The organism is Bacillus sp. FSL M7-1020, from assembly GCF_038050415.1.
Classification (GTDB): Bacteria; Bacillota; Bacilli; order Bacillales; family Bacillaceae_G; genus Bacillus_A; species Bacillus_A toyonensis.
Window position 1 is genome coordinate 4,336,123 of record NZ_JBBOTW010000001.1, and the last position, 56,183, is coordinate 4,392,305.

The 56,183-nt window shown below is 35.6% G+C and carries 64 protein-coding genes, 2 pseudogenes, 1 riboswitch and 1 other annotated feature (2 of these 68 only partly in view); of the genes and pseudogenes, 27 read left to right on the forward strand and 39 right to left on the reverse strand.

Annotated elements, in window-relative coordinates; genetic code table 11:
* The 11 genes and pseudogenes from leuS to MHB70_RS22310 all read right to left on the reverse strand — a co-directional run.
* Positions 1-970, reverse strand: the 5' portion of a protein-coding gene (gene leuS / locus MHB70_RS22260; protein ID WP_000009469.1) for a leucine--tRNA ligase. The gene continues 1,439 nt to the left of window position 1, outside the view; 970 of the gene's 2,409 nt are visible here — the first part of the coding sequence; it begins with the start codon at positions 968-970; the stop codon falls past the left edge of the window.
* A gap of 65 nt (positions 971-1,035) precedes the next feature.
* Positions 1,036-1,254: a binding site (T-box leader), on the reverse strand.
* A gap of 51 nt (positions 1,255-1,305) precedes the next feature.
* Entirely contained in the window at positions 1,306-2,499 is a 1,194-nt protein-coding gene (locus MHB70_RS22265; RefSeq protein WP_001137542.1) for an MDR family MFS transporter, read from the reverse strand.
* A 240-nt stretch (positions 2,500-2,739) separates the two neighbouring features.
* Positions 2,740-3,963, reverse strand: a complete 1,224-nt coding sequence (locus tag MHB70_RS22270) for a cation:proton antiporter (RefSeq protein WP_000380436.1) — start codon at positions 3,961-3,963, stop codon at positions 2,740-2,742.
* Between the two features lie 3 nt (positions 3,964-3,966).
* Positions 3,967-4,464 carry a cation:proton antiporter regulatory subunit gene (locus MHB70_RS22275; RefSeq protein ID WP_001026058.1) on the reverse strand — a complete coding sequence of 166 codons (498 nt, stop codon included), beginning with the start codon at positions 4,462-4,464 and terminating at the stop codon, positions 3,967-3,969.
* Positions 4,465-4,498: 34 nt separating this feature from the next.
* A complete protein-coding gene (locus MHB70_RS22280; protein WP_000454203.1) occupies positions 4,499-5,065 on the reverse strand; it encodes a tyrosine-type recombinase/integrase in 567 nt (188 codons plus the stop codon).
* Positions 5,066-5,177: 112 nt separating this feature from the next.
* Complete coding sequence (locus MHB70_RS22285) at positions 5,178-5,366, reverse strand: hypothetical protein (protein ID WP_001168330.1); 189 nt, start codon at positions 5,364-5,366, stop codon at positions 5,178-5,180.
* 156 nt (positions 5,367-5,522) lie between these two features.
* The gene (locus tag MHB70_RS22290; protein ID WP_000897747.1) at positions 5,523-7,382 is read right to left on the reverse strand and encodes an FtsX-like permease family protein; all 1,860 of its coding nucleotides are present in this window, start codon (positions 7,380-7,382) and stop codon (positions 5,523-5,525) included.
* Between the two features lie 16 nt (positions 7,383-7,398).
* A complete protein-coding gene (locus MHB70_RS22295) occupies positions 7,399-8,160 on the reverse strand; it encodes an ABC transporter ATP-binding protein (protein WP_000165849.1) in 762 nt (253 codons plus the stop codon).
* 257 nt (positions 8,161-8,417) lie between these two features.
* A pseudogene (locus MHB70_RS22300) lies at positions 8,418-9,440 on the reverse strand (DUF418 domain-containing protein).
* A gap of 136 nt (positions 9,441-9,576) precedes the next feature.
* The gene (locus MHB70_RS22305; RefSeq protein ID WP_001129345.1) at positions 9,577-9,726 is read right to left on the reverse strand and encodes a hypothetical protein; all 150 of its coding nucleotides are present in this window, start codon (positions 9,724-9,726) and stop codon (positions 9,577-9,579) included.
* Positions 9,727-9,741: 15 nt separating this feature from the next.
* The gene (locus MHB70_RS22310) at positions 9,742-10,005 is read right to left on the reverse strand and encodes a YtzC family protein (protein ID WP_000840865.1); all 264 of its coding nucleotides are present in this window, start codon (positions 10,003-10,005) and stop codon (positions 9,742-9,744) included.
* A 115-nt stretch (positions 10,006-10,120) separates the two neighbouring features.
* On the opposite strand from MHB70_RS22310, the gene MHB70_RS22315 reads away from it, so the two are divergent.
* From MHB70_RS22315 to MHB70_RS22330, 4 genes are all read left to right on the forward strand, one after another.
* A complete protein-coding gene (locus tag MHB70_RS22315; protein WP_061529456.1) occupies positions 10,121-11,080 on the forward strand; it encodes a TIGR01212 family radical SAM protein in 960 nt (319 codons plus the stop codon).
* The gene (locus MHB70_RS22320) at positions 11,077-11,649 is read left to right on the forward strand and encodes a class I SAM-dependent methyltransferase (protein WP_000764465.1); all 573 of its coding nucleotides are present in this window, start codon (positions 11,077-11,079) and stop codon (positions 11,647-11,649) included. Before MHB70_RS22315 ends, MHB70_RS22320 begins: the two co-directional genes overlap by 4 nt.
* Positions 11,650-11,898: 249 nt before the next feature.
* Positions 11,899-12,573, forward strand: coding sequence for an aspartate/glutamate racemase family protein (locus MHB70_RS22325; RefSeq protein WP_000579296.1), 675 nt, complete (start codon positions 11,899-11,901; stop codon positions 12,571-12,573).
* A gap of 155 nt (positions 12,574-12,728) precedes the next feature.
* The gene (locus tag MHB70_RS22330; protein ID WP_000867831.1) at positions 12,729-14,030 is read left to right on the forward strand and encodes a PepSY-associated TM helix domain-containing protein; all 1,302 of its coding nucleotides are present in this window, start codon (positions 12,729-12,731) and stop codon (positions 14,028-14,030) included.
* A gap of 37 nt (positions 14,031-14,067) precedes the next feature.
* Here MHB70_RS22330 and MHB70_RS22335 read toward each other — a convergent pair whose 3' ends face one another.
* Positions 14,068-15,132 (reverse strand): tetraprenyl-beta-curcumene synthase family protein, encoded by a 1,065-nt coding sequence (locus tag MHB70_RS22335; RefSeq protein ID WP_001102465.1) that lies wholly within the window; start codon positions 15,130-15,132, stop codon positions 14,068-14,070.
* 37 nt (positions 15,133-15,169) lie between these two features.
* Complete coding sequence (locus MHB70_RS22340) at positions 15,170-15,973, reverse strand: alpha/beta hydrolase (RefSeq protein WP_000267439.1); 804 nt, start codon at positions 15,971-15,973, stop codon at positions 15,170-15,172.
* A gap of 74 nt (positions 15,974-16,047) precedes the next feature.
* On the opposite strand from MHB70_RS22340, the gene MHB70_RS22345 reads away from it, so the two are divergent.
* The 3 genes from MHB70_RS22345 (at position 16,048) to MHB70_RS22355 (ending at position 18,460) form a co-directional block, all read left to right on the forward strand.
* Entirely contained in the window at positions 16,048-16,560 is a 513-nt protein-coding gene (locus tag MHB70_RS22345) for a gamma carbonic anhydrase (RefSeq protein WP_000640217.1), read from the forward strand.
* 211 nt (positions 16,561-16,771) lie between these two features.
* Positions 16,772-17,305 (forward strand): phosphatase PAP2 family protein, encoded by a 534-nt coding sequence (locus MHB70_RS22350; RefSeq protein WP_061529457.1) that lies wholly within the window; start codon positions 16,772-16,774, stop codon positions 17,303-17,305.
* A 12-nt stretch (positions 17,306-17,317) separates the two neighbouring features.
* A complete protein-coding gene (locus MHB70_RS22355) occupies positions 17,318-18,460 on the forward strand; it encodes a glycosyltransferase family 4 protein (RefSeq protein WP_061529458.1) in 1,143 nt (380 codons plus the stop codon).
* A 280-nt stretch (positions 18,461-18,740) separates the two neighbouring features.
* Here MHB70_RS22355 and MHB70_RS22360 read toward each other — a convergent pair whose 3' ends face one another.
* Both MHB70_RS22360 and MHB70_RS22365 read right to left on the reverse strand, forming a co-directional pair.
* Entirely contained in the window at positions 18,741-19,343 is a 603-nt protein-coding gene (locus MHB70_RS22360; RefSeq protein WP_000049466.1) for a molybdenum cofactor guanylyltransferase, read from the reverse strand.
* Positions 19,340-19,849 carry a MogA/MoaB family molybdenum cofactor biosynthesis protein gene (locus MHB70_RS22365; protein ID WP_000115581.1) on the reverse strand — a complete coding sequence of 170 codons (510 nt, stop codon included), beginning with the start codon at positions 19,847-19,849 and terminating at the stop codon, positions 19,340-19,342. The genes MHB70_RS22360 and MHB70_RS22365 overlap by 4 nt, the downstream gene beginning before the upstream one ends.
* 252 nt (positions 19,850-20,101) lie before the next feature.
* Here MHB70_RS22365 and MHB70_RS22370 point away from each other — a divergent pair, with 252 nt between their 5' ends.
* Positions 20,102-20,281, forward strand: a complete 180-nt coding sequence (locus MHB70_RS22370; RefSeq protein WP_000424805.1) for a hypothetical protein — start codon at positions 20,102-20,104, stop codon at positions 20,279-20,281.
* A gap of 6 nt (positions 20,282-20,287) precedes the next feature.
* The gene (locus tag MHB70_RS22375; protein ID WP_000902511.1) at positions 20,288-20,467 is read left to right on the forward strand and encodes a hypothetical protein; all 180 of its coding nucleotides are present in this window, start codon (positions 20,288-20,290) and stop codon (positions 20,465-20,467) included.
* Positions 20,468-20,508: 41 nt separating this feature from the next.
* Here the strand turns inward: MHB70_RS22375 and metK are convergent, their stop codons facing one another.
* A complete protein-coding gene (gene metK, locus MHB70_RS22380; protein ID WP_000163114.1) occupies positions 20,509-21,708 on the reverse strand; it encodes a methionine adenosyltransferase in 1,200 nt (399 codons plus the stop codon).
* 169 nt (positions 21,709-21,877) lie between these two features.
* A riboswitch (SAM riboswitch) is annotated at positions 21,878-21,999 on the reverse strand.
* 228 nt (positions 22,000-22,227) lie between these two features.
* Between metK and pckA the strand changes: the two genes are divergently transcribed.
* A complete protein-coding gene (gene pckA / locus MHB70_RS22385) occupies positions 22,228-23,814 on the forward strand; it encodes a phosphoenolpyruvate carboxykinase (ATP) (RefSeq protein WP_000108810.1) in 1,587 nt (528 codons plus the stop codon).
* 427 nt (positions 23,815-24,241) lie between these two features.
* Here the strand turns inward: pckA and MHB70_RS22390 are convergent, their stop codons facing one another.
* Positions 24,242-24,625: an ATP synthase subunit I gene (locus MHB70_RS22390; RefSeq protein WP_000624935.1), complete on the reverse strand. Its 384-nt coding sequence runs from the start codon at positions 24,623-24,625 to the stop codon at positions 24,242-24,244.
* 291 nt (positions 24,626-24,916) lie between these two features.
* On the opposite strand from MHB70_RS22390, the gene MHB70_RS22395 reads away from it, so the two are divergent.
* Complete coding sequence (locus MHB70_RS22395; protein ID WP_000639048.1) at positions 24,917-25,138, forward strand: hypothetical protein; 222 nt, start codon at positions 24,917-24,919, stop codon at positions 25,136-25,138.
* A gap of 28 nt (positions 25,139-25,166) precedes the next feature.
* Here MHB70_RS22395 and MHB70_RS22400 read toward each other — a convergent pair whose 3' ends face one another.
* Positions 25,167-26,072: a DMT family transporter gene (locus MHB70_RS22400; RefSeq protein WP_001255426.1), complete on the reverse strand. Its 906-nt coding sequence runs from the start codon at positions 26,070-26,072 to the stop codon at positions 25,167-25,169.
* Between the two features lie 221 nt (positions 26,073-26,293).
* Positions 26,294-26,617 (reverse strand): iron-sulfur cluster biosynthesis family protein, encoded by a 324-nt coding sequence (locus MHB70_RS22405; RefSeq protein ID WP_000289564.1) that lies wholly within the window; start codon positions 26,615-26,617, stop codon positions 26,294-26,296.
* 332 nt (positions 26,618-26,949) lie between these two features.
* On the opposite strand from MHB70_RS22405, the gene MHB70_RS22410 reads away from it, so the two are divergent.
* A complete protein-coding gene (locus MHB70_RS22410) occupies positions 26,950-27,870 on the forward strand; it encodes a Nif3-like dinuclear metal center hexameric protein (RefSeq protein WP_001111099.1) in 921 nt (306 codons plus the stop codon).
* Positions 27,871-27,980: 110 nt separating this feature from the next.
* Here the strand turns inward: MHB70_RS22410 and MHB70_RS22415 are convergent, their stop codons facing one another.
* A complete protein-coding gene (locus MHB70_RS22415; protein WP_001032640.1) occupies positions 27,981-29,198 on the reverse strand; it encodes an ATP-binding protein in 1,218 nt (405 codons plus the stop codon).
* Positions 29,195-30,448, reverse strand: coding sequence for an ATP-binding protein (locus tag MHB70_RS22420; protein ID WP_000664869.1), 1,254 nt, complete (start codon positions 30,446-30,448; stop codon positions 29,195-29,197). The genes MHB70_RS22415 and MHB70_RS22420 overlap by 4 nt, the downstream gene beginning before the upstream one ends.
* 182 nt (positions 30,449-30,630) lie before the next feature.
* Between MHB70_RS22420 and MHB70_RS22425 the strand changes: the two are divergent.
* Positions 30,631-31,383, forward strand: a pseudogene (locus MHB70_RS22425) (catalase); the annotation flags it as partial.
* Between the two features lie 27 nt (positions 31,384-31,410).
* On the forward strand, positions 31,411-32,220 hold the full coding sequence (locus MHB70_RS22430) for an alpha/beta fold hydrolase (RefSeq protein WP_000498281.1): 810 nt from the start codon (positions 31,411-31,413) through the stop codon (positions 32,218-32,220).
* Between the two features lie 385 nt (positions 32,221-32,605).
* On the opposite strand, the gene MHB70_RS22435 is transcribed toward MHB70_RS22430, so the two are convergent.
* From MHB70_RS22435 to MHB70_RS22445, 3 genes are all read right to left on the reverse strand, one after another.
* Positions 32,606-34,714: an LTA synthase family protein gene (locus tag MHB70_RS22435; RefSeq protein ID WP_000050732.1), complete on the reverse strand. Its 2,109-nt coding sequence runs from the start codon at positions 34,712-34,714 to the stop codon at positions 32,606-32,608.
* 403 nt (positions 34,715-35,117) lie between these two features.
* Complete coding sequence (locus MHB70_RS22440; protein WP_000227439.1) at positions 35,118-35,348, reverse strand: hypothetical protein; 231 nt, start codon at positions 35,346-35,348, stop codon at positions 35,118-35,120.
* A gap of 11 nt (positions 35,349-35,359) precedes the next feature.
* A complete protein-coding gene (locus MHB70_RS22445; RefSeq protein WP_000873109.1) occupies positions 35,360-35,656 on the reverse strand; it encodes a DUF3986 family protein in 297 nt (98 codons plus the stop codon).
* A 120-nt stretch (positions 35,657-35,776) separates the two neighbouring features.
* Between MHB70_RS22445 and MHB70_RS22450 the strand changes: the two genes are divergently transcribed.
* The 3 genes from MHB70_RS22450 to MHB70_RS22460 are packed head-to-tail and all read left to right on the forward strand — an operon-like array spanning position 35,777 to position 38,359.
* The gene (locus tag MHB70_RS22450; protein ID WP_000733219.1) at positions 35,777-36,784 is read left to right on the forward strand and encodes an ABC transporter substrate-binding protein; all 1,008 of its coding nucleotides are present in this window, start codon (positions 35,777-35,779) and stop codon (positions 36,782-36,784) included.
* Positions 36,785-36,795: 11 nt separating this feature from the next.
* Complete coding sequence (locus MHB70_RS22455) at positions 36,796-37,560, forward strand: ABC transporter ATP-binding protein (protein ID WP_000009038.1); 765 nt, start codon at positions 36,796-36,798, stop codon at positions 37,558-37,560.
* Positions 37,553-38,359 (forward strand): ABC transporter permease, encoded by an 807-nt coding sequence (locus tag MHB70_RS22460; protein ID WP_000368773.1) that lies wholly within the window; start codon positions 37,553-37,555, stop codon positions 38,357-38,359. The genes MHB70_RS22455 and MHB70_RS22460 overlap by 8 nt, the downstream gene beginning before the upstream one ends.
* Positions 38,360-38,393: 34 nt before the next feature.
* Here the strand turns inward: MHB70_RS22460 and MHB70_RS22465 are convergent, their stop codons facing one another.
* Positions 38,394-38,621, reverse strand: a complete 228-nt coding sequence (locus MHB70_RS22465) for a hypothetical protein (protein WP_000849116.1) — start codon at positions 38,619-38,621, stop codon at positions 38,394-38,396.
* Positions 38,622-38,860: 239 nt separating this feature from the next.
* On the reverse strand, positions 38,861-39,964 hold the full coding sequence (locus MHB70_RS22470; protein ID WP_061529460.1) for a hypothetical protein: 1,104 nt from the start codon (positions 39,962-39,964) through the stop codon (positions 38,861-38,863).
* 93 nt (positions 39,965-40,057) lie between these two features.
* Here MHB70_RS22470 and MHB70_RS22475 point away from each other — a divergent pair, with 93 nt between their 5' ends.
* The gene (locus MHB70_RS22475; protein ID WP_000617321.1) at positions 40,058-40,729 is read left to right on the forward strand and encodes an HAD family hydrolase; all 672 of its coding nucleotides are present in this window, start codon (positions 40,058-40,060) and stop codon (positions 40,727-40,729) included.
* A 72-nt stretch (positions 40,730-40,801) separates the two neighbouring features.
* Here the strand turns inward: MHB70_RS22475 and MHB70_RS22480 are convergent, their stop codons facing one another.
* From MHB70_RS22480 to MHB70_RS22490, 3 genes are all read right to left on the reverse strand, one after another.
* The gene (locus MHB70_RS22480; protein ID WP_000361300.1) at positions 40,802-41,341 is read right to left on the reverse strand and encodes a DUF3267 domain-containing protein; all 540 of its coding nucleotides are present in this window, start codon (positions 41,339-41,341) and stop codon (positions 40,802-40,804) included.
* A gap of 104 nt (positions 41,342-41,445) precedes the next feature.
* Positions 41,446-41,925 carry an antimutator 8-oxo-(dGTP/GTP)ase gene (gene mutTA, locus MHB70_RS22485; protein ID WP_000276384.1) on the reverse strand — a complete coding sequence of 160 codons (480 nt, stop codon included), beginning with the start codon at positions 41,923-41,925 and terminating at the stop codon, positions 41,446-41,448.
* A gap of 84 nt (positions 41,926-42,009) precedes the next feature.
* A complete protein-coding gene (locus tag MHB70_RS22490) occupies positions 42,010-42,327 on the reverse strand; it encodes a hypothetical protein (RefSeq protein ID WP_000412304.1) in 318 nt (105 codons plus the stop codon).
* Between the two features lie 83 nt (positions 42,328-42,410).
* Here MHB70_RS22490 and ytzI point away from each other — a divergent pair, with 83 nt between their 5' ends.
* From ytzI to MHB70_RS22505, 3 genes are read left to right on the forward strand one after another with little or no spacing between them, the layout of a single operon-like run.
* On the forward strand, positions 42,411-42,560 hold the full coding sequence (gene ytzI / locus MHB70_RS22495) for a YtzI protein (RefSeq protein WP_000472801.1): 150 nt from the start codon (positions 42,411-42,413) through the stop codon (positions 42,558-42,560).
* 1 nt (position 42,561) lies between these two features.
* Positions 42,562-42,792, forward strand: coding sequence for a DUF3953 domain-containing protein (locus MHB70_RS22500; protein ID WP_000946673.1), 231 nt, complete (start codon positions 42,562-42,564; stop codon positions 42,790-42,792).
* Positions 42,793-42,805: 13 nt separating this feature from the next.
* Positions 42,806-43,036 carry a DUF3953 domain-containing protein gene (locus tag MHB70_RS22505; protein ID WP_000911975.1) on the forward strand — a complete coding sequence of 77 codons (231 nt, stop codon included), beginning with the start codon at positions 42,806-42,808 and terminating at the stop codon, positions 43,034-43,036.
* Between the two features lie 395 nt (positions 43,037-43,431).
* Here the strand turns inward: MHB70_RS22505 and luxS are convergent, their stop codons facing one another.
* Positions 43,432-43,905 (reverse strand): S-ribosylhomocysteine lyase LuxS, encoded by a 474-nt coding sequence (luxS, locus tag MHB70_RS22510; RefSeq protein WP_001141371.1) that lies wholly within the window; start codon positions 43,903-43,905, stop codon positions 43,432-43,434.
* 128 nt (positions 43,906-44,033) lie between these two features.
* On the opposite strand from luxS, the gene yidD reads away from it, so the two are divergent.
* Positions 44,034-44,270, forward strand: a complete 237-nt coding sequence (yidD, locus tag MHB70_RS22515; RefSeq protein WP_000809334.1) for a membrane protein insertion efficiency factor YidD — start codon at positions 44,034-44,036, stop codon at positions 44,268-44,270.
* Here the strand turns inward: yidD and MHB70_RS22520 are convergent.
* Positions 44,267-44,830: a beta-class carbonic anhydrase gene (locus MHB70_RS22520; RefSeq protein ID WP_000838170.1), complete on the reverse strand. Its 564-nt coding sequence runs from the start codon at positions 44,828-44,830 to the stop codon at positions 44,267-44,269. The genes yidD and MHB70_RS22520 overlap by 4 nt on opposite strands.
* Positions 44,831-45,054: 224 nt before the next feature.
* Here MHB70_RS22520 and cydA point away from each other — a divergent pair, with 224 nt between their 5' ends.
* The gene (gene cydA / locus MHB70_RS22525) at positions 45,055-46,404 is read left to right on the forward strand and encodes a cytochrome ubiquinol oxidase subunit I (protein ID WP_001286179.1); all 1,350 of its coding nucleotides are present in this window, start codon (positions 45,055-45,057) and stop codon (positions 46,402-46,404) included.
* Positions 46,394-47,422, forward strand: coding sequence for a cytochrome d ubiquinol oxidase subunit II (gene cydB, locus MHB70_RS22530; protein ID WP_000017645.1), 1,029 nt, complete (start codon positions 46,394-46,396; stop codon positions 47,420-47,422). Before cydA ends, cydB begins: the two co-directional genes overlap by 11 nt.
* 296 nt (positions 47,423-47,718) lie before the next feature.
* Here the strand turns inward: cydB and MHB70_RS22535 are convergent, their stop codons facing one another.
* Positions 47,719-47,952, reverse strand: coding sequence for a spore germination protein (locus MHB70_RS22535; protein ID WP_002039815.1), 234 nt, complete (start codon positions 47,950-47,952; stop codon positions 47,719-47,721).
* Positions 47,953-48,777: 825 nt separating this feature from the next.
* Between MHB70_RS22535 and MHB70_RS22540 the strand changes: the two genes are divergently transcribed.
* Positions 48,778-49,815 carry a YdcF family protein gene (locus MHB70_RS22540; RefSeq protein WP_000965211.1) on the forward strand — a complete coding sequence of 346 codons (1,038 nt, stop codon included), beginning with the start codon at positions 48,778-48,780 and terminating at the stop codon, positions 49,813-49,815.
* Between the two features lie 187 nt (positions 49,816-50,002).
* A complete protein-coding gene (locus MHB70_RS22545) occupies positions 50,003-50,875 on the forward strand; it encodes a YitT family protein (RefSeq protein WP_000415908.1) in 873 nt (290 codons plus the stop codon).
* A gap of 160 nt (positions 50,876-51,035) precedes the next feature.
* Here MHB70_RS22545 and MHB70_RS22550 read toward each other — a convergent pair whose 3' ends face one another.
* From MHB70_RS22550 to MHB70_RS22570, 5 genes are all read right to left on the reverse strand, one after another.
* Entirely contained in the window at positions 51,036-51,254 is a 219-nt protein-coding gene (locus MHB70_RS22550) for a hypothetical protein (RefSeq protein WP_000158335.1), read from the reverse strand.
* A gap of 98 nt (positions 51,255-51,352) precedes the next feature.
* Positions 51,353-52,171: a DUF4247 domain-containing protein gene (locus MHB70_RS22555; protein ID WP_000071184.1), complete on the reverse strand. Its 819-nt coding sequence runs from the start codon at positions 52,169-52,171 to the stop codon at positions 51,353-51,355.
* 12 nt (positions 52,172-52,183) lie between these two features.
* Positions 52,184-52,690, reverse strand: a complete 507-nt coding sequence (locus MHB70_RS22560) for a DUF4178 domain-containing protein (RefSeq protein ID WP_000051753.1) — start codon at positions 52,688-52,690, stop codon at positions 52,184-52,186.
* A 21-nt stretch (positions 52,691-52,711) separates the two neighbouring features.
* Positions 52,712-53,116 (reverse strand): DUF350 domain-containing protein, encoded by a 405-nt coding sequence (locus MHB70_RS22565; protein ID WP_000220091.1) that lies wholly within the window; start codon positions 53,114-53,116, stop codon positions 52,712-52,714.
* 198 nt (positions 53,117-53,314) lie between these two features.
* A complete protein-coding gene (locus MHB70_RS22570) occupies positions 53,315-53,980 on the reverse strand; it encodes a PspA/IM30 family protein (RefSeq protein WP_000110292.1) in 666 nt (221 codons plus the stop codon).
* A gap of 420 nt (positions 53,981-54,400) precedes the next feature.
* Here MHB70_RS22570 and MHB70_RS22575 point away from each other — a divergent pair, with 420 nt between their 5' ends.
* Complete coding sequence (locus tag MHB70_RS22575; protein WP_061529461.1) at positions 54,401-54,979, forward strand: lipoprotein BA_5634 family protein; 579 nt, start codon at positions 54,401-54,403, stop codon at positions 54,977-54,979.
* A gap of 37 nt (positions 54,980-55,016) precedes the next feature.
* On the opposite strand, the gene MHB70_RS22580 is transcribed toward MHB70_RS22575, so the two are convergent.
* Positions 55,017-55,187 (reverse strand): FeoB-associated Cys-rich membrane protein, encoded by a 171-nt coding sequence (locus MHB70_RS22580; RefSeq protein WP_000989598.1) that lies wholly within the window; start codon positions 55,185-55,187, stop codon positions 55,017-55,019.
* Between the two features lie 13 nt (positions 55,188-55,200).
* Positions 55,201-56,183 carry the 3' portion of a ferrous iron transport protein B gene (gene feoB / locus MHB70_RS22585; protein ID WP_001044841.1) on the reverse strand. Its footprint extends 1,006 nt past the window's final position, so the window shows 983 of its 1,989 coding nt (coding positions 1,007-1,989); its start codon lies off the right edge, out of view; its stop codon occupies positions 55,201-55,203.

Sequence of the window (56,183 nt, forward strand, 5' to 3'; positions counted from 1 at the left end):
CAGCGATCCAGATTGGTAATTTCTCACCGTTTACTGGGTTAACTGCGTAAGCACCAGTGAATACACCAGTTTTCTCTTTCGCAAGTTCTGTACGCTCTAAATCACTCTTCATTTTTACAGAATTAATGTAAGCTTCTACAGCTTCTTTTTGCTCAGCAGTTGTAATGTCAGCAACAAGTGCATGCTCTGGAGCAAGTACACAGTAGCTTGCACCGAATAGTGTATCAGGACGCGTTGTGAAAACTGTGAATTTTTCATCTGTACCGTCGATGTTAAAGTGTACTTCTGCACCTTCAGAACGACCAATCCAGTTACGTTGCATATCTTTTAAGCTTTCTGGCCAATCAAGCTCATCTAGATCTTCTAATAGACGATCTCCGTAAGCTGTAATTTTTAACATCCACTGTCTCATCGGACGACGCTCAACCGGATGCCCACCGCGCTCACTCTTACCATCAATGATTTCTTCGTTTGCAAGTACTGTACCAAGCGCTGGACACCAGTTTACAGGTACTTCATCAACGTAAGCTAAGCCTTTTTCAAATAGTTTTAAGAAGATCCATTGTGTCCACTTGTAGTAGTTTGGATCCGTTGTATTTACTTCACGATCCCAATCATAAGAGAAGCCTAATGCTTTAATTTGATTACGGAACGTATTAATATTAAGCTCTGTAAATTCTGCCGGGCTATTTCCAGTATCAAGTGCATATTGCTCTGCTGGAAGACCGAATGCATCCCATCCCATTGGATGAAGAACGTTATATCCTTGCATACGCTTCATACGAGATAAAATATCTGTCGCTGTATAACCTTCTGGATGTCCTACGTGTAAGCCTGCACCTGATGGATATGGAAACATATCTAGTGCATAAAATTTTGGTTTTTCTGTCTCATCTGGCGTACGGAATGTTTTATTCTCTTCCCAATATCCTTGCCACTTCTTCTCAATTTCTTGATGATTAAAGCTCATGAGATACCCTCCTTGAAATTCTATTTATTTTCACCGCCCAAAATACAAAAAACCTCTCATCCCTAGAAAGGGACGAGAGGTTATAGATTCCCGCGGTACCACCCTAAATTAATGTAAAATATACATTCGCTTAGATCCGTAACGTGGATTAACGGCAATTGCTACTATTAGTTTCACAACTGCAACTCAAAGGCGAGTTCATAACGAAACGTGGATTGACTTGCACCGACCGTCAACTCTCTAAACCCGCTTCTATTACTACTACTCCTTTTCACTGTTATTACAAATATGAGTTAATTAAATATATTCTAAAACATGTTACATGTTCCGTCAAACTAAACTGCAATTTTTTCTTCAACTGTTTCTTCTACTTTTACTCGTTTGTCATAAATGCTCGTTGCTATAAGCGCTACTACCAGCATTACCATGATCGCGATAAACAATACTTCCATATTGTATAAATCAACAATTGCTCCGCCGACGACTGGTCCGAACATTTTCCCTACAGTCGCCGCACTATTTACGACCCCTTGATAAAATCCTAATTTATCTTTCGGCGCAAGTATATTTGCAATGGTCGGAACCGCTGGCCATACGAATAACTCACCAATCGTTAATGTTACCATCGCAACGAGGAACATCGTAAATTGCTGCGCTTGACTTAACACAATGAATGAAGCCGCAAAAATGAAAATCCCAATCATAATTTGTTGTTTTAAAGAACGCTTCATCCAGCGAATTAGCATACTAACGAGCGGCTGCGCACAAACGATCATCGCTCCGTTTATCGTCCATAATAAACTATAGTGACGAAGGCTAATATTTAATTCTTGCATATGTGTTGCAATCGCCCCTTGCCACTGTACGTATGTAACCCAGCATAAAGCATATGCTACACACACAATAAGAAGTGCTTTGAATCCCGGTGTAAGTGACCACCCTTTTTTCGTTTCGACTTCTTTTTGTACCTCTGACCCTTTTTTGTCTTCCATACCACGGAATCCAATAAAAGCAATTAAGAAGAAAACAAAGTATAAAATAAAGTTCGCTAAGAAAATATAATCAAAACGATACGACGCAACTAAGCCACCGCACGCTGTTCCAATCGCAATACCAACGTTTTGTCCAACATACATCGCATTAAATGCTCGTCTTCCGCCCTCTGGCCAAACTGTACCAACCATCGCATACATCGATGGAAAGACCATTCCAGAACCAAAGCCAATTAATGCTAGCCATACAACATATAACGGCCAACCATGGAAGAACACAAGACCTAAAATCGATACGAGTGTAATGACAATTCCTACTAAAATTGATTTATAACCGCCCCATTTATCAAATAAAACACCGCCGAGCAAGTTTCCGATTACACCAGTAAGCGAGTTGATCATTAATACCATTCCAGCCACTGATAAAGATTTCCCTAGATGATCATGCAAATAAATTGTATTAAAAGGCCATAAAAAAGAAGCACCCGTGACATTAATAATCATCCCAGCTACTAATAGCCATACTTTCCTTGGCATATTCTCCCCTCCTATTCTATTTTTTTTCGTTCATATATAACAGTAAAATTGTAGTCGTTTTTAAATAGGAAGGCAACTGATTAATAGTTGATGAAATTCAGATAACGGTATGTTGGTAAATGAAATTATATTGATTGCCACTTAAAAATATATCGACTTACCGACAAAAAAGGACATCAGTAACAATATATAAGAAAGGGGAGGCTACATGAAGTTCATGCAGTCTCCCCTTTTTTATAACTATCCAACTTCTTTTTCTCGCTTCGCACGTTCTTTAGCACTCCATTTAAATATCTTATCTAATAGAGAGTATATTCTCCCAGACTCTTTCGTTAATAACGGACCTAACGATGCTAATATTAAAACGTACAGTGCAGAGAACGGTTTAATCGCTGCCATTAAGCCACCCGCAATACCGATATTGGCTACAATAATGGAGAACTCTCCGCGTGATACAAGCGTTAATCCGATATTCGTAGATGCCTTATGTGATAACCCTGCTTTACGTCCCGCAGCCATTCCAGCGATAAAATTACCGATGAGAGTAATGAAAACTGCTCCTAAGGCCAACCACACGGCTCCTCCAAGAGAAAATGGATCTATACTTAAACCGAAACTGAAAAAGAATATAGCTCCAAAGAAATCACGAAACGGAACGACAAGATGCTCGATTCGATCACTATGCTCTGTTTCAGAAAAGACAAGCCCTAATAATAACGCTCCAATCGCCTCAGCAACATGAATCGTTTCTGAAAAACCAGCCACAAAGAATAAAATAGCGAATATTACGATAATAAAAATTTCGTTAGACGAAATATCTAATACTTTATTTAGGAACGGCGTAGCTTTTCGAGCGATTATAAAGAACAATAACATATAGCCTACTGCGATTAAAACAGATGTAAGAGCACCTATAAATGACGTTGCACCTCCGAGTACTAACCCTGAAACAACTGACAAATATACAGCTAAAAAGATATCATCAAACATAATGATTCCTAAAATTAGCTCCGTCTCTTTATTACCAGATCGCCTTAAATCAACAATTACTTTTGCGACAATTGCACTCGAGGAAATTGTTATGATTCCGGCAATAATTAATGTTTCTAATAAGGGGAAACCCATTATATATCCGTAAAGCAAACCTAATATAAAATTAAGCGATATATGAACAGTTCCCCCAAAAGCAATCGACTTTCCTGATTTAATTAATTTTTTTATTGAGAATTCTAAGCCTAAATAGAATAGGAGGAATATGACGCCAACACGGCCGAGGAAGGAAATTACTTCTCCGCTTTCAATAAACCTTAAATCGATAAGCCCTAAATCTGGGGCATGAGGCCCCACTAGCATACCAAGTATAATGAGAAACGGAATAATCGAAAACTTTAACTTTGCAGCGAGAATTGTTGCAAAAGCTACTAATACTAACGCAGTTCCAACTTCAAAGACTAAAGTATCCATCGATTATGAGTCACCTCCCGCTGAAAGCAACTCATTAATAATTCTCTTCACTTCATGTCTTTCACCCGATAATACGAGCATATCACCAGCCTCAATGATAGAATCTGGACCTGGATTGAAAAATTTCTTCATATTCTTTTTCAAAATAGCAATGATTGTTACGTTATATGTTTTTCGAACATGTAAACTACCAATTGTCTTTTGTACGACTGGTGCGTTATTTTCTATTTTAAACCACTCAATTGATAATCCTTCAAAAGCCATCTCAATCGTGTCTAACGCTTGTGGCCTATAGACCATTCCACCTAATATAGCTGCAATTTGTCTCGCTTCAGAATCGCGAAGAGAAATACTTGAAATACTCTCATCATGATCCACATCAAAATGATACATTTCTCTTCTTCCATCATCATGAATAACGATAACCATTTTTTCATTACCTTTCGTAATTACTTCAAACTTACAACCAATACCCGGAAGTTCACTTTCTCTAATATTCATATTTTCCGCCTCCTAAAATTTTTAGTTACGGCTTTTACAAATCTACATCGATCTCCGTTTTAAACTTTTCATCTTTTGAAATACCTAAATATTTGAGCGTTTCTGATGGCGTTGCGTGATGGAAATGTTTTTGCAGTAGCGCAATCGCTATTCCTCTTTTGTACGCGTGAAACCCAAATGTTTTTCTCATTGAATTCGTTCCAATCTTCCCAACAATTCCAACTGCTTCCGCAGCATTATGAATCACCCGATAAGCTTGTTGACGCGTAATTGAATTTGTCGTTTTATTAGATTGAAATACGTAGTTTTCTCTTTGAGCATCAAAAGATTGTACGTACGCTAAAAGCGCTTCCTTTACTTTTGTATTTAAATAAATATCTTGTTTAAATTTTTCATCTTTCACAGGAAGAGAATAAAACTCTTTAGCAGTTCCATCTTCATTTAATACATCTTCAAACTTCATACTAAGGAGCTCAGTAATTTTTAAACCCGTGTTAATTCCAATAACGAATAAAAGATAATCTCGCTGGGAATGCTCTTTCAAATATTTTTTCATAGCCTCAATTTGGCTTATATCTTTTAATGCCTCTACAACTTCCATACATGTATTCTCCTCATCTTATGAACGGTAATTTTCTCATCATGTTGTCCATTTTACCTTATCATGCTATGGGAATTCCATGTATTATCCATTTCCTTTTAAATTTTTTACGCTATACAATTGAAGCGATATACTTTAATGCACCTAAAAATTCTGGATATTTATGATTTGGAAACTTACTATTGTAAAAATACGTTGCGGTTAGAAAAATAACGAGGAATAAAGATGAAAATAGTAAAACTTCTTTGGACCTTAGCGCTATACTTATAACTTCAAATAAAGATCCATCTTCTTTCTGCAAGTTGGATTCCTCCTTTCATTTCCTGCTACTTTATATGTTTAGTTTATGTTACTTAATTATATTTTATAACATAATTAAGTAACATATCAATGTTTTTCGTTATTTTTTCTGAAAATAACAAAAATACCGAGCGCCCTACGCTCGGTATTTTTGTTATTAGTCCTCTTTCGGAAGAACAATTCCTTTATACAATTGAACTGTAATGAAGTAATAAATCGCATAAATAACTACGAAAATTACAATTGGTACCCAAATACGGAAGTACGGATCAAGTAAAATAAATCCGAAAATATTCATACCAACTAATACGTGAGCAATACCGACAATTGCCGGGAATAAGAATACTAAGAATAACTCTTTATAAATAGATTTTGTTAATAATTCACGGCGCACCCCGATTTTACGAAGCATTTGATAACGCGTAATATCTTTTGATGCACCAGACAGAATTTTAAACATTAAGCAACTTGCCATCATCGCTAAGAAAGCAATGCCAAGGAAGAAGCCCATAAACACTGTTCCACTCGCAAAACCGTAGAACATGTCGTAAGCTTGATATTTACTGTTCATTCTTTCAGCCGTTACATTTTTATATTTATCTAGCTGCAACTCGTCAAGTTTTTTCCATTCTTTTGTATATGTTAAGAAATCATCTACTTTTCCGATAAATGCTATACCTTCTTTACCATTTATCCCATCGTACATTTTTTGGTCTACAATTTTAATCGCATGATCTTCGTATATATAATATGGATGGATTGTACTAAAAGCATCAACCCATTCTTTTGGAAGTTCTTTAGCGTTCGCATCTGTTTCATTCATGTCTCTAGAAACTGCACCTACTGGTAGTTCCTCTGAAGCTTTCTTCGTATTCACTAAATCTTTCATCGATTTCATGTTTGCCATATCTTTTACTAAAGGACGATTTTTCTCTAAATCCTCTTTTATATAGTAAACGTATTTATCATCTACTTTGTAACGATATTCGTTTTTCTCTTTAAATGTAATACCGTCTAAAATTTTCTTTTCTTCAGCTGTTGGGTTATGAACTACTGAATCATATATTACTAAACCATCTACCATTTTTATAACATTATTTTTAAACGCCATACCACCTGAAATTGCACCCGCTCCAAGAGCAACTAACATTGCTACTGTCGCAAGCACTTTCGTTAAACTATTAATACGGAAGTTTAATTGTGCAAAAGTAAAAGCGTTAAGCCCTTTTTCGCTTCGTTTTTTATTACTTTTTAACTTTTTAATAATAACAGGAAGAAGCGATCCAAATAGCATGTAAGTACCAGCTGTTGTTGTAATTAATGCAATAATGATTCCCATTTCTCTTAGTTTTTCCATATAAATCATTGATGCATAGCCAATACCTAATAAAATAACCGCAAGGAATGCAACTAAACCTGTCATTTTCCCTTTTACCGCAACACGTTCTGTTTGTGCATCTGCATGTACAAGTTGTAATACAGAAATACGAGATAATTTAATACTATTCATAATTGCTGATAATACAAATAGTGCAAAGAAGAAGATGCAAGTAACAGTCATAGATGGTAAATAAAATGCTTTATAGCCTTCACCAGCAAATTCTAATTGTTTCATTAATAACTGTCCGATACCTTCTGCAAGTCCTACACCAACTATAATACCAATCGCAAGAGACGCAGCACCTAATACGATTGTTTCAATAAACATAAGTAATGTAACTTTATGTTTTTTTGCTCCTAACATCATATACATACCAAACTCTTTTTGACGAAGAGATAGTAAGAAAGAGTTCGCATACAAAATATAGAAGAACGTTATAATAGCTAGTAAAAATGAACCTGCTTGGAATACAAATCCAATTTGACCAATAGTAGAATTTTCCTTAAGGAAGGCCTCGTTTAACGCTAACGTTTGGAACATATAAAAAATTGAAATCGACATGACAAGACCAACCAGTAAGACGATATAATCTTTCAGCTTACTTTTTAGTCCTGACATGGAAAGTTTGAATAACATGCCAAAGTCTCCTTTCCTACGCTTTTTGTGTGCCTAAGTCTGCAAGCACATCTAAAATTTCTTTATAAAACTCTTCACGTGTACCACCACGGTGAATTTCTTTATATAGCTCACCATCTTGAATGAATAAAATACGCTGACAGTAACTTGCACTATACGGATCATGTGTAACCATCATAATAGATACACCTTGATCTTCATTTAAGTTTGTCATCGCATCAAGTAAACTCGCTGCATTTTTAGAATCAAGCGCTCCTGTTGGCTCGTCCCCTAAAATAATTGCTGGCTCATGTACTAAAGCGCGCGCTGCTGCCGAACGTTGCTTTTGTCCACCAGATACTTCAGATGGATACTTTTGAAGTATTTCTGTGATTCCTAACATATCTGCTACTTTTTCTACTTTCGGTCCAATGTTACGTGATGAAACACCTTGAAGTGAAAGTGGAAGTGCAATGTTTTCGTAAATAGATAAGTTCTCTAATAAGTTAAAGTCTTGGAAGATGAATCCTAACTTTTGTGAACGGAAATCTGAAAGCTCACCTTGCTTCATTTTTGTAATATCCGTACCCGCAATTTCAACAACGCCGCCTGTTGCTTTATCTAACGTTGAAATTACATTTAATAATGTCGTTTTACCAGAACCAGATGGTCCCATAATTCCTACAAACTCACCCTCTTGAATTGAGAATGATACACCTTTTAACGCGTGTGATTGGTTCTCACCTTTTTTACCGTACACTTTTTGAACGTTTTTCACGTCTACAACTGGTTTCGTCATATATATCCTCCTATGCTTGTTTTTCCATTACCTATTTTGCGCTTTTTGGAGGGGAACTGCTATTTGTTAACATTACATTTACCTTACACTTTTGTAATATAAAAAGGCTGAGCATGTAAGGTTGACTTTTTTCCTTTAAATACAAATTCGTTCACTTTTTGAAATGGTACATCCGTAAATGAAATTATATTGACTTACCGACAAAAGCTGAAAATAAAAGTAGGCTGTTCCACAAAAGGAACAGCCTACTTCTCTCTTTATTTCTTTAAAGGTGTTACCGTCCAGTACGTAATAACACGCCAAATCCATTCTAGTGGACCCATCTTAAAGATTTTCATCCAAATCACACTAAACACAATTTGAATTGCGTAAATTGCAATACATACATATAACGTCTGCATGTACGTTAAGTTTCCCGCAAAGTTAAATGCACTTCCTGCAATTAAAATCATTGCAGTTTGTCCGATATAATTTGTTAACGCCATACGACCATAGTATTTGAGTGGTGCTAACAATGTTTGAACTGTTTTTAATTGAAGTAATAAAATTAATGCTCCCACATAGAAAGCTGAAATGACTGGTCCAACTGTAACACCAATTTTTAAAAATCGGCCTGCAGCATCCATTGTTCCGTCCTCATTCATAAGTATCATATTTACAAATGGCTCAGCAGGTACGTGCCCGTATTGATACCATACAGCTACGACACTTAAAACAAACATAATACCTGTAAAAATAGCGACTTTCTTTATGTTTTACGTGAGATTTTCAAATACACGATATTGGCCTGCAGCAAGACCTAATAAAATTAAGCCGAGTGGTAATAGTTCTTTAATCCCCATTACACTAAAAGCAATTGTTAAAATAAGGCCAATAACTAAGTTCACTTGTTTTTTCGCTTTATAAAATGGTAAAACGATTAACCCGCAAATTGCATATAACGTTAATGCCTCTCCTGGCTGAAACATGTAATGAATCAAACCGAAAATAAATAGTGCAACTACTCGGCGTAGAAATAGAACATATCCATTCTTCCCTTTCGCAATTGCTCTCGTTATAAAGATATAGAATCCTACTCCAAATAAGAATGAGAAGATTGAGAAGAAACGACTTTCTACAAATAAGTATAGAAACCTTTGATAACTTGCATCCACTGTATTAGGGTCTGGAATTTTAATATTAAGTAGTGCAAGAATATTTACTAAAATAATCCCCAGTAGTGCGAAACCACGAATGTAATCTAACTCATCAATTCGTTTGTTTGTAATATTGTTCCCCATAAAGCAACTCCTTGTATAAAATTTAATCCTTCCTTACTCTACTGGAAAAGGACAATCGTAACTATCGGTTAACCTTACAGGAATCTTAAATTATTGTAATATAATAAAATAAAACCAGGTCATATTGCGACCTGGTCTACTCTGATTGCTTCGATCTTTGAGGTTGTCCTTTTTTACTGTTGCGCTGTTTCACTTGCACAACTGGATCAAGCTCATTCGAAAACTCAGCGTTATGTCCATTTTGTGTTTTTTGCTCTGGGTTATTTTGATCTGAACGTTTCGCCATTACATTCACTCCTTATTAGTGCGGTGTAATAATCATTTGATGTTGCAATTGGCGAATTGCCATACGTGCTCTATTTAACTGCTCACGTTGCTCATCATTCGCATGTTGTTGCATCGTTTGTAAATCGTTATATGCTTGTTCTAATTGTAACTGTGCATCTGAATACTCCATCGTATTGTAATGCTCTTGTCTCATACCAAGATCTAATTGCTCTTTCGCATATTCCACCGCTTGTTCCGCCTGTGTAATATACGATTCAAGTGATTGACGCTCTGCCATAATTGTCCCTCCTTGCTTCAATTCCCCTTTAGTGTGTCCCTTCCATCTGAACCTTATGAGTATGTTATAATGGATTTTATTTGTTTCATTTTGACTCGTCTTAGGAGGGAAAGTAATGAAGGTTCAAAACCCTTTTCCATATACAAACGACAATAAACGTTATCATACATGGAATTACCATTTACGAAATGAATTTGGTGAAAAAATCTTTAAAGTTTCATTAGATGCTGGCTTCGATTGCCCGAACCGTGACGGTACAGTTGCTTATGGTGGCTGTACATTTTGCAGTGCCGCTGGATCTGGTGACTTCGCTGGCGATCGCCGCGATGATGTTATAACGCAATATCATGAAATGAAAGAAAAAATGCACGCAAAGTGGAAAGACGGAAAATGTATCGCTTATTTCCAGGCGTACACAAATACACATGCTCCACTTGAAGTGTTAAAAGAAAAATTTGAACCGCTTCTAGCAGAAAAAGACGTTGTCGGTCTTTCTATCGCAACTCGTCCAGATTGTTTACCGGACGATGTCGTTGCATATTTAGCGGACTTAAATAAACGCACTTATCTTTGGGTTGAGCTTGGACTACAAACTGTCCATGAACGTACTGCCAATCTTATTAACCGCGCCCACGATTATCCGTCTTACGTTGCAGGTGTAAATAAATTACGTAAGCACGGCATTAGAGTTTGCTCTCATATTATTAATGGTCTTCCACTTGAAGATTACGACATGATGATGGAAACATCTCGTGAAGTAGCGAAGCTTGACGTACAAGGAATTAAAATTCATTTGCTTCATTTATTAAAAGGAACGCCAATGGTGAAGCAATATGAAAAAGGACAATTGGAGTTTCTTTCTCTTGAAGATTACGTAAGTCTCGTTGTTGACCAACTTGAAATGATTCCAGAAGACGTAATTGTGCACCGTATCACAGGTGACGGTCCACCTGATTTAATGATTGGCCCAATGTGGAGCTTAAATAAATGGGAAGTATTAAATTCCATCGATGCAGAATTTGTACGCCGCGGAAGCTGGCAAGGAAAATATGCAAATGAGGAGAAACAAAAATGAAATTAGAACGTGTATTACCGTTTGCTCGCTCGCTGCTGCAAACGGCTGTTAAAGAAGGCGATTACGCTGTAGATGCAACACTTGGAAATGGTCATGATGCTTGCTTCCTAGCTGAAATTGTTGGAGATAACGGAAAAGTATTTGGATTTGATATTCAAAAAGAAGCAATTGAAAGTTCTACTATCCGTCTAAAAGAAAAAAAACTTTTCGAACGTACTGTTTTAGTTCACGATAGTCACGATACACTTGTATCCGTATTACCAGAAGATGCAAAAGGAAAAGTAACAGGCGCAATCTTCAACTTAGGTTACCTTCCAGGCGGAGACAAACATATCGTTACAAAGCCGAACTCAACAATCTCGGCGATCGAACAATTATTAGAAATAATGGCACCTGAAGGTATCATCGTCCTTGTCATTTACCACGGACATCCAGAAGGACAAGTAGAACGCGACGCTGTACTTAAATTTGCAGAAGAACTCGACCAAAAACAAGCTCACGTTTTGCGATACGGCTTCATTAACCAGCAAAATAACCCGCCATTTATTGTGGCGATTGAGAAGCGATAAAGTGAAACTTTAATCAGTGGGGGCATTAACGGGGTAATTATATCAACGATTTTTCAATTATATCTATCATAACTCGGGATATATCAACGATTTTTTCGATATATCTATCATAACTTACAATATATCAACGATTTCTTGGATATATCGATTATTCGACAAAACATAACAAAAAAAGACGTGCACTCACTGCACGTCTTTTTGTTATTCTCCTATATAATGGATATATACAATGTTAAAGGAGACGAAAAAATGATTGGAATACTAGCAGGAATGGGGCCAAAATCAACTGGGCCATTCGTCGATACAGTTGTAGCAGAGTGCCAAACAATATACGGAGCAAAACATGATATAGACTTTCCTCATATGATGATTTATTCTTGCCCAACACCGTTTTACATGGATCGTCCTATCGATCACGAAGCGATGAAAAAAGCGATTATTGAAGGAGCACAAAAACTCGAAAGTGCTGGTGTAGACTTTATTGCTATACCTTGCAATACAGCGCATCTTTATTTTGAAGAATTACAGCATTCTCTTTCTATTCCAATTTTGAATATAGTCGATGAGACGTTACGAGCAATTCCTGAAACTGTAAAAAGAGTCGCTCTTCTCGCAACAGAAGCGACTGTTCAAGCTGGAATTTACCAAGACGGGATTGCAAAACGTAATATAGAATACCTCCATAATGAAAAATGGCAGGAGATGATTAATCAAATTATTACTTGTATTAAAAGCGGAGAAATTGAAGAAGCCCGCAAATTATGGAGCGCGCTCGTTTTACAATTAAAAGATGAAATAGATACTGCTATTATCGCATGTACTGATTTGAATGTTGTGGCGAGTGAGGATTTTGTGGATTCTGCTCAATGTCTTGCTGAGGCGGTTGTTTGGATGTATCTATCAAATACTAAAAGATCTTCATAAACATAGAAAACAGCCCTTTTAAAATGTGTTTTTTGTTTGCTAAAAACCCCCAAAACTTTTAACTTTCTTCACAATTCTTTCAAAGTATCCACACTTAATCTCGCTATATTAAATAAGTAGTTATTCATATAGGGAAGGTTAGGGGAACTGAAAGTATGAAAGTAAATCGTTCGCTTCATTACATTTTTTGGCGTTGGCATTTTTATGCTGGTCTTTTTATTACGCCACTTCTTATTACTTTGTCACTGAGCGGAATTGGGTATTTATTTCGGGAAGAGGTTGAGGATTTCATCTATAAAGATTTGTATTTTGGGAAGAGCGCCCAAACAGAGTCTATTTCGATGTCTGATTCTATTTCCTTAACAGAGAAAAAATATCCACATTATAGCGTGGCGAAAATTAGTGAGTTTAATGGGGATTATAATACGAGGCTTACTATTGCGAATGAATATACTGGGCAACAAAAATATGTGTATTTAGACAGCAATAATCAAATTGTTGGGGATCAAAATGCAAGTGAAACGTTTGCCAATATCATGAGGGAATTACATAGTTCTCTTTTAGTTGGTGGCACTGTCGTCAACTATACTGTAGAACTTGCGGCATGCTGGACAATCTTTTTAATCGTAACCGGATTGTACATGAGTATACGCCAATTCAAAAACACACCATCATCCAATAAGCGAGAAAAAGCAAAAAGACGTCATTCTATTATCGGTATTATATTTACAATTCCTCTCTTTCTGCTAGTCGCATCTGGATTGCCGTGGTCAGGATTTATGGGCAACCAAATTTATAAAATCGCAGCGTCGAATGAATCGATCGGATATCCCAAATTGTATATGGCACCACCTGAATCGAAGGTAAAAGAATTGCCGTGGGCAACAAGAAAAGAAGCTCCGCCTGAATCGAATTCAAATGAACCGAAAGCAATTTCTGTCGATGAATTACAAAAAGAAATTGAAATAAAAAAGCCATATGTTATCTCACTACCAGCTGATCCGAAAGGTGTATTCACTGTTTCGAAATCGAGCGGTTCTGGTATTACAGGTATGCATGTTGCACCAAATGAAGAGATAACAGCTTACTTTGATCAATATAGCGGGGAACTCATTTCAAAAACGGACTATCGTGATTATGGATTACTTGCACAATGGTTCACTTACGGCATCCCGCTTCACGAAGGACATTTATTCGGATGGCCAAATAAAATATTATGCTTACTAACGACATTTTCTTTATTACTTCTCATTTATTACGGAATAAAAATGTGGTTAGCAAGAAAGCCGAAAGGAAAATTAGCAGCACCGCCAAAGCAAAGAGATAAGAAAAGCGTACTCGTTTTCTTTATCATGATGGTTATACTAGGCGCTGTCATGCCTTTATTCGGACTGTCTGTTTTAGTTATTTTTGCGATTGAACTTCTTATATATGTATTTTCAAAAATACGATTATAATGAAAAGAAAACCACTCATATAGAGTGGTTTTCTTCATCACTGCGCCATTTTCTTTCGGTACAACTTCCCGTTCCAATAGAAGAATCGTGAAGTAAGCCCTCCGTATTTTACAATGCGCCGTGCCATTTTGTGCATATTCTTTTGTGCTGATACTTTTTGATCTGATAAATAAATACCAAGTAACCCTCGGCTAATAAGACGATGAAACTTCGCATGAGGCAAATCACCAATGCTGTTCTCTGCTTCTTCTACAAAATGTTTCATGCGATCTAATATAGCTTGCTCGTTTTCGTAATAACTACAGAAATTCAAATCTCCGCCTATACGGTCTTCTTCTTGATCGATAAAATAATCAAGTAAAATATGGAGTCCTTGTACGTAAGGGAAGTACCCTTGTCTAATTTTCGCAATATCTTCATCATGTAATTCATCATGAAATGCATATGCTACAAGACAGAAGATTCCAAGCGTAGAACCGGCACATGCTGAAAATTCAAACCAGCTCATCTCGGGTAAGTTTTCTTTATGTGCTTCAAACCATGTTTTTAAACGTGGTTCTCTTTCTTCTAACTTCACGTGTTTATGAATTTGTAAATCACAATAATAACAAGCTAGTTCATGAAGAACAGGAGCAATTTTGTCATAGTGCTTCGTTTTCTTTAAAACATCTTGGCACGTTTCAACAAGTTCATCTAAATAACCACCATCATCTTGATCATCACGATAACGATAATAATTACCGCCACCTTCTACTTCAGGTGATAATGCCATTAACATGGATTCATGCAGCGCGGCAAAATCGTTCGGATCAAGTGATGTACTGCGATCACATAAATTATCTAAATAGTCGCTAATCGTTTGATACGCTACGATAAAACGAATACATTCCTCTCGATGTTCATTTGCTAATAGCGCTAAAATGCCACCGCCCTCGCAATGAAACGTTTTATGCTCAATACTTGCGATTGCCTGACTATGAAGCTCATCATTCGGAATATGGTAGGCACGCTCTTTCCACATCGCTAGCTCATGGTGTACAACCGGAAACACATCACGGTATACTTTCGCCATGAGCGTTATGGGATTACTCGGTACGTTCACTTCTTCCTTCATCTCCTCTATTCATTGTACAAATAATTTACTTATTTGTTTCTATTATGTTATTGATACGTATTTCAGTAAATGACTGAATATAATTCAAAATTTCATCACGCTCATACTCATTTAATAATTCATGATAACAATTAGGCCATTCTTTATATGCCTTATCACTTATTTTAACATTATCAAACCACATGCGGACACGTGTTTTATCTACAAGTTTATCCTCACATGCTTGCATTAGCAAGAGCGGAACATCTGGAAAATCGTTTATTTTCTTATGAGCCATTTCAATAGACTTAATTAATTCACTATACCAACGTACTGATACTTTGCGCAAGAACAATGAATCATTCTCCATCGCATCTCTCACTTCATGATTACGTGTCGACATTTCCACTGTAAGATTCGTTGCAAATTGCAATTTTGGTGCAACAACATTTAATATTTTTGAAGCCGCTCGAAGCGGAGCAGCAGGTGCAGCTAATACGCCTAAACATGGCGAACTTAAAATGATACCATCTATATCTTCTCTCTTCGTTTCTTGCATCATACGAATCACGATAAGACCGCCCATACTATGACCGAATAGAAAAATAGGTACCCGGTATTTTCTAGCTTCTTTCACCCATAATTTAACTTCTTCTATGTATTCATCAAATGAATCAATATGTCCTCTATTTCTCGAAGTCGTTCCATGTGACGGAAGGTCTCCCATCACGACGTGGTAGCCGATATGATTCCACATTTCCGCGACCGCTTCGTAGCGTCCGTGATATTCCATTGCGCCGTGTACAATAACGACTACAGCTTTCGCTTCCTCCGCTTCATAATTCCACATACAGACCTCCTCCATTTCACTCTTTTTCATAATTTGATACACTAAAACTAGTCTCTAGGAAAGGAAGGCTTTACATGATATATCCTTATAAAGAAAAAAACCCAAAAATTTCGAGTAGTGCTTTTATCGCTGACTATGTTACGATTACAGGCGATGTTTCCATTGGTGAAGAAGCAAGTATTTGGTTTAATACAGTCATCCGAGGTGACGTATCACCGACTATAATTGGAGACCGGGTAAATGTACAAGATCAATGTACACTCCACCAAAGCCCTCAGTATCCTCTTATTTTAGAAGATGACGTTACAGTTGGACATCAAGTCATTTTACATAGCTGTCACATTAAAAAAGATGCTTTAATTGGAATGGGATCTATTATATTAGATGGTGCTGAAATTGGTGAAGGAGCCTTTATCGGTGCTGGGAGTCTCGTTTCACAAGGGAAGAAAATTCCACCAAATACGTTAGCGTTCGGTCGCCCAGCGAAAGTCATTCGTGAATTAACAGAAGAAGACCGTAAAGACATGGAACGAATTCGCACACAATACGTTGAAAAAGGTCAATACTATAAATCATTACAAAAATAATTTTCCTGCTGCCATAAGATTGGCAGCTTTTTTCATCCCGATTGGTGAAGGCTAATAATCAGTGGTGGATGAACAGAATCCCCACTGATTAAAGTTTCACTTTATAAAAACTAACTTTTTCTTTACAAAACATTATTATTCCCTCAACAAAATCTTATTAAAATAGAAGCAAATATCTCCATATATATGTAGATGAGGGAGGAGAATCTTCATGAAGGTCAGTGGATTATATAAAATAGAATGTTGCATTTTCAAAGGAATTAATCGCTACTTTGATCAAAAAACATTAAATATCTTTTTCAGCAATATTACTCATATTGGTGGTGCCACTTTCTCCATTGCACTCACACTTTTCTTTTTAATTTTCGCAAAAGGGACTTTGCATCAAGCTGCAATTGCAACTGCTATTTCTTTAGCAATTAGCCATATTCCTGTGCAAATATTAAAAAGATATTATCCACGAAAACGTCCTTATTTAACAATTCAGGATGCAAAATATCCAGTCCATCCATTAAAAGACCACTCTTTCCCGTCTGGTCATACAACGGCTGTTTTCTCTGTGTTCATTCCATTTATTTGCTATAATCCAAGCTTACTTGTTTTTCTATTACCGTTAGCATTATGCGTCGGGATTTCTCGCATTTATTTAGGGCTTCACTATCCGTCAGACGTATTCGTCGGTATGTGCCTCGGCACTTGCTCTGGCATCATCTCTTTTTATCAATGCATCCCACTCTTCACGTAAAGGAGCGATATGATGAGAGTCGCCATATTTACCGATACTTTTACACCACAAATCAATGGGGTTGCGAAAACATTAGAGCGATTAACACGTTACTTTCAAAAAGAAAATATCGCCTATTCTGTTTTCGCCCCTCAGCATACCGCTGAAGATAATTTCGTAGCAAATGTGAACAAAATGAGAAGTATCCCGTTAACAATATTATATCCAGAATGCCGCTTTTCTTTTCCTACTCCGCGCATTAAACAGGAACTTCTTACCTTTAAACCTGATATGATTCACATTGCTACACCTTTCAACATGGGACTTTGTGGATTGTATTATGCAAAAAAGTTAAACATTCCAGTTGTCGGTTCTTATCATACTGATTTCGATGCCTATTTACGCTATTACAAAATCGAATTCCTCTCTAATATGCTTTGGAACTATTTAAAATGGTTTCATAGTCATATGCAAAAGAATTTTGTTCCTTCCTCTGAAACATTACATCAACTAAAAAATAAAGGGTTTCAGTCCCTCTCTATTTGGGGACGTGGTGTAGATTGCACACTCTTTCATCCAGCTTATAATACAGACCTATTCCGAAAAAAATATAATATTACAGCGAAGTATGTCCTTTCCTATGTTGGACGGATTGCTCCTGAAAAAGATATTGATACGTTGCAAGACCTTATCGTTAAATCCGCGCATACTCGAAACGACATTCATTGGCTCATCGCCGGAGATGGTCCTCTAGCAGCAAACTTATGTGAAGCTGTCTCGAAAACAAATGTCACTTTTACTGGCTATTTACAAGGTGAAGATTTAGCTGAAGCATATGCTTGTTCTAACATAATGGTATTTCCATCAGCTACTGAAACGTTTGGAAATGTCGTACTCGAATCACTTGCATGTGGTACCCCTGTCATTGGTGCAAATAGTGGCGGAGTTAAAAATATTATTACAGATGGAAAAACGGGAGTTCTTTGTCCACCAAAAGATGCGGATGCATTTCTATCATCCATTTATTCTTTATTACAAAATAAAGAAAAACTTATACAGATGGGAATAGCAGCTTCGTCTTATGCGAAATCCAAAAGCTGGGATGAGATTTTTCGTGGCTTACTTAATCAATATGCAGAAGTCCTTCAGCACGCCACATCAGAATTACTCGCTTAAACACAAAAACTCCCTTCAAAAAAATGAAGGGAGTTTATTACACGAACACAAATTTTAGTTTAATAAATGATACATAAGGTTAAATATCACTTTATTTCTATATACATTATAACAAAAATAAACATAACTAAACAGACTTGTAATAAAAACCCATATAAATTAATATATGGTTATACAGTATTTTTACTGTATAGTGATTTTAAGAATTCCCCTTAAAATCAGCTTACTCACATACCTTTATACAGCAATTGTTCCCCAATTCTGTATATCAAAAAACCTTTCATTCATTTGAAAGGTTTTTTTGAGCTTGCGCATATTCTTCTTTCGTATTTACATTTATAAACCATTCTGCATTTGCTTGTATATCTTCTCCGGCAACATATTTCACATTACATTGTAATAAAAGCTGCCCCATACTTCTTTTTTCTTCTTGAAGTAAAGTATAAATCTTTTCTTTCACACGGTTATGATACGCTGCAAGTAACGGTTGTTTTCTTCCATTAATAATAGGTACAACCGCATCATATTCATTGTTCGTTTGCTCTAATAAAATAGTAAACCACTCATGCGAAACATTTGGCGCATCGCAAGGCATAATAGCGTACCAATCTGCTTCTATATATTCCATTCCTGATACAATTCCAGCAAGTGGACCGTTTCCTTTATAGTGCGGAATATCTTCTATAACAGGAACTTGTACGAATTGCTCTACTCGCTCTTTTATATCAGAATGACTAATGACTACAACCTCTTGGAGCGTCCTTGTCATCACTTTCAAAATATGCTCAATAAACGTACTCCCTTGCCAGCTTGCTAACGCTTTCGGCTCACCAAACCTACTCGACATACCACCTGCTAATACAATTCCAGCCCACTTACTCATTGGCGATGCAGTTCGAATGTAATATGACCTAACTCCGGTAAAATCAACTTATTCATCGCAAGGCGAACTGCTCCGCTAGATCCTGGCATTGAAAAGACAACTTTTCGCCCAATTGTGCCACCAATCGCTCTACTTAACATTGCACTACTTCCGATATCTTCTAAATAACTAATCATGCGGAACAACTCACCAAATCCGACAATTTCTTTATCTAATAGCGCTGATACGGCTTCAATTGTGACATCACGTTTCGTAATACCTGTACCACCATTTGTTAATACAACATCAACATCTTCCTTATGATAACCAGCTAACACTGCTTGCTGAATACTTTCTTTATCATCTTTTACAATTGCATAAGAAGTCACTGTATGGCCTGCTTCTTTTAACAATTCATGTAATAGTTGTCCGCTCTTATCTGTCTCTTCCGTACGTGTATCGGAAATTGTTACAATCTTGCAACGCACTTCTTTTGGCGCTTGTTTTTTATGTTCATTGACACTCATTTTTCTTCTTCCTTTCTTAAAGACTTTTCTTCATTTTATCATACATACCTTTACACAATTATGTATGAAGACGATGATGCATCATGATACAATATAAGTATAGTAATCCACAAAAAGGAAAATGAAAAACATTCTTTCTTATCCCCCTAGACTTCACATCATTAGCTAACCTTTAACTTTTCTTATATTTTCTACATAGTAGAATTCAGTTTTTAAAATTGCACTACCAAATAAATCGGAGGTCTACCTATTATGGAACTATACAAAAAATTAACAACAACATTCATCCTCTTATTCGTTGCTTCCATCACTGTCGGTTTTTCTCTAAAAGGAGCAATTCCATACGCCACATTAGTAAGTATTATATTCGCAACGCTATTTTTACTAAGCAGTGCCTTTTGCGCGGGTAAAGCACGTCAAATGAAAGGTTGATTGCATATGTTACATAAGAAACGGACCATTTGTAAATCATGTGAAAAAGAAATACAAACATATGAAAAATCACGGATTCATATGCCATTTCCAGCAAGTGGTATGACTAATATGAAAAAATATATTGAGCTAGACGGAGAAGTGTATTGTAAATCATGCATTCAAATTGTAAGTAAAACGAAATAAAAAAAGCTTTGCGCTCACTGCGCAAAGCTTTTTTTCATATATTATAGACCAGCTTGCTCTTTTAAAGTAGCTGCTTTGTCTGTACGTTCCCATGAAAGATCTACATCAGTACGTCCAAAGTGACCGTAAGCTGCTGTTTGTTTGTAAATTGGGCGACGTAAGTCTAGCATTTTAATAATACCAGCTGGGCGAAGATCGAAGTTGTTACGAACTAGTTCTACTAGTACGTCTTCAGATACTTTACCAGTGCCAAATGTATCAACTGAAATTGATACTGGTTGTGCTACGCCAATTGCGTATGCAAGTTGTACTTCTGCTTTGTCAGCAAGTCCAGCTGCTACGATATTTTTCGCAACATAACGAGCTGCATATGCTGCAGAACGGTCAACTTTCGTTGCATCTTTACCAGAGAATGCACCGCCACCGTGGCGAGCGTATCCACCGTAAGTATCAACGATGATTTTACGTCCTGTTAAACCAGCATCACCTTGTGGTCCGCCAATTACGAAGCGACCAGTTGGGTTAATGAAGAATTTCGTTTCTCCATCCATTAATTCTGCTGGAACTACAGCTTTAATTACATGCTCTTTTAAATCGCGATCGATTTCTTCCCATGTAACATCTGGATGATGCTGTGTAGAAATTACAATTGTATCTACACGTACAGGTTTACCATTTTCATCATACTCAATTGTAACTTGCGTTTTTCCATCCGGACGTAAGTATGATAATGTGTCATCTTTACGTACTTCAGTTAAACGGCGAGCTAATTTGTGAGCAAGCGAGATTGGAAGTGGCATTAATTCTTGTGTTTCATTACATGCAAAACCAAACATTAAACCTTGGTCTCCTGCACCAATTGCCTCAATCTCAGCGTCAGTCATTTGACCTTCGCGTGCTTCTAGCGCTTGGTCAACACCCATAGCGATGTCAGCAGATTGCTCATCGATAGATGTTAAAACTGCACAAGTTTCTGCATCGAATCCGTATTTTGCGCGTGTGTAACCAATGCCTTGAATTGTTTCACGAACGATTTTTGGAATGTCTACGTAAGTAGAAGTCGTAATTTCCCCCGCTACCAATACTAAACCAGTTGTTACAGTTGTTTCACAAGCTACACGTGCATTTGCGTCTTTTGATAAGATCGCATCTAAAATTGAATCAGAAATTTGGTCACAAATTTTATCTGGATGTCCTTCAGTTACAGACTCAGATGTGAACAGATGACGTTTTTTTGTCATGTGGTAAACCTCCCTACAGTAATTGTATATATTGTACGGAACTCATCCTTAATTTGCCACAAACTGCGACATACATTTATTCTCCCACACAAGCATACAGAAAAACCTTTCCTACTTAACATAGAGGAAAGGTTTAATTTGCTACTTGCATACTGCTTTTTGCCCTTTGCTCTTATCGTTCGAGACCATTAGCCTCGCACAGGTTTTAGCACCTATTCACATGTATTTACCACTACAAGTGAGGTTGCTGGGCTTCATCGGGCCTGTCCCTCCGCCAGCTCGGGATAAGAGAGTATCCGTCCCAACCTATACTAAAGAAATGATATTCATTTGTCAATTAATATTCACATTTTCCTGAAAGTTTTTCTCAATACGCCTGGAATGAAATATTAATAAGGAAATAATACATTCACACAAACAAAAATAAATAAATAGTATACATTATTTATATAATTGTGTTATACTCTTGATGGGGATTACGAGAAATATTTCATTAAATGAAAAGGATGGTATATAAATATGAGTACTGTGAATGTCCAAATCGGTTTACATGAATTATTGAACGGAAGCAATGCACAGATTCAACTAAGTGTTCCGCAATTAGTGGAAAAAGTATTAATGCGAAATGAAGGGAAATTAACTTCTACTGGTGCAGTTTCTGCTTCAACAGGAAAATACACAGGACGTTCTCCTAAAGATAAATTTATTGTGAAAGAAGCATCGGTTGCTGACAAAATTGCTTGGGGAGCTGTGAACCAACCGATTTCTGAAGAACATTTTAATAAATTATATACTAAAGTTTTAGAATACTTAAAAGAAAAAGAAGAGTTATTCGTCTTCAAAGGATTTGCAGGCGCCGATCGCAACTATCGCCTACCAATTCAAGTTATTAACGAATATGCATGGCACAATCTATTTGTACATCAATTATTTATTCGTCCAACTGAAGAAGAATTAACAACTCATGAATCAGAGTTTACAATTGTTTCTGCACCGAACTTTAAAGCAGATCCAGTAATTGACGGTACAAACTCTGAAGCATTCATCATGGTTTCATTCGAAAAACGTATCGTACTAATTGGTGGTACAGAATACGCTGGAGAAATGAAAAAATCAATCTTCTCTATTATGAACTTCTTACTACCTGAACAAGATATTCTTTCTATGCATTGCTCTGCAAACGTAGGTGAAGAAGGTGACGTAGCACTATTCTTCGGTTTATCTGGAACAGGTAAAACAACTTTATCTGCTGATCCAAACCGTAAATTAATCGGTGATGATGAGCATGGTTGGTCTGATAACGGTGTATTCAATATTGAAGGCGGTTGCTATGCGAAATGTGTAAACCTTTCTCATGAGAAAGAACCACAAATCTTTGATGCAATCAAATTTGGATCTGTTTTAGAAAACGTTGTCATTAATGATCAAACACGCATCGCTGACTATAACGATACTACTTTAACAGAAAATACACGTGCTGCCTACCCTATGCATGCGATTGACAATATCGTGCTGCCAAGTGTTGCAGGACATCCAAATACAATCATTTTCTTAACTGCTGATGCATCTGGCGTATTGCCTCCAATCAGTAAGTTATCAAAAGAACAAGCTATGTATCATTTCTTAAGTGGTTACACTAGTAAACTAGCAGGAACAGAGCGCGGCGTTACATCTCCGCAAGCTACATTCTCAACTTGCTTCGGTTCACCATTCTTACCACTTGATGCATCTCGCTATGCTGAAATGCTTGGTGAAAAAATTGAGAAACACGATGCGAAAGTATTCTTAGTAAACACTGGCTGGACTGGTGGCGAATACGGTGTTGGTAAGCGTATGAACTTAGGTTACACTCGCGCAATGATTCAAGCGGCACTAAGCGGTGAACTTGCAAAAGCTGAAACTGCTAAACATGACATCTTCGGTCTTGAAGTACCTCTTCACGTACCAGGTGTACCTGACGAAGTATTAATGCCTGAACAAACTTGGGCTGATAAAGCTGCTTACAAAACAAAAGCAATTGAACTTGCAAACGAATTCAAAGAGAACTTCAAAAAGTTCGACAGCGTTTCTGAAGCTATTATTAACTTAGGCGGTCCAATCGCTTAAGTTAAAACTTTCTGTTGGAATAACCCTTTACTCATATGAATAAGTGTCGTGTAACCGAAAAGTTTCGCGTACTCACCGACAAAACCCAATGCGGCTTAACGGTTACACACACTTACATAAAAAAGAAGCTTACGTTTTTACGTAAGCTTCTTTCTATCTATTTTTTATACAAGTACGGAGCTAAAAAAGGCTCTAACCGCTTCTAACCATCGCCGGATTCTCTATTCCATCTAAAAAATTCCCAACCACAATCTACAATTCATATACTTAAATTTTCACACATATAAATCACAGATTCAAACACACAAACTTTTTTCCTACTTACTACATCCTTCTGGTCTCACACTGCCTGGAACTAAAAAAGGCTCTAACCGCTTCTAGCCACCGCTGGATCCTCTATCCCATCTAAAGAGCAGCTTTTATCTTTTTATCTCTTCGTTAATTCTTTCTCATCTTTCATGCTATAGTAGCCTAAATTAACAACAATTAAGAAATAACCGCCCATAATCCCTACTGCAAAAGCCCACATCACCATATGGTGCTCAATTTCATACATAATAATAGCACCCAAAATAGCAGCGGCAAAACGGTTAAACATACCGAGCGTCGGTGCTTTCGTTTTCTTTACAATGCTATCTCCAAGCTTCTCAATTCGTCTCCCTAAAAGCCAAACACAATACATACTTACGATAAGTCCAATTCCTGCACCTAGAAAATGCGCTGAAAACGGCGTTAACATCCAGCCTAATAGCAGAATACCTAGTAAATAATACGATTGAATTTTAAACGATCTTAATGACATACTAATCATGCTGTACCCCTCTTCAGTAGTTTTAATCTATCCAACAAAAGCTGTATAACTCATTTCTTTCGAGTTCATACTACTTAAAATTCTCTTCACTCAAATTAAAAACAACATAAACCCAATGTTTATGTTGTTTAAATGTTTTCAGAAAATAATATTATACAAGATTTCGAACATCATATTCTTATAATTTGTGACGTTTTTCCAAACATTTTTCGTCCATTTATGAAAAAAGTGATATCAATCTATGAACATACGGATATGATGTAATAAATACACAAATAAAGGGGGCGTCTAATGATTTATTTTTTAATGGCTCTCATTCATCTCATTGTCCCTGCACTTATTGGACTTTCGCTATATTGGTACACGAAAAATCATAGTATTTTCTACGCTGTCCTCGGTGTTCTCCTTCCAGGTATTATTCTTATCACACTCTTCCGTATTCCATTTTTAAACTTAATTCCACTTATTACTGCTATCTTATTTCTCGTCTTCTTACCAAAAATAAAAAAATAGGAAAGCAGATCATAAGTGATCTGTTTTCCTATTTTGATATAGGTTCCTGTACGGTAGTATGAACTTTTACTTTCTCCAATTTTACAAACCATAGACCAAAGAAAATGATTATCCCACCGATCATTTGTTGTAATGAAATAGATTCATTTGCCCATATAGCTGCAAATAAAACCGCTACAATCGGTGTAATATACATATATACCATCGTATGGGATGCCCCAATTTTTTGAACACCGATATACCACATTACTAAACCAAATACTGTTACAAAGAAAATAGAATATAGTAAAGCAAATAGTGTCATCCCTTTTGTAATGTGAAACGGCATGACAAATACATGTGGACCACTTAATAATAAAAGCGGAATTGCTCCAACTAATGCCGACCATGCAGTAACACGTAGTGCTGAATATTTTTTAATTAATGGCCCTGCTAAAACAGGATAAAGCCCCCAGCATATTGATGTAATCATTCCAATTCCATTCCCGTAAAAAGAACTAGCGAGTGAATGCCCCGCTACTAAAACTAATGCTGCACCCACAAAGGCAATCATAGAACCAATTAACTTCCGAGAAGAAAACTTTTCTTGTTTCAAAAAAACCGCAAATAAAGTTGTAAAAATAGGTGAAATAGAAATGAGTAAAGAGGCATTTGTAGCGGATGTATATTTAACAGTTTCCATAAATAACGTTTGATATAGTACAATACCTACAAAACTAACAACGATTAATCTTGGTATATCTTTTCGCTCCACATAAAGCGACTTTTCAATAAAGAATGTAAGCAATAACAGTAACGGTGCCGCCGCCATCATCCGAATAGCAGTAAACTCAATTGCTGTAAATTCTACAAGTCCATATTTTGCAATGGTATAGTTAATACCCCAAATCATAACCACACTTAAAATTAATAACTCAATTCCCCATCTTCTCATGCGTATCCCCTCCGCAAAGAAAATTATACAGAAAATTCAATCATGTGTACATTTCATTATGTGAAAAAATCTTTTTATTGTATCAAGAGCTTTACTTTGACACATGAAATTATATCGGCGATTTTTAAGTATATCGACTTATCAACAAAAAACGGCAATAATAACACCTTATGCAATAAAAAAGACGATTCCAAAAACATATTGGAACCGTCTTTTCTTTATTATACTCGAACATGTAACTTCATATTTGGATTATAAAACTGGCTCGGGCTTTTTAACTGAAGAGTTCCTCCACCTTCATGCCAATCAACCGTTAACTTATCATCCATAAATACAAGCTTTGTACGATCGGCGATAAAGCTAAGTGTACTTGATTCAATATCTACATCACGCTCATCTTTTTCAGCTACAGCTACTAAATCAATGATTCCGCTCATAACACAACCGCAACCTTCATTATCGTAAAATAATTTTATATATTTCGCTTCATTTGGAATCGTATCCATAATTTTTTTATATGCTGCTTCTGTTACAGTAACGTACATCTGTTAATGTTCATCCTTTCTTCTCATATCATTCATATATTGTACCACTATTTTTCTAAAACTTTGTATACAGAAAATTAAGACTAATATACAATGTATGTGATAAAGGAGGTTCTATCACTGATGTCTCAACTAAAGCGATATCCTATTTTATTAGGCCTATTAGGTAGCTTTTTTATTTCTAGCGGAATGATATTACAACATATACTTCCCTATTCTCCTTCTATTGGTTGGATTCTAGGTTTTATTTGTTTCCTATCCGCTTCTTATTTTGCCATGAACAATAAAAATAACTAATAGAGTAAGAATTAGTTTAAGGAGGATAACACAACATGCCAGCTTTAAAAGAAATAGAACAATCACTCAATCATATATTCCAAATCGAAAAATACGGAAAAGACATTGCCTTTAGTCGCTTTATCCCTGCTGTATATGATTCTATCCAATTTCCATGGCAACAATTTTTTGAAGCAACTTTTGTAGAGCTATTTAACGGTCTTATGATACGAGGGGCTGAAAATGTAAACAAAGTATTTTTATCTGTATTCCCTACAGATGACGTTCTTGAAGCTTTCATTTCACAATCGACACCCGGTGATTTACTCTTTATGCATCATCCACTTGTAATGGAGTGCGGTGATCCGCTTGGAAAATCAGGCCGTGGTTTTATTCCCATTCCAGAAAAATATTTGCAGGCGATAAAAGAAAAACAACTTTCTATATATACATGTCACGGACCAATGGATTTTCATCAAACGTATGGAACAAGCATTTCAATCGCAAAAGCACTCCAAGCCAGTGTAATTGACGGATTTGCTTACGGTGGTCCAGAAAGCGAGCCAGTCGGTCTCATTTGTGAAATAGATGAAACATCAACAGAAGCACTCCAAAAACGTCTAAAAAAACTCTTCCACATTCCTTACACAGACTTCGAAGGTAAACAACACGATTCCATTAAAAAAATTGCAATTATCGCTGGATGTGGCGATGTCGTATCTTTAATGAACGAAGCAGAAGAAAAAGGTGCTGAAGCATATATTGCAGGAGAAATCCATTGCCATATCGACAATGATTACGGTAGACATAAATACTCGCTCATTATGGATTATGTAAAAACAACGAATATGTCACTCATCGGTGTGTCGCACTCTGCCTCTGAATACTTAGTGAAAGAGACATTGATATATGATTGGTTTAAAGAGAACTTTCGTTTGGATATTACTTTAATTCCGCAGGAGAAATGGTGGTTATAAAAGGACACTTTAATTAGTGAAGATGGGTACACACATCAATTTATTTTTTACAGAATAAAAAAGGAGATCGCTCTCAAGTAAGTAATCTCCCTTTTTCGAATATTTTATCATTACATCGGCAACATTACCTTTACCGTCGTTCCAACTCCAACTTCACTTTCAAAGCTCATTTTACCGTTGTGGTCTTTAATAATTTTTTCTGTAACTACTAACCCTAAACCTGTGCCCGTTTCTTTCGTTGTGTAAAAAGCTTCATTTAACTTTGGAATTTTATCTTTTGGAATGCCGCACCCCTCATCTTTCACCTGAACGACGATTCCATCTTCTACGGTAACTTTAATCGTAATCGTCCCACCAACTGACATTGCTTCAATCCCATTTTTGATTAAATTAAAAAATACTTGTTTTAATCGTTTTTCGTCGCATGTAATTGACGGTATGTCTTTACTGTAAATACCTTGTATGTGCACCCCTTGTTCTAAAGCAGGCTTACCCATAACCCGAATAACATAAGCGATAATTTCTTGTATGTTATGAGTTTCTGATTCTAGCGATTTAGATTTCTCAAACCCACTAAGTTCTGTAGTAATTGTATGAATTCGTTCTACCTCTTGCTTCATAATATCGCTATAAATCTTATCCTCGGGATGCTTGTTCGCTTGTTTATTCACAAGTTTTTTTAAAGTTGCTAAAGGTCTTCTAATCTTATAGCCAATAACTGTTGCCATTTTTCCAACAGTTGCTAGCTTTTCTGTTTGTTTTATTTCTTTATCCATCATCTCAATCGTACGAATGTAAGACTGGAATCTCAAAAATATAATCCAACATATAATGGAGAATACGCTACATAATGCCATTGGGATTAAAACGAGAGAAGATTGAATAATGATTCCAATAAGAGCGTACCTTCCAACAATTATCCCTATAACTAACCAAAAATATTTTTTACTCACGAAGATTGGTGCAAATAAAATGAAAAATCCTTCTACTATATTTCCACCATCAAACTCAGCATCACTACCAGAATAAATCATAATATTATGGATAAAATCTAATATATTATAGCCAATTAAAATGATATACTTTACCGCAAATGGATTCTTCCATTTCATAAAATATATGCCGATGCAAAACAATATCACCATCCAAAAATAGAGCCATAAACCTAAACCATCTTCGAATTTTCCTACTCCTTCTTGTTCTCCCCCTATTAAAGGTACGATAAATTCATAGGCAAGATCATATACAAAAAATATAATAAAAAATAAGCTTAAAAATACTTTGAGTGCCTTTATTTCTTCATTTTTAAATATATAGCCTTTATTCATATGGTAACTCCTAGCTTTTCTTCCACTTGGATTTCATAATTTCCAAACTTCATTGGAAGAATGATGTCTATTCTTGTTCCAATATCTCTTTCACTTACAATGCATAATTCACCAAGATGCTCGGCAACAATTCGATCCGCTACCGTAAGTCCTAGACCAATTTTATCTTGTTTCGTTGTATAAAAAGCCTCTGTCACACGGGCTAAATTTTCCTTCTTAATACCGTAACCACTATCGATTATACTTATCATCACATAATCTTTCCCTTTATTTTCTAATCGCAAATCTAAAATGCCACCTTGCTCCATTGCCTCCAGAGCATTATTTATGACATATAAAAAAACTCCTCTTATTTTTCGTTCATCACATTCAACTTCCACTGTTTTTTCTTCCACATTAGAAATAAGTTGAACATTTGATTCATTCATTTTTTCGCGAAGAGTTTTTACTGCTTGTAATACAATTTTTCCTACATCATGTTTCTCATAAATAGAAGGTTTACATGTAGCAACTTCCATTAACTCACTTATCATATTATTCATATTTTCTATTTCAAAGATCATTCGTTTATAAATAGGATCATCTTCATGCTTCTCTCGCTGTAATTGTGTAAATCCTTTTAACGAAGCAAGTGGATTTTTAATTTCATGCCCGACTGTCGCTGCCATTTTTCCGATCACTGCTAATTTTTGTGATTCACTAGCAATCTTAATACTTTCCTTTACAGCTGAAAGATATTGTAAAAATCGATTTAAAATGATGTATGCAGCTATTAATAAAAGTGTGTACATAATAAGAAACATAAACGCTTTTACTTCCTCTAATACAAATAAATAAATCACATATTTCCCTATAATCGTAGCAAGTAAAAACACAAAATACTTTTTATTTAAAAATATAGGTACAAAGAAAATGAGAATAATTTCTATTATATTTACCCCATCAAATGCCGCCTTATTATAAAGAATATACGAAAGTATATTAGCCATTTCTATCCCTATGTATGCAAATAAACATGTATATTTAACAAGGTTTGCTTTCTCTTTTTTTATTAAATATATATTCACGCCGAGTATTGCTGTTCCACAAATAACTTGCCATAGTATGTTATGTCCCTTATCCGTTAGTGATTTATTTTCTAATACGATTGCATAGAAAATTTGATATGCAGTAACAGTAACAAATAGCACCCATAAGAAAATTTTTGCATTCCTTTCTTCTTCTTTATATGATAGAAAACTTTCTTTCACTTTAACACCCCTTCAAAATAATATCTCGAAGAATACCATTTATTATAATAAATGATTTTCATAGACAAACAAAGATAAATCGAACATTTGAGGAAAATCATACCAACAGTGTAATATCTTCAGACTATATGCAAGCATAAAAACTACAATCAATAATACGTATATTATGGGAGGTGTTTTATATGGACGGCAAAAAAAATAAAAAGACAGAACAGCTCCAATCCTTTACACCCGAAAATGAAGGAAAGGAGATGACAACAAATACAGGTGTTAAAATTTCAAATGATGAAAACTCTTTAACTGCCAGTGATCGTGGCCCTACCCTTCTGGAAGATTTTCTTATGCGAGAAAAGCTTTCTCATTTTGATCGTGAACGAATTCCTGAAAGAGTCGTTCATGCACGAGGATACGGAGCACATGGCATTTTTGAGTTATATGAATCTTTAGAAGAGCTAACAATGGCACACTTTCTACAAAACCCTTCAAAAACAACACCACTTTTCGTTCGTTTTTCTGAAGTAGCGGGATCAAAAGGAGCCAATGAAACGAATCGAGATGTTAGAGGATTCGCTGTTAAATTTTATACAGAAGAAGGAAATTTCGACTTAGTAGGAAATAACATACCAATTTTCTTCATTCAAGATGGTATTAAATTTCCTGATCTTATTCACGCCCTTAAACCAGAGCCACATAATGAAATTCCACAGGGCCAAACAGCACATGATACTTTTTGGGACTTCATCGCCAATAATCAAGAATCAGCTGCAATGATGATGTGGATTATGTCCGACCGTACAATTCCAAGAAGTTTTCGAATGATGCAAGGATTTGGCGTTCATACATTTCGTTTCGTTAATAAAAATGGAAAGTCGCGATTCGTAAAATTCCACTGGAAGCCAAAGCTCGGCGTTCATTCGTTAATTTGGGATAGAGCATACTAACACATATAAGGGGGATACTTCATGTTTGTTACGGTCGAGAAAGATGTTCATATTTTTGTGCAAGACGTTAATCCCGGTCCCGGTAGTAAAACTGTTTTTTTCGTCCATGGCTGGCCTTTAAATCATCAAATGTATCAATATCAACTCAATGTTTTACCGGAGCACGGCTTTCGCTGCATCGCCATGGATATACGCGGAAATGGGCAATCTGATAAGCCATGGACTGGTTACACGTATGACCGATTAGCTGATGATATTGCAATTGTTCTGGAAGCACTCCAAGTAGAAAATGCTACGTTAGTCGGTTTTTCAGTCGGCGGTGCTCTTTCTATTCGCTATATGTCTCGCTACAATGGGCGTCGTATTTCTAAGCTCGCATTAATTGATGCCGTCTCTCCTTCTTTCGTGAAAAATCAAGAGTCCCCTTACGGTGTACCAAAAGAACAAGCAGATACCCTCATTCATCAAATGTATGTAAATTTACCAAAATTTTTAAGTGATGTATCTTTATCATTTTTCAATAGAAACTTAGGAGCTGCAACCCTTGAATGGTTTTCTTATCTCGGTATGCAGTCCGCTTCCTATGCTCTCATCAAAATTTTGCAAGCAGCTGCAAACGAAGACGTAACGAAAGACTTAAGTAAAATTAACGTTCCAACAAAAATATTCCACGGCGTTCACGACCAACTGATCCCATACAAAAGTGCTGAACTCACGCAAAAACGGATTAAAAATGCTCAACTACATGCTCTTACAAATAGTGGTCACGGCTCTCCAATCGACCAAGCAGATGAATTAAATGCAGAACTTATAAAATTTTTAAATTCATAGTTTCCTTACAGCAAATTCTTTTTTATTAACTATCTTTTTTGTTTACCCAATTAAACCGGCCCATTCGTAAGTAAGAATAACTACGATACGAATGATACATTCTGTTATCTTCTCATCTCCTGTTTAAATATATCCCATCGAATATCATTACAACTTATTTTTCAAAGAAAGTGAAAGTATATGCCCTATAGGTTATTTGTTGAAGTGAATGAAGTTTTCACAAAATAAAATTCACACATTTCTCACAAATCAATTAATAAAACGATTACATTTTTGTTTATACTAAATGTACAAGTAATACTCCCTAAACCCAGCTTGTCTGGTTACCCCGTTAAATACTATGAAAAAAGGACTTGTATCCTATACAAGTCCTTTTTTGTTTCCCCTATTTAAAGAGTATATCTTTACTATACTGCTTTCCAACGAGTAAATCATATTGAATCATTTTATATTGCTCTAACATTTCTTTTTGTTTCTTTGTTAAGTCTTTAATCTCTTCGCCATTTTTATCAACTTTTAATTCATCTCTAAGCACTGGGATTTCTTTATATAATCCCGATAAAAATTGATAAAATGGTGATTTATTTAATCCTGCGTAATCAAAAACAAGATTTGAGAAATACATTGGACTTACTAAACCTAAGTTGTCATTTGGTATATCAAAATTTGCATACATTAACAATGGTGTTTCTGCCATTGATAATCTTTCACTTACAGTTTCTTCATTCTCTATATATCCAGCCTCTTTATAAATAGCCTTATTTGTCCCTAGTACTGGTAAATGATCTCCAAAAAAGACTAATAAAGTAGGTCTTTCTAATTCATCAAGCTGGTCTATTAAATATTTTAAAGCTTCATCGGAGCGCCTTACACCTTCCGTATATATTTCTAATTCTGCCTTCGATGCATCTTCTGTTAATCCATTAACTTCTATTTGATTTTCTTCAAATCGTCCCGGATTATATGGAAAATGATTTTGCATCGTTACCGCATGAATAAATGTAGGCTGTTTTCTCTTATTCAATTCATCTATTATTTCTTTACTCATAGACAAATCACTAACATTGTCCCCAGCTAATTCTTTATGCTTCATCGTATCTTCTGCATTAAAGTTATCAAATCCAAATACATTATATACAGTATCTCGTTTGTAAAATGAGCGATCAAAAGCATGAATTGCACTTGCATAGTATCCTTGTTTTTTCAATTCACTTGCAATAGATGGGATTTCTTTCTGACCTGTAACAGCTTGTTGATACGGTATAGAACCGGGCATTAACAAACTCATTGAATAACTCGTTAGCGCTTCAAATTCGGTATTCGCTGTATTCCCCCCAAATGTAGGAGCTATTGTTTGTCCACCTGGAAAATTCTCAATATAATGATGTAGATTCGGGACTGGATCTTCGCTAAATGAAAGATTCGTTAGTTTTGTAGGGTCCCAAAAAGCCTCGCTCATCAGAAATATAATATTCGGTTTCTCAGCTTTTTTTTGTTCACTCACATTAACACCATATTGTTTCTTTATGTCATTCGCAATTTGAAGCATATTTTCCTTTGAATATTTTTCTGGTTCCTGAATAACTGTCGTATCTAAGTTACTTAAAAATCCTAAAACCAAGCCATTTTGACCATAGTTCATATTTTGATTCCATAAAGGGAAGTATACCCCACCCTTTACAAATAACTTATTCACAAATGTATTAGGGTAATTACTAAACGCATACACCATAAACAGAGATGTACATATTAAAACAATTCGCATACCGATATGGATTTTTATAGATTTAATATGCTTTCGAATAGTAAAAACAACAAATGCAAATACAACTATACTAATGATTCCTATTAATATATTTTTCAAACTAAAATAATCCATAACCATTGGTATAACTGACTGCATATGCCCTATTTGTGTAAAGTCAGATGGATATAGCGGCTCTCCTCTGAACATACTCTTGAAGTAATTAACAATCCCTAAAATAATAAAAGAACAACTAGTTAACATTACACTTAGTAAAATTTTTCCAATTGAATTGTAAACTAAAATATACACCATATAAATGAGTAAAACGCTGAATAGGTACTGTGTATACTGCAAATAAATCCAGTTATTCACAAGCAAAAAATTCATATATTCTTGTATGAATATATAAATAAAAACTATTAAATGAGCTATTGGCAGCAATAAAATATGAACTCTTATAGCTGGTCTAAGTTTATTGATTATCCCTTTATTCAAATAATCAATAAAAAATAGTATGCTCCATAAAATTATAGTAATTATACTTAACGTGATTCCTTCATTAAAAAATAACTTCGTCTTCTCTAATTCGAAATAGCCTAATGTAATAACAAACAACGTTTCTAAAAAAACAGTCCATATTCCGCTAATAATGAAAGAAAGTAATGGGCTCTTTCTTTCTTGCTGAACAGAAAAATTATAACGAAATTCATTTCTTCTTTGTTGCTGAACTACAAAATCCAAACTCAACTTATTTCCCTCTTTTCTCTTCTTGTTTTCTTCTCTCTATTTCACCCCGCATCAGTAAAAAACATTATACTTATGATCTTTATATCTATTTTTATTATATATATATAACCTTAAATACCCCTTAAAAAATAACATTTTTTCGTACTTTTTACAACAAAACAGATTCTAAAAAGTACAAAAATACTGCATATACAAACTATATTACAAAAGGATTCTACCTTCAAAAAAAGTTAAAATTCACCGTTATTTTAGGAGATATAATCTATTTATTATGCAAATTAAAATACGAAGCAAAACCTGATCAAACTTGCAGGTTTTGCTTCGTATTTTGATTTCTATTTTTTATTCCTTACAAACTAAGAGGACAAATCATGATGCCTTTAAGAACGTGTTGAAACATCTACTATAAAAGAGAAACTATCCACATTCTCCATATAATACATACGATTACTATAAATACAAAATCAAAAAAATCTAATCTCGGACCTTTTTCCATATGCATATGTAGCCACATATGCATCCATTTCATTTTTGTATATTTTTGAATGCTTTTCTTTGCAAATCGGTAAATGAGCAATTGTATAATAAAAAATCCAACTACGAAAATGAACAATAAAATGAGAAAATCGACCACAAAATCCCTACCTATTTTTGCAGTGATTTTTCTACTATCTGATTTCTCAAAACCCACTCCTCAAACTGAGCACTTCCAAATTCCCAGCTTAAATCACGAGCATGTACAGAAAAAACGTAATGACCAGCATATTCGTCCATAAACCTTCCTAACTCTACATCCTCTTTCTGAATACCGTATACTCCAAAATTAAAATACACATCCCATACGTCTTCATTCTTCCTCTTATAAGCAATCGATTCCATATCACATTCTGTTCCGAAATAATCAAGATGTAAATGTACGCTATCATCATATTCGTACTTCATTTTATCACCCCTTATATTTGTACTTCTTTATCACTCAAAAAATTCCTGCTATCTATACTCACATATGGGCACTTACCTACATATCATGCTTGTAGAGTGACTTCTAGGAGGTGTTATATAGTGAAAAAATTAATAGCTGTTTTTTGCATCATGTTACTAACTGTTTTCACTTTTGCTGCTTGTAGTAGTAAAAAAGAAGGGCCAAAAGATCAAACTCAAAACATTCGCGTCGGCGAAGTTACCCATTCTCTTTTCTATGCACCGTTATATGTTGGGATTGAAAAAGGTTTTTTTAAAGATGAAGGACTAAATATTGACCTACAAACAACAGCTGGCGGAGATAAGACGATGACCGCCCTATTATCTGGTGGAATTGATATTGCTCTTGTCGGTTCTGAAACGTCTATTTACGTTCATCAACAAGGAGCAAAAGACCCTGTTATTAACTTCGCACAGCTTACACAAACAGATGGGACATTTTTAGTTTCACGTAAAAAGCTAGATTCTTTTAATTGGAATGACGTAAAAGGTGTTACGTTTTTAGGTCAGCGCAAAGGCGGCATGCCGCAAATGGTTGGAGAATACGTTTTAAAGAAAAATGGCATTGATCCTCACAAAGATACGAACTTAATTCAAAACATCGAGTTTGCTAATATTGCAAATGCCTACGCATCTGGTACTGGAGAATTTGTACAGCTCTTTGAACCGACTGCAAGTATATTCGAAAAAGAAGGTAAAGGTTATATCGTCGCTTCGTTCGGAAATGAATCTGGTACTGTTCCTTATACATCGTTCATGGCAAGAGAAAGTTTCTTAAAGAAAGATAAAACTGCTGCTGAAAAGTTCACACGTGCGCTCTATAAAGCGCAGCAATGGGTTGATACACATAGTCCCGAAGAGATCGCTAATGCCGTTTCTCCGTTATTTAAAGACACTTCAAAAGACATTACAGTAAAAGTAATTGAACGGTATAAAAAGCAACATTCTTATGCGACAAATCCGCTATTAGATGCGGAAGAATGGAAACAGCTCCAAACTATTATGAAAGACGCTGGTGAATTACAAAAAGAAGTCCCACATGAAGCGCTCGTCAATACGAAAATTGCCGAAAGCGTTATTAAGAAATAGAGGCGAAGTGTATGAGTTTTTTACAAATACGTAACGTTTCTCACTGCTTTTTCGCAAAAGAGAACGCCAAACTAATTCTCGAAGATATGAGTTTACAAGTGGAAGAAGGAGAATTTATTTCTATACTCGGTCCAAGTGGTTGCGGCAAAACGACGCTTCTCTCGATTATCGCTGGGCTACTTGATCCAATTGAAGGTATCGTATTTTTAGATGGTGAACCAATTACAACAAAAAGTCCATCTATGGGTTATATGCTCCAGCAAGATTACTTGTTTCCGTGGAAAACAATTGAAGAAAATATTATGCTTGGACTTCATATTCGAAAGATTTATGATGAACGAACGAAAGAACATACTTTAAAGCTTTTAAAACAAGTCGGTTTGCATGATGTAGAACAGCAATATCCTCGTGAATTGTCCGGTGGTATGCGTCAACGCGCTGCACTCGTTCGAACATTAGCGACTGATCCAAAAATTTTATTGTTAGATGAACCATTTTCCGCTCTCGATTATCAAACAAAGTTAAAACTAGAGGATCTCGTCTTCACATTATTACGTAACTTTAAAAAAACATCTTTACTCGTGACACATGATATTGAAGAAGCAATTGCGATGAGTGATCGTATTTATTTACTACAAGCGAATCCTGGGAAAATTGCAAAAACGTTCGTCGTCCCAGAAAGTATTCGCTCCTTATCACCGTTAGAATCGCGCCATCACTACGACTTTCCAGCCCTTTTCCAAGACATATGGAAGGAGCTGGAGCGCCTTGGATAATATAAAACAGCTACATGAACAATTTCGAAAGAAAGAACGCAGGCGTGCATGGATTGCTCGTTCGCTACAACTTTTACTGCTCATTCTTTTCTTTGCATTATGGGAAATAGCTAGCAAAAACGAATGGATTGATCCTTTACTCTTTAGCTCTCCGTCGAGTATTTGGGATCTCTTTCTTAGCAAGTGGATTGATGGTTCGCTTTGGATTCACATATGGACGACGCTACTTGAAACAGGAGTAGGCTTCATTCTTGGAACAGTACTCGGGGCTATTATTGCCACGTTCCTTTGGTGGATACCACTTTTAGCTCGCGTTCTTGATCCATATCTCGTCGTCCTAAATGCAATGCCAAAAGTCGCACTCGGCCCTATTATCATTGTAATCTTCGGTCCTAATATTTCATCGTCTATTGCAATGGGCGTAATCATTTCCATCATCATTACCATTCTCGTTATTTACAGCGCATTTCAAGAAGTCGATTCTAACTATATAAAAGTAATGGACACATTTGGCGCAAATAAATGGCAATGCTATAAGCAAGTTATACTCCCCTCATCGTTCCCTGCAATTATTTCAACGCTAAAAGTGAACGTTGGATTATCATGGGTCGGTGTTATTTTCGGTGAGCTTCTCGTTTCTAAACAAGGACTTGGCTACTTAATTAGCTATGGATTCCAAGTCTTTAACTTCACACTCGTCTTACTGAGTGTGCTACTCACATGTGTTCTCGCAACACTGATGTATGTGTTTGTAGAAGCATTTGAAAAACTTCTAATCGGAAAACGAAAAAGAAGCTGACTCAAAACGATATGCTAGAGTCAGCTTCTTTCTTTTACCTTTTATCACACATTTTTGTTTCATTTGTAACATTTCCATCGGCAACCGTAACTGTATGGAAACAGTCTTTCACACGTACTGTAACGACATTATCTTTTCGATCTATTACATGATAATCGTTGAACTTTTTATTTAGTGCACTACGAATTTGCTCCCCTTCAAAAATCGGAAAACCGTGAGACATTACCCAGATGAGACCAGCAACAGCAAGAATCGTTTTCATACGTTTCATTACCTCCTCGAGAGTAAACTTATAGTCCCTACAACACGCGCATTATAATTGTGTCTAAATTGTGACATTTTTATACTAATTCTCTTTTATAGCACTAGTTCCTTCTTCTTTTTTAAAAAAGACAGAATTTTCAACTTTCTCAACATAAAAAACGTAAAGAACTAAAATTCTTCACGTTTTCTCTTGGCTAAAATATATCGGATACATAGCTCACATTCTTGTCCAATTGGTTACTCTATCGTTTTCGAAACATCATATAATCCAGCTAACACTTCCGCTCTCATTTTTACAAGCTCAGGGAACTGATAGAAAAACGCAATTTTTTTATATTTTAACTCAGTTCCTTCTTCCACCTTTTTTGAATCTTGTAAAATAAACGCTGTAAATGTATCTGCAATGTCTTCTGCTACATTTGTCGTCCCGTAAAGAGAAACAAACTCATTTTGTTTCTCTTTAAAAAATTCAATTTGAACTTCTTCGCTTTCTTCCACTTTCTTTTCTGTCCACTCCTGCTCAATTGGTTTCCAGAACAAATTGTGGAATTGATTTATATAAGAGCTCTCCTTCGCACATCCTTCTTGCAAGAAAAGAGATTTACATTTATTTTGGTATGATGAAATATCTTTTTCTTCTTCAAAAGCCTTTAAGTATTTTTCATTTACTGATATTTGTTTATGCCCGAGTGTTAATACGTGGGCTGTCTCATGTATTAATGTTTTCATCACTTGATCAATATTTACTGCAGAATCAAGCGTATCTAAACTAAGGGTCCACTCTTTCGGATACTCTACATTCGGCATAACGTGGGCGACAATTCCATCGTAACCATCTGTTACCATGTCAAACTCTTTTATGTCAGTGCGATACTTAGCTGGAATAAGAGTGCTATACATCTCCCATAATGATTGATGATACGCTTTATCTTGACGTTGTTTTAGTATCTCTTCTTTCGCTTCTTTATCTTCTGCGAACGCCTTATTCAATCGTTTCTGATCTAGTTTATCGAAATACGGATCTACAATTTCATCACCATCAATATAATAAGAAGCTAAAAAGAAATAATTTTCATCATCCTCTTTTTTCATTTCCGCTTCTTTCATATCATTACTTGAATTTCCTTCTAAAACATAATCCTCTAGTACTTCAAGTTCTGAAAGTCCATCTATTTTTTTATATACTTTTTGAAGCGTCTTATCACCTATTTGTGCACATTCTTCTGTCGTTTCGCACGCATCTTTTTTCTCTCTTTTTGAAGTTTGCTCCGACATATCACATCCAGCTACTAAGCCCGTTGAAATCATAAAACACACTAACTTGCCATACAGTTTTTTCATACGCCCCTCCATTATTCCATTCTACAAAAATATCATAATCATTTTTTAACGAATATGCGATAATTAATTATAAAAACTGTATGGAGGTTTCCCATGATTCGAGCAGTCTTATTTGACTTAGATGGAACACTATTAGATCGCCGCCAATCTCTAGAGCAATTTATTCGTGATCAATATAATCGTTTCGCCTTTCATTTGATAAACATAGAAAAATTCGAGTATTGCTCTCGTTTTCTCGAGCTCGATAATAATGGTTACACGTGGAAAGATAAGGTATATTCCACTCTCCTTTGCGAATACAACATTACCACTTTAACGCCAGAGCAACTGTTGCACGACTACATTACAAACTTCCGACATCATTGTATTCCTTTCCCAGACATGCATGAACTACTTCAACAATTAAAACAGCGAAACATTAAAATTGGTATAATTACAAACGGCTTTACTGAATTTCAAATGAGCAACCTTCGAGCATTAAACATACATACGTATACAAATACAATTCTCGTTTCAGAAGCGGAAGGAATCAAAAAACCTCATCCTGAAATTTTCGAACGTGCTTTACAAAAGCTGAATGTAAAAGCCGAAGAATGTCTTTACGTTGGAGATCATCCAGAAAACGACGCGCTCGGTTCTGAACAAGTAGGAATTCTTGGCGTTTGGAAGAGAGATTTATTTTGGGGTGACTTCGAGCATTCACGTGTGATAGATGATTTATTAGATGTTCTTTCATTTTTAGAGGTAGAGATAAAAACAAGGTAATAGTAAATAAATTATATAAGCGATTTACCGCCAAAAAGAGGAGGCCGTTATTTAAAAACGCCTCCTCTTCCTTTATTGTTCATAAACTGTAAACTGCGGTTTACTCGGATGATCTTTTACTAGTGCATCATCTGGAAACTTTGAAACTTTTTGATACAGAGAAATGTCGCCAATACAACCTGCTGTTAGTAGAACCCCTAAAAATGAGATCGCTTGAACATTCATCGCTAATCCAATTGCAATTGGTAAAATTCCAGTAGGCAAAAATGGCAACATTAAAACTTTCTTCATTTGCTTTACTGTAATTTCTTTTTTAGAATGAGCGTATGCTACACCTAATTTCCAATTGACACCCCATGTTAGTTCACTCCACGGAACACCTCCGATATAGCGAAATCCTATTAAATGTATCGCTTCATGTATACAAACGAGAACAATCATTCCAATAATTAAAAGAAACATAACGGGCAATGTAATTTCAACTTGAAACCCGCCTGAAAAAAGCGCATGTAAAAAACTAATTCCAATCGCTAGAGCTAATATTATAAAAAATGAATAGATATTTAATTTAACCATCGAAACAGTAACAGTCGTTTCTTTTCTTTTATCCATCTTCTCCTCCTAAAATGTAAATACATCTTTACAAAATTGTATAATATACCCAAATTATGTAAAGATATATTTACATTCTCGAACAAAAAAAGAAACCGGCCATTTTACTTCGTAAAACAGCCGATTTCTTCTATATGTTTCATCGTACGCGCTAATACATCGTCGCGCATAATAAAGCTAAATTTTCTATCAGTTTTAATGTTATCAGGAATGTCTTTTAATAAAACAGACCCTTTCGTTTCTTCGTAATGCGTATGTTCTTCTACCGCACTAATTGTTGCAAAATAAATGTTTTTAATGATTATTTTGTCTTTTCCAGATACTTTATATTGTCCTAAGTAAGTTAAATCCGAAACTATGCCGCCGGTTTCTTCATGAACTTCTCGAACCGCCGCTTCTTCCGGTGTTTCCCCTAGTTCTACTTTACCACCTGGAAATTCAAGACCGCGACGTAAATGATGCGTTAATAACCATTGATCCCCGTACCGGCATACAACCCAAACATGCTTTGGCTCAGGAGAAAATGGATAACGTTCAAACGATAATTGTACAGTGTTGTGGTAATAATCTTTAAATTTGTACATGCCATTACTCCCCTATTGATGGTTACAAGTTTTTCCTACCACAAATTGTAGCATATTCTCGCTTTTCTGCATAATATTATCCAATTACAATCCATTGATTATTCCCATTTGTGCGACTAATTCTTTCGTCTCATGATTTCCTAATTCGTAAATCATTTTATATGCTTTTTGTAGTTGTTCATCATATCGATCATTATTTGAATCGTGATGATATTCAACAAATGGAACGTGAGACCGTACAAATGAACCTAAATCCTCTACATATGCTTGATCAAAGTACGCTCTTAACTCCGTAATTTCCTCATCATTTGCGTAAACTTCAAAATTGTACGTATCTGCCGTCTTCACTTGTGAAATTTGACCATTACCTATTGATATATAATATGTTTTTTTCTTCTCCATGTAACACCCTTCTTTCATCCTTTTAGTTTCTATTGTTTTCATCAATTACAAAATTATGTAAAATAAAGAAAAGGAGGGATTTCATGTTCAAAATATTAATTATCGGTATTATAATCGTCCTAGTCATACTAGTACTCTCCGTCATGACGATTAATAAAGGCTATGCATACAAACATTCCGTTGATAAACCAGAAGATAATCCTTATACAAAAAATAATAAGGAGGATTCATAATATGCTTCGTGTACTTCGCATTGCAATCGCACTCACTGTGATCATAATGTCGATAATCGGGCTCTATACAGGTCAAAATAACTTTCTACCACTTTCACAATTTTTATTAGGAGCTCTCATGTTCCTCATTGCAATGGAACAAATAAAAAAGAAGGATTCAGGAACAGGATTCATTTGTATTGTTGCCGGTGCTTTCATTTGGATTGTTCTTATCATTAGCTATATAAAATAAAGGGGATACATGTATGCTAAAAGGATTGCGAATTACTTTTTCACTTATTGCTTTATGTATAGCAATCTATAGTTTCTTTACTAGTAATAGAGAAATTATGCCTTATATGTTCATCTTTTTAGGGATGATGGCTTTCGTTATTAGTATAGAGGAAATCTTAAAACAGCAAAAAGGTGGTAGTATACTTGCTCTGTTAGCAGGAGCTGGTGCTTTATTTCTTGGCTTCTCAGAAATATTTCGATAAATAGTCTCTTTAAAGGAGGTATACAATGCTAACTGGATTACGCTATTTTTTCATGCTTCTCACATTCTCTCTTTGCACTTATTCTCTTGCTACCGACAACTTCACACTTCTCCCATACATGCAATTTGCTCTCAGTTGTTTCTTTATTCTTCTAGGAATTAATGAACTGAAATCCGGAAGAAAATCAATGGGCATCTCGCATTTTTTCGTTTCTAGTCTTATGCTCTTCATTGTAATATCGAATTACTTTCACTAAAGATAACATGTAATTTCCAATCACCTACTGCCTTTCATTTCTTAAAAATGCTCATAAGTGAAACTCATTGTTTTTCTATAAAACCTGTACTTTTCTCTTTTACAAATAAAAAAACTGCCTTTTCACAGGCAGTTTTTCTTTATCCAAATACTTTTTCAAGTTCGTCTTTATCTTGGCTTAACCAGAAGTTCATTAAGCGTTGTGCTCCTTCTAAATCGTGAAGCTTCGCTTGGCCACATTGTGTTTCGTTTGCAGCTGGAATTTCTGTAATTTGAACCGCATCTTTTAATGTTAGTTCTAATAAATCAATGATTTCACGAACTGTTGGTGTTCCGCTTACAACAAGATAATATCCTGTTTGGCAGCCCATTGGTGAAATATCGATAATATCAAAATGCGGATAACGATCAATATATTTACGTAAATTAAATGCTAATAAATGCTCTAACGTATGAATAACATCTGGTTTCATTGCTTGTTTATTCGGTTGGCAAAAACGAATATCGAATTTATTTACAATACCGTCACTACCTACGTTATGAACTCCGCAATGTCTTACATAAGGTGCCTTTACAATCGTATGATCTAATTCAAAGCTTTCTACTGATGGCATACAACATCTCTCCCGCTTTTAATTTAATTCCGTTATATCCAATATGATATAACGGAAATACACATTAGTAAAGTATTATGTACAGTCGTGCTATAATACTTTAAGAATATGCTGAAAAGGAGACCATTATGAAACAGATTTTCATTGGAATTATACGCTTTTATCAAAAATTTATTTCGCCGATGACACCGCCAACGTGCCGCTTTTATCCGACTTGTTCTCATTACGGATTAGAGGCGTTTCAAAAGCATGGTGCATTGAAAGGTTTTTGGCTTACTTGTAAGCGTATATTAAAATGTCACCCTTTCCACCCGGGAGGATTTGATCCTGTCCCAGATAAAAAGGATGACAAAGTAAATTCTTAATTGTCGTAACCATTCACAACTAAATCTAATTTTCCTGTATCAGGATCTATAACAAGACCGTGAACAGGTACTTCTTCCGGAAGTAACGGATGATTGCGAAGTATTGATACACTATGTTCTACACTTTCTTCAACACTAGAGAACCCTTGTAGGAATCTTTCTAAATCGATTCCAGAATAACGAAGTGTATCTAATTTCTCATCTGTTACACCGCGCTCTTTCATCTTCTCAATTGTACTGCTTGCTTGAATTTTTGCCATACCACAATCATGATGACCAACTACACAAACTTCATCGGCACCAAGTTCGTATACAGCAACTAAAATACTACGCATAATACTTCCGAATGGATGGGAAATAACAGCGCCTGCTACTTTAATAATTTTCACATCACCGTTACGCATATTCATCGCTTTCGGTAATAATTCAACAAGACGAGTATCCATACAAGAGATAATTACCATTTTTTTATTTGGAAATTTTCCTGTTTCATACTCTTCGTATTTTTTCTCTTCAACGAATTTTTCATTGTATTGTAAAATCTCTTCTAATGACTTCATAGTACAGAACCCTCTTTTCTCTCATTTACATTACATATGTAGTGTACCAAAATTTGAAAAACTCAAAAAGGATATTGCTTTATAGTAAAAATGAGATATTTTCAGATAACCGACATAATTCTTTCAAAATATACACACACCTTTGTAACAAGTCTCACATACTTTAAACGTATTTTCACTATAAACTGATTGTAGATAATGTAAAAAAGGAGTGAATATTTATTATGTCCGACGTTCTGTTACTAAGTCGTTTTCAATTTGCAATTACTATTTTTTATCACTTTTTATTTGTACCTTTAACAATCGGACTTGTTATTTTAGTAGCATGTATGGAAACTCAATACGCCCGCACATTGAATCCAACATACCGCAAAATGGCAAATTTCTGGGGTAAATTATTTACAATTAACTTCGTAATGGGGATTATAACCGGGATTACGATGGAATTCCAATTTGGAACAAACTGGTCTGAGTACTCCAAATATATGGGAGATATTTTCGGATCCCCTCTCGCAATCGAAGCACTCGTTGCCTTCTTCTTAGAATCTACGTTCATGGGAATATGGTTATTCGGTAAAGACAAAATTTCACCAAAGTTCCGTGCCTTCTGTATGTGGATGGTTGCACTTGGAACAAATATTTCCGCACTTTGGATTATTACAGCAAACGGCTTTATGCAAAATCCTGTTGGCTATGTAGTACGTAACGGCCGCGCTGAATTAAATGATTTCTGGGCACTTGTTACAAATCCATATGCTTGGAACATGTTCTTCCATACTGTAATTAGTTGTTATATCGTTGGTGCTTTCTTTGTTATGGCCATTAGTGCCTATCACTTGCTACGTAAAAATGAAGTGGAATTCTTCAAAAAATCATTTAAGTTTGGTTTAATGTTAGGCTTATTCGCCGCAACTATTACACCGTTTATGGGACATCAATCTGGTGTATCGGCAGCTAAATATCAACCTGCTAAAGGCGCTGCGATGGAAGCAGTTTGGGAAACTGGAAAAGGACAAGGTTTCTCAATCATTCAAATTCCTGATGTGAAAAATGAAAAGAACTTTGAACTACTTACAATTCCAAAACTCGGAAGTTTCTTCTATACAAACTCATTTGATGGAGAAATTGTTGGTTTAAAAGATATTCCGAAAGAAGATCGTCCAAACGTTAACCTCGTGTACTATAGCTTCCGCTTAATGGTCGCACTTGGCATGTTCTTTATGGCATTAACTTGGTTCGGTTTCTATTTAAACCGAAAAGGAAAACTAGAAAACTCAAAACGTTATTTAAAAATTACAATGTGGTCTGTCTTACTTCCGTACATTGCGATTAACGCTGGCTGGATTGTCGCTGAAGTAGGTCGTCAACCATGGACAGTTTATAAACTAATGCGTACAGCAGAATCTGTATCACCTATATCAGTTCCACAAATTTGGTTCTCATTAATTAGTTTAATATTGTTCTACACTTTACTTTTAATTGCAGATGTATACTTAATGCTGAAGTTCGCAAAAAAAGGACCAGCTGCATTAGAAGAGCCTGCTACTGAAGGAGGTACAGCTCATGTCTCATGATATGCTTGCAATCATCTGGTTCGGTTTATGGGGCGTAATTTGGACAGTTTACTTCATTCTTGATGGCTACGCACTCGGTAACGGAATGATTTTCCCATTCGTTGCGAAAGACCGACAAGAACGAAATCAATTACAAGAAGCAATTGGTCCATTTTGGGGTGGTAATGAAGTATGGTTAATTACAGCTGGTGGCGCAACATTTGCTGCCTTTCCAATCACATATGCAAATATGTTTAGTTACCTATACACACCACTATTTTTAGTATTACTTGCACTATTTGCTCGTGCTGCTGGACTTGAATTTATGCATAAAGATGATTCACCAATTTGGCAAAAAACTTGTAAATGGGCATTTACAATTGGTAGTTTCCTAATCGCTTTTTTATTCGGTGTTACATTCGCTAACCTATATTACGGACTACAAATCGGAAAAAATGGCTATGAAGGAAATTTACTTAGCTTACTAAACCATTACGGTATTTTAGGTGGTCTGTTCTTCACTGCTATATTCGTCGTATCTGGTGCTCTTTGGGTTATGATTAAAACGACTGGTGAAGTATCCGATCGTGCTTATAAAATCGCAAGACCATTTTCAATGGCAGCTGCTATCATTTTAGCTATCTTCTATGTAGCAACTGCAAATCGCACAAACTTATTCCAAAACTTTACGGAATATCCGGTACTATTTATTCTTCCAGTACTTGCAATGTTAATGAGTGTACTCGCACTTATTATGGTGTACAAACATAAAATCGGCCTCGCCTTTACATTTGTTTGCTTAACAATCGCAATGTTTATGACAACTGGCTTTGCAGGTATGTTCCCAAGAATGTTACCTTCTCGCATTAACGACGCCTATAGTACAACGTTATACAACGCAGCTGGTAGCCAATTAAACTTAAAAATTATGTTCTTCGTTGCAATAGTTATGGTACCAATTGTTATTGGCTATCAACTTTGGAGCTACAGTATTTTTAAAAATAAAATCCACAAAGACTCTGCTAAAGGATATCACTAAGATAAAAAAGACACTTCGTTTGAAGTGTCTTTTTTCCGTATGATTTTCGATAAAGTGAAACTATAATCAGTGGGGGTTTTGTTCACCCCCACTGATTATTAGCCCACACCAATCGGACATTTCCGGACATTCGATCCCCCACCTAAATTGAGGTGGGAGTCTTACTGCCCGCAAATAGCAGGATAAGATGTTATACTTTCAATCTAACAACTATGATACAGAAGAATCACAAACAGCTCACAACTAAATTGTATCATAGGGCAAATTCATCATTGTATGCAATTTTACATATTGCACTATAAGGTAAATTGTATCTCTTGGTCATTTACATCATTATCCCTTACATCTGCTGTACTAATCCCGCTAAATGTTCTCACATTTAATCCAGTGTTCGATGATCCCGATCCATTATAAGCTTTCGTCTTTTCAATCGGTTGCACGTTATATTTATCCCCTAAATTAATCGTCCCATTGCAGTTTTCAATAATAACACCTTCAACAACTGCCGGCATATTGTCACCTACTTTCATTTCCTTACTTTCATTTTATGAAAATCGCCTATAAAAATAGCATGTTTCAATAAGAAAAAGCACTCAAAATGAGTGCTTTTTCTCTAAGCATGAATGGCAAGTTTGGAGACAGTTGACTTCTTCAAAATTTTATTAGGGGTAATATTTTGAAAAAGAAAGCCTTTCATATTTAACTTAACACCACTGGAATATATAGTAAATTGATAATGTTTATACGGAAGATTGCTAATGTTTAGTATAGATAGTTTCCACTATGTTAACAGTAAAAACTCATCTCCACTAAACAACAAAAAGTGCCCTCAAAGAAGACACTTTTCATAAACAGACACTATAAAACAGAATTATTTATCCCGCATTAACGGGCAGTAAGACCCCCACCTCAAAATTCAGCGAAAGAAAAAAAGTTAGGTGGGGGATCAACTGCCTGTAAATGCCCGATTGGTTCAACTAATAATCAGCTGGGGATGAATCCCCCACTGATTAAAGTTTCACTTTATTGTTATACGATTGTTAGATACAAAAAATTGAGGGAAATGCTTGTACAAAATTCTGCTTTATAAAGTCTGTCTACAACTTATATTTTAATCCTCTTCATTTTAAAATAAATATAATATGCACAATTACATACAAAAAAGAAAAGACACTCTACCGAGTGCCTTTTCAACCACTTTACTTTTAATATATCGCCTTACATACATTTTAACATATGTATCTATACAACTTATTGAGAAAATTCAAAATCCTTTTTCTTTCATTTTCACTTATGAAATCATGTAATATAAAAGATATGTCAAATTCTTATACAAGTTGAGGTGTACTATATTTATGCTGTATTTTGGAATTATTCCTCTTATATTGTTTATTATTTTTCTTATCTCTTATTTAAAAGATCCGCGAAAAATCATAAACGGCTTTTTATTTAATGCCTTTATCTGTTTTTTCCTTCTTTTTTGCGTAATCGTATCTTTGAACTCAGATAGTGCTGTCTTGCGTTACATTATATTTTTACCTTTTTTAGCACTCCTCATTATGCTTCCTTTCGGTATTATCGCTTTAATGTTTGGATTATTTCTTAATGCAAGAATTTTAATGAAGCGAGAAGGAAGACGGTTCACTAACTGTTTAACGCTCCTTGCTGCTTTAGGGATGTTATTCTTTATGTTACTCCCTATTATAAATCCAGCAAGTTTGGTCTCATCACATTTAGAGCCTATTTTTGCAGGTATTTCTCTTATAAGCGTATATTTCTTTATACACTTATCTAACTTTTTAAGTGCTTATTTTCTATACCAATTCAACAGACCTAGACGTAATCAAGATTTCATCATCGTTCTCGGTAGTGGCTTAATTAATGATAAAGTACCACCTTTACTTGCAAGCCGCATTAATAAAGCTATCGACTTTTATTGGAAACAAGCAGCTGTGAATACACCACCAACAATTATTTTCTCTGGTGGACAAGGTCCAGATGAAGGGCTTCCTGAAGCAGAAGCGATGCAAAATTATGCGGTCGAAAAAGGAATTCCTCTTAAACATACAGTGCAAGAAAATCGCTCTGTAAACACATATCAAAATATGTCGTTCTCTAAAGAAATTATGGACTCTTTAAAACCTGAAGGTAAGTATAGAAGTATTTTTACAACAAATAATTTCCACCTTTTCCGCGCTGGTATATATGCAAGACAAGCTGGCCTGAATAGCCAAGGAATTGGATCAAAAACTGCATTTTATTACTGGCCTAATGCAATGATTCGTGAATACGTTGCGATTGTCGTAATGGGACGTAAACGTCATATGAAGTTTTGCGGGGCTATTTTAGGATTCGCTTTATTCGTGTCAGTACTTAGTTTTATATTTTCTTAATAGCATCCCATCCTTTGAAAGGATGGGATTTCTTATACTCATTTCAAAAATATTTTAAAGATAATATGGCGATAATATTCCCTGCATACATCCATTAAAGGAGAATTTTTTCAAATTAAATGTTAAAATGAAATTTAGGTGTGAATGATGTAACAAACAAGAAACTAGTTTGAAACGAGGAAATTATATGGAGAAAACTATCAAAAACAAGCCCAATAAGCTAAAAATCGCTTCAAAAGCTTTGATGATTATTATTGGGGCATTTATTACAGCGTACGGATTAGAGGCTGTCTTAATTCCAAATAACGTATCCGACGGTGGTGTAACTGGTTTAAGTATCGTTAGTTCAAGATTATTTGGATTGCCATTAGGGGCTCTAATCGCAGTTATTAACATTCCTTTCGTTTGGTTAGGATATAAGCAAATCGGTAAAAGCTTTGCAATTTATTCCATTATCGGGATTGCCTCATTAGCAATAGGTACCGTTGTCATGCACGGAATACCAACTATTATTGAAGGCGATACATTATTAGTTACAGTTGTTGGTGGTATTATTATCGGTTTTGGTATGGGACTAGCATTACGTAACGGCGGAGCATTAGATGGAATCGATATGCTAGCTGTATTACTTTCTCGCAAGTTACCTTTTGGAACGAGTGACCTTATTTTATTCTTAAACATGTTCGTGTTTATTTTCGTATCAACAGTATTCGGTCTTCAAGGAGCTATTCTTTCGGCAATTGCTTACTTTATTGCTTCGAAAGTGATTCATATCGTTGAAGTTGGTTTAAGTGGTTCGAAAACATTTAAAATTATCACAAAAGAGCCTGAATTAATGGTAGAAACAATTCGCGATCGTTTAGGCCGAAGCGCAACGTATAACGAAGTATACGGTGGTTATTCAAGAGAGAAATTCAAAGAAATTTCTTGTGTAATTAACCGTTTAGAAGAAAGTAAAATGAAAGATCTTATTAATGAAATCGATCCAAATGCCTTTATTACAGTTTATGACGTAGCAGAAGTAAAAGGCGGTAATTTCAAGAAACGTGATATTCATTAATCGTTATGAAAAACGAGGCTGTGCCAACATTTTGGCACAGCCTCGTTTTATTATTAAGTTGCTATCGTTGTCAGTTTTTGTCGGTAAGTCGATATATTTCAATAATCGCTGATATATTTTGAGTTGCGGTCGATATATTCCAATAAGCGCTGATATATTTTTACTCGCCCCACCGGCTCCCTCGTTTAATCCACTCTACATACTTTTGAAAAACCGGCACTTCTTGTTGAAAACGAAGCGGAACATATAGAAAAAGAGTACATGTACATAGTATCCATAGAATACCTACTACAAAGTGAAATTTCATTGTTGTGCTAATAAACAAACTGAGGAATAAGACGAGGAACATAATCAAACTAAACCTTTTATATATAGTCATAATAATCTCCTCCTTATAACTTAATTGTACCAGCTACAAGGAATTAATTTCCATAATAAAAAGACCGAAAAGCAAATTCTACTTTTCGATCTTTTTAACTATCTTCGCTTCGTAATTTTTCCTGAACCACCGACCCTCGTTTTCGGAGGAGATGTATTCCTTGGCGGGGTTTTAATAGATGATTTCGGCTTCACATCTGATCCGCTTGAACCACCTGGTGTTTTTGTAATTTTCCCTTTGCTTCCGGTAGAAGGTGGAGGCGTCGTATTATTTCCTTTTTCAGTAATACTTCCCTTATCACCTACTGATGACTTCGAATCTACATTATCGCCTCGCTTAATGATAGATCCTTTCCCTTCCTTCGTAATTGGAGGCGGGGTTTTCTTTTCTTCTTTCGTAGGTGGCCTTTCCGGAATAACTGGTTTATGATTTTGTCTGTCATTATATCCTCGATAATCACCAGATGATGATTTTTTTGAACCGAATATATCGTTTAATATACTCCCCATAATATACCCTTGCAAGAAGGATGGTTGGTAATTTTGACGGACAAACTCTTTATTACTTATTTCAATTAACGTATCAGACGGTTTCTCTTTATCCTTTTGCAGATTATAAATCTTATCAGAATAAACGAGGAACATTTGATTTTCGTCTTCTTTAGATGCTTGCTTCGGTTCTCTTTCATTAATGAGTTCCTTTGCTACTTCAGGAACAGACCGATTGGCGGCCCTATACACGTAAGATTCTTGTTTACCTTCCTTTGCAACAGACTCGAGTGGATAACGGTCTTGAATCGACTTCGTCTGCCCGCCTTGACAGCCTGATAAAGCATAACCGGCAACAACAAGTAAAATAACGATAGCAAGTATAGGGATCACGAACGATTTAATCATGGTAAACAATCGGTTTGACATGATTACGCCCCCTTACGTTGCTCTTATAATTTGTACATCTGCAGGAATGATTGCTTCTCCCTCATACATCATTGTGCGACCATTTTGCCATTCAATACGTAATAATTTTCGGTTATCAGATTGAAATTCCCATACGTACTGTTCTTCTGAAGCAGAGAATGGTGTTTTTCCCATTACAACAACACGTCCGTTATATTGCTCTTCCATATGGTACTCGGTATCATCCATTTCAATTGTCGTCGGAACTTCATCAATTGAATCTAAACGACCATCAATTGGTGTATATAATTTGTAATACGTATTTTCACGATCTTCAATTTTCAAATAACGAATATCTTTCCCATCTTGCAGTGTTAAAACAATCTCCTTACGAGAATGCATGCTCGTTTTTCCAGTTAATTCGTACATAACTAATGAAACTTCAATCATATCGCCAGGAGCTAATGTCAAAAGACTCTTTTCCGGCTTCGGCGGCTCTGGACTTTTCATTATATTTTTAATTCGTTTAAATAAGCTCACAATCTACCCCTCCTTTTCTCTTTATAAACAAGCACCTAAAATAAGTGCACCAACAATATGTAATGATCCAGCTAACATCGCATGCGCAACACTGCCTTCTTTCGTACCTTCTTCTAAATCCAAACCAGACATTTTCTTTAACACAAACTCAATAAACATTTCTACCACTAGTAAAATAACGAAAGAAACTGCTGAAGCAAGTAGTGCTTGCCATAAGTCATTCGCTTTCGTTATTGATTGAGATAAAATGTACCCTTGTGCGAATAATTTCATGACGAAACGAGTTGTTACAGCTGTATTCCCATTTTTTATTTCTTTTAAATCATTGTATTTTGTAAAAATTGAATCAACCCACATAATTGCAAATAAAAGTACTGCACTCGCTCCAGTCCATACGAGCATGGCTACTACATTCATCCATGTCATTGCAAAACCTCCTCTAAATATAAAGTGAAACTTTAATCGGTGGGGCGTTTTCCATCCCCTACTGATTATTAGCTCCCACCAGCCTCTCTGCTTTCACGAAATGTTGGGGCGGGAGTCTTACTACCGGCAAATAGCGGGGTAATAGAAAACCGACATGAATTTGTTTAGACATGTCGGTTCATTTGTCTCTATTCTATATTATTTCTCATACTGCTTCATAATACGAGCTAATTCATCGTCAACAGCAGAATTTTTGTTTAAGCTTGCGAATTCATCATCTAATGACTTTTCTTTTTTGTAAACTTCACCGCTTGCTTCTGCTTCAGCTTCTAATTGAAGAGCTTTCTCTTCCATACGGCTTAAACCAGCTTTTGCTGAATTTGAATCAAACCCAGACATCGCCTGATTAATATTCTTTTGTGCTTTCGCTGCATTTACACGTGCTACAAGTGTTTCACGTTTATTTTTCAGCTCTGTTAATTGCTTACGCATTTCTTCTAACTTCGCACGAAGATTATCAGCAGCTGCTTTATTTTGCTCATAGCTTGCTTTATACTCATTCATTTTTTGCTCTGCATTTTGTTTTTCTTCTAGTGCACGGCGCGCAAGATCTAAGTTACTAGCTTGAACAGCCATATGAGCTTGATCTTCACGCTTTTTCACAAGTGCTTCTTGTTCTTCAAATAATAATTTAAACTTTTTCTCAAGCGCGATTTGAGCTGCTACACTTTTCTCAGCTTCTTGTACATCCGCTTGCATATCGCGTAAATATTGATCCGTCATCTTAACTGGATCTTCCGCTTTTTCAATTAATGAATACACATTTGACATTGTTAAATCTCGTAATCGTTTAAATACAGACATCCAAATTCCTCCTATGATATACCTCATATTTCAAATTCACTACTTGGAAAACTTAAAAATCTCCCTTTACAGTAAAGAATATTCATTTTTACAGCCTATGTGTTTATTATAACAAAACTAATATGTCCTTACATGTTATTTCCAAAATATAACCAATATAATATGACATTCCAGATATAACATTGTATTCCTAATATATTATATTACCAATATATTATAATTAAAACCACCAAAAATTGACTTATTTTTATTTACTTTCACTAAATTACATTATTGTAATGTTACTGTAAGCTAACTCGATAGTTACATTCCGATATTTCTTATACACTAATACCAGAAGCAACAAACAAGCTTCTCAAACTGTAAGAACTAATACAAAAACTGTATTTACTATAAAACATATGACAAGGAGAAATCATCATGAAAAAATTAGTAGGAATCGGATTAGCAGCAGCAATTTCATTCGGAGCATTATCAGGTTGTTCTTTATTAGGAGAAAAGGCAAACGGCTTTGTATTGTACGGATCAGAAGAGCAAGTTCAAAAAATTACAGATCAAAATAAGAAAGAAGTAAAAGAAAAAGACTTCTATAAAATGAAAATGACAACATTAGAGGGTAAAAAAGTACTTGTAATGGATAAGAAAACTGGTGATGAACTTGTTAAGAAAGAATTACTTAAAAAAGTCAGCAAAAATGATGATACAAAGGCAATCGATAAATTACCAGCTGTAACAACAGAACAAGGTGTATTATTCGCAAAAAACAAAGTTGAAAATGCTACAATTGATGGCGCGAAATTAAAATATGAAGGCAATACAATTATCGGTGATGGCCGTTCTTATGCAGACATGTTTGCTATCGTTGATGATGCAACATATGTAAATGTAAAAGGTGAAGAAAAATCTGTAGGTATTTTGAAATTTGATAAAGACCCAAGCAAAGAGCTACCTGGAGCAAATGGAGTAGAAGCTTCTCAACTTGTAAAAATTAAAAAGTAAAACAAAAAAAGCCTTGCGAAATTCGCAAAGCTTTTTTCTATTTATTATGAGCAATTTGCTCCATATCCGGACTACAGGTTTGCGACTGACATGACTTATTTAAAGAACATGCTGCGCATTTTCCTTTTTTACTTCTTTTTACGAAATTAACTAACGTATATGCTGCATAACCAAAAATGATAGCTCCAATTATAATATTGACCATCATCATACATCTCCTTTTAGAATCCGAGTAAAGATCCAACTTGGTATATAATAAGCGTTAATACATAAGCAACTACGAGCGGATAAACGACTGAGAAAATCGTCCATTTCGCTGATCCTGTTTCACGTTTAATAACAGCTACTGTCGCTAAGCACGGAACGTATAATAAAATAAAGAACATAAATGCATACGCTGATAATGCTGTATAATGTGCTCCCATTACGTTTCCAAGCACATCTTCTTTAACCGCATAAATAATCGCCATTGTAGAAACGACAACTTCTTTCGCTAAAAATCCTGTTAAAAGGGATGCTGCAGCTTGCCACGTTCCAAAGCCTAGCGGTGCAAATAGCGGTGCGATAAATCCACCAATCATCGCTAAGTAACTGTCTCCCATATCAACACCAAATCCTGATGGACCTGCATAATTTAATAGCCAAATGACAACCGAACCACCAAAGATGAATGTACCAGCTTTACGAACAAACCCTTTCCCTTTTTCCCATGTGCTAAGCCATAACGTTTTCGCTTGTGGCACGCGGTAAGGCGGTAGTTCAATGACGAAAATAGATTTTTCCGCTTTTAAAATAGTAAGAGACATTATTTTTGTAACTAATAACGCAAGGACAATCCCTGCAACGTATAAAGAGAACACAACAGTTGCCTGACTATGAGGGAAGAACACTCCCGCAAATAATGCATATACAGGTAAACGTGCTGAACAAGACATAAATGGTGTTACTAAAATTGTAAGTAAACGCTCTTTCTCCTGTTCAATCGTTCTCGCTGCCATAATACCTGGAACGTTACAGCCAAAACCGATAATCATCGGAATAAAGGCTTTTCCATTTAAACCGAAGAACTCCATAATTCTATCCATAACAACTGCAATTCGCGCCATATACCCTGAGTCTTCTAATAATGAAATGAAAAAGAATAGTGCAAAGATTTGTGGAACGAATACTAACACAGCACCAACACCGGCAATAATACCTTCTG

What these genes read in the sequence shown, in the direction of transcription:
- MHB70_RS22265 (WP_001137542.1), bottom strand. Translation starts at nt 2,499, where the DNA reads ATGCCAAGGAAAGTATGGCTATTAGTAGCTGGGATGATTATTAATGTC.
- MHB70_RS22270 (WP_000380436.1), bottom strand. Translation starts at nt 3,963, where the DNA reads ATGGATACTTTAGTCTTTGAAGTTGGAACTGCGTTAGTATTAGTAGCT.
- MHB70_RS22275 (WP_001026058.1), bottom strand. Translation starts at nt 4,464, where the DNA reads ATGAATATTAGAGAAAGTGAACTTCCGGGTATTGGTTGTAAGTTTGAA.
- MHB70_RS22280 (WP_000454203.1), bottom strand. Translation starts at nt 5,065, where the DNA reads ATGGAAGTTGTAGAGGCATTAAAAGATATAAGCCAAATTGAGGCTATG.
- MHB70_RS22290 (WP_000897747.1), bottom strand. Translation starts at nt 7,382, where the DNA reads ATGTTATTCAAACTTTCCATGTCAGGACTAAAAAGTAAGCTGAAAGAT.
- MHB70_RS22295 (WP_000165849.1), bottom strand. Translation starts at nt 8,160, where the DNA reads ATGACGAAACCAGTTGTAGACGTGAAAAACGTTCAAAAAGTGTACGGT.
- MHB70_RS22305 (WP_001129345.1), bottom strand. Translation starts at nt 9,726, where the DNA reads ATGGCGAAACGTTCAGATCAAAATAACCCAGAGCAAAAAACACAAAAT.
- MHB70_RS22310 (WP_000840865.1), bottom strand. Translation starts at nt 10,005, where the DNA reads ATGGCAGAGCGTCAATCACTTGAATCGTATATTACACAGGCGGAACAA.
- MHB70_RS22315 (WP_061529456.1), top strand. Translation starts at nt 10,121, where the DNA reads ATGAAGGTTCAAAACCCTTTTCCATATACAAACGACAATAAACGTTAT.
- MHB70_RS22320 (WP_000764465.1), top strand. Translation starts at nt 11,077, where the DNA reads ATGAAATTAGAACGTGTATTACCGTTTGCTCGCTCGCTGCTGCAAACG.
- MHB70_RS22325 (WP_000579296.1), top strand. Translation starts at nt 11,899, where the DNA reads ATGATTGGAATACTAGCAGGAATGGGGCCAAAATCAACTGGGCCATTC.
- MHB70_RS22330 (WP_000867831.1), top strand. Translation starts at nt 12,729, where the DNA reads ATGAAAGTAAATCGTTCGCTTCATTACATTTTTTGGCGTTGGCATTTT.
- MHB70_RS22340 (WP_000267439.1), bottom strand. Translation starts at nt 15,973, where the DNA reads ATGTGGAATTATGAAGCGGAGGAAGCGAAAGCTGTAGTCGTTATTGTA.
- MHB70_RS22345 (WP_000640217.1), top strand. Translation starts at nt 16,048, where the DNA reads ATGATATATCCTTATAAAGAAAAAAACCCAAAAATTTCGAGTAGTGCT.
- MHB70_RS22350 (WP_061529457.1), top strand. Translation starts at nt 16,772, where the DNA reads ATGAAGGTCAGTGGATTATATAAAATAGAATGTTGCATTTTCAAAGGA.
- MHB70_RS22355 (WP_061529458.1), top strand. Translation starts at nt 17,318, where the DNA reads ATGAGAGTCGCCATATTTACCGATACTTTTACACCACAAATCAATGGG.
- MHB70_RS22360 (WP_000049466.1), bottom strand. Translation starts at nt 19,343, where the DNA reads ATGAGTAAGTGGGCTGGAATTGTATTAGCAGGTGGTATGTCGAGTAGG.
- MHB70_RS22365 (WP_000115581.1), bottom strand. Translation starts at nt 19,849, where the DNA reads ATGAGTGTCAATGAACATAAAAAACAAGCGCCAAAAGAAGTGCGTTGC.
- MHB70_RS22370 (WP_000424805.1), top strand. Translation starts at nt 20,102, where the DNA reads ATGGAACTATACAAAAAATTAACAACAACATTCATCCTCTTATTCGTT.
- MHB70_RS22375 (WP_000902511.1), top strand. Translation starts at nt 20,288, where the DNA reads ATGTTACATAAGAAACGGACCATTTGTAAATCATGTGAAAAAGAAATA.
- metK (WP_000163114.1), bottom strand. Translation starts at nt 21,708, where the DNA reads ATGACAAAAAAACGTCATCTGTTCACATCTGAGTCTGTAACTGAAGGA.
- pckA (WP_000108810.1), top strand. Translation starts at nt 22,228, where the DNA reads ATGAGTACTGTGAATGTCCAAATCGGTTTACATGAATTATTGAACGGA.
- MHB70_RS22390 (WP_000624935.1), bottom strand. Translation starts at nt 24,625, where the DNA reads ATGATTAGTATGTCATTAAGATCGTTTAAAATTCAATCGTATTATTTA.
- MHB70_RS22395 (WP_000639048.1), top strand. Translation starts at nt 24,917, where the DNA reads ATGATTTATTTTTTAATGGCTCTCATTCATCTCATTGTCCCTGCACTT.
- MHB70_RS22400 (WP_001255426.1), bottom strand. Translation starts at nt 26,072, where the DNA reads ATGAGAAGATGGGGAATTGAGTTATTAATTTTAAGTGTGGTTATGATT.
- MHB70_RS22405 (WP_000289564.1), bottom strand. Translation starts at nt 26,617, where the DNA reads ATGTACGTTACTGTAACAGAAGCAGCATATAAAAAAATTATGGATACG.
- MHB70_RS22410 (WP_001111099.1), top strand. Translation starts at nt 26,950, where the DNA reads ATGCCAGCTTTAAAAGAAATAGAACAATCACTCAATCATATATTCCAA.
- MHB70_RS22415 (WP_001032640.1), bottom strand. Translation starts at nt 29,198, where the DNA reads ATGAATAAAGGCTATATATTTAAAAATGAAGAAATAAAGGCACTCAAA.
- MHB70_RS22430 (WP_000498281.1), top strand. Translation starts at nt 31,411, where the DNA reads ATGTTTGTTACGGTCGAGAAAGATGTTCATATTTTTGTGCAAGACGTT.
- MHB70_RS22445 (WP_000873109.1), bottom strand. Translation starts at nt 35,656, where the DNA reads ATGAAGTACGAATATGATGATAGCGTACATTTACATCTTGATTATTTC.
- MHB70_RS22455 (WP_000009038.1), top strand. Translation starts at nt 36,796, where the DNA reads ATGAGTTTTTTACAAATACGTAACGTTTCTCACTGCTTTTTCGCAAAA.
- MHB70_RS22465 (WP_000849116.1), bottom strand. Translation starts at nt 38,621, where the DNA reads ATGAAAACGATTCTTGCTGTTGCTGGTCTCATCTGGGTAATGTCTCAC.
- MHB70_RS22470 (WP_061529460.1), bottom strand. Translation starts at nt 39,964, where the DNA reads ATGAAAAAACTGTATGGCAAGTTAGTGTGTTTTATGATTTCAACGGGC.
- MHB70_RS22475 (WP_000617321.1), top strand. Translation starts at nt 40,058, where the DNA reads ATGATTCGAGCAGTCTTATTTGACTTAGATGGAACACTATTAGATCGC.
- MHB70_RS22480 (WP_000361300.1), bottom strand. Translation starts at nt 41,341, where the DNA reads ATGGATAAAAGAAAAGAAACGACTGTTACTGTTTCGATGGTTAAATTA.
- mutTA (WP_000276384.1), bottom strand. Translation starts at nt 41,925, where the DNA reads ATGTACAAATTTAAAGATTATTACCACAACACTGTACAATTATCGTTT.
- MHB70_RS22490 (WP_000412304.1), bottom strand. Translation starts at nt 42,327, where the DNA reads ATGGAGAAGAAAAAAACATATTATATATCAATAGGTAATGGTCAAATT.
- ytzI (WP_000472801.1), top strand. Translation starts at nt 42,411, where the DNA reads ATGTTCAAAATATTAATTATCGGTATTATAATCGTCCTAGTCATACTA.
- MHB70_RS22500 (WP_000946673.1), top strand. Translation starts at nt 42,562, where the DNA reads ATGCTTCGTGTACTTCGCATTGCAATCGCACTCACTGTGATCATAATG.
- MHB70_RS22505 (WP_000911975.1), top strand. Translation starts at nt 42,806, where the DNA reads ATGCTAAAAGGATTGCGAATTACTTTTTCACTTATTGCTTTATGTATA.
- luxS (WP_001141371.1), bottom strand. Translation starts at nt 43,905, where the DNA reads ATGCCATCAGTAGAAAGCTTTGAATTAGATCATACGATTGTAAAGGCA.
- yidD (WP_000809334.1), top strand. Translation starts at nt 44,034, where the DNA reads ATGAAACAGATTTTCATTGGAATTATACGCTTTTATCAAAAATTTATT.
- MHB70_RS22520 (WP_000838170.1), bottom strand. Translation starts at nt 44,830, where the DNA reads ATGAAGTCATTAGAAGAGATTTTACAATACAATGAAAAATTCGTTGAA.
- cydA (WP_001286179.1), top strand. Translation starts at nt 45,055, where the DNA reads ATGTCCGACGTTCTGTTACTAAGTCGTTTTCAATTTGCAATTACTATT.
- cydB (WP_000017645.1), top strand. Translation starts at nt 46,394, where the DNA reads ATGTCTCATGATATGCTTGCAATCATCTGGTTCGGTTTATGGGGCGTA.
- MHB70_RS22535 (WP_002039815.1), bottom strand. Translation starts at nt 47,952, where the DNA reads ATGAAAGTAGGTGACAATATGCCGGCAGTTGTTGAAGGTGTTATTATT.
- MHB70_RS22540 (WP_000965211.1), top strand. Translation starts at nt 48,778, where the DNA reads ATGCTGTATTTTGGAATTATTCCTCTTATATTGTTTATTATTTTTCTT.
- MHB70_RS22545 (WP_000415908.1), top strand. Translation starts at nt 50,003, where the DNA reads ATGGAGAAAACTATCAAAAACAAGCCCAATAAGCTAAAAATCGCTTCA.
- MHB70_RS22550 (WP_000158335.1), bottom strand. Translation starts at nt 51,254, where the DNA reads ATGACTATATATAAAAGGTTTAGTTTGATTATGTTCCTCGTCTTATTC.
- MHB70_RS22555 (WP_000071184.1), bottom strand. Translation starts at nt 52,171, where the DNA reads ATGTCAAACCGATTGTTTACCATGATTAAATCGTTCGTGATCCCTATA.
- MHB70_RS22565 (WP_000220091.1), bottom strand. Translation starts at nt 53,116, where the DNA reads ATGACATGGATGAATGTAGTAGCCATGCTCGTATGGACTGGAGCGAGT.
- MHB70_RS22570 (WP_000110292.1), bottom strand. Translation starts at nt 53,980, where the DNA reads ATGTCTGTATTTAAACGATTACGAGATTTAACAATGTCAAATGTGTAT.
- MHB70_RS22575 (WP_061529461.1), top strand. Translation starts at nt 54,401, where the DNA reads ATGAAAAAATTAGTAGGAATCGGATTAGCAGCAGCAATTTCATTCGGA.
- MHB70_RS22580 (WP_000989598.1), bottom strand. Translation starts at nt 55,187, where the DNA reads ATGATGGTCAATATTATAATTGGAGCTATCATTTTTGGTTATGCAGCA.